58 protein-coding genes are annotated in these 54,510 nt (G+C 65.3%); 34 read left to right on the top strand and 24 right to left on the bottom strand.

Going from position 1 to position 54,510, the window contains the following annotated elements; all coding sequences use genetic code 11:
* Positions 1–12 precede the first annotated feature (12 nt).
* Positions 13–1,572 (top strand): PepSY domain-containing protein, encoded by a 1,560-nt coding sequence (locus EJV47_RS18885; protein WP_126694742.1) that lies wholly within the window; start codon positions 13–15, stop codon positions 1,570–1,572.
* 14 nt (positions 1,573–1,586) lie between these two features.
* Positions 1,587–2,006, top strand: coding sequence for a hypothetical protein (locus tag EJV47_RS18880; protein ID WP_126694741.1), 420 nt, complete (start codon positions 1,587–1,589; stop codon positions 2,004–2,006).
* 5 nt (positions 2,007–2,011) lie between these two features.
* On the opposite strand, the gene EJV47_RS18875 is transcribed toward EJV47_RS18880, so the two are convergent.
* The 3 genes from EJV47_RS18875 to EJV47_RS18865 all read right to left on the bottom strand — a co-directional run bounded on the left by EJV47_RS18875 (position 2,012) and on the right by EJV47_RS18865 (position 8,096).
* Positions 2,012–3,166: an efflux RND transporter periplasmic adaptor subunit gene (locus EJV47_RS18875; RefSeq protein ID WP_126694740.1), complete on the bottom strand. Its 1,155-nt coding sequence runs from the start codon at positions 3,164–3,166 to the stop codon at positions 2,012–2,014.
* Between the two features lie 27 nt (positions 3,167–3,193).
* The gene (locus EJV47_RS18870; RefSeq protein WP_126694739.1) at positions 3,194–7,591 is read right to left on the bottom strand and encodes a CusA/CzcA family heavy metal efflux RND transporter; all 4,398 of its coding nucleotides are present in this window, start codon (positions 7,589–7,591) and stop codon (positions 3,194–3,196) included.
* Positions 7,592–7,697: 106 nt separating this feature from the next.
* Positions 7,698–8,096: a hypothetical protein gene (locus EJV47_RS18865; protein WP_126694738.1), complete on the bottom strand. Its 399-nt coding sequence runs from the start codon at positions 8,094–8,096 to the stop codon at positions 7,698–7,700.
* A 180-nt stretch (positions 8,097–8,276) separates the two neighbouring features.
* On the opposite strand from EJV47_RS18865, the gene EJV47_RS18860 reads away from it, so the two are divergent.
* From EJV47_RS18860 to EJV47_RS18845, 4 genes are all read left to right on the top strand, one after another.
* On the top strand, positions 8,277–9,062 hold the full coding sequence (locus EJV47_RS18860) for a DUF547 domain-containing protein (protein WP_126694737.1): 786 nt from the start codon (positions 8,277–8,279) through the stop codon (positions 9,060–9,062).
* A gap of 68 nt (positions 9,063–9,130) precedes the next feature.
* On the top strand, positions 9,131–9,478 hold the full coding sequence (locus EJV47_RS18855; protein ID WP_126694736.1) for an ArsR/SmtB family transcription factor: 348 nt from the start codon (positions 9,131–9,133) through the stop codon (positions 9,476–9,478).
* Between the two features lie 32 nt (positions 9,479–9,510).
* Complete coding sequence (locus tag EJV47_RS18850) at positions 9,511–10,059, top strand: ArsI/CadI family heavy metal resistance metalloenzyme (protein ID WP_126694735.1); 549 nt, start codon at positions 9,511–9,513, stop codon at positions 10,057–10,059.
* Positions 10,060–10,073: 14 nt separating this feature from the next.
* Complete coding sequence (locus EJV47_RS18845) at positions 10,074–10,502, top strand: arsenate reductase ArsC (RefSeq protein ID WP_126694734.1); 429 nt, start codon at positions 10,074–10,076, stop codon at positions 10,500–10,502.
* 16 nt (positions 10,503–10,518) lie between these two features.
* On the opposite strand, the gene EJV47_RS18840 is transcribed toward EJV47_RS18845, so the two are convergent.
* Positions 10,519–11,673 (bottom strand): J domain-containing protein, encoded by a 1,155-nt coding sequence (locus tag EJV47_RS18840; protein ID WP_165903829.1) that lies wholly within the window; start codon positions 11,671–11,673, stop codon positions 10,519–10,521.
* A 166-nt stretch (positions 11,674–11,839) separates the two neighbouring features.
* On the opposite strand from EJV47_RS18840, the gene EJV47_RS18835 reads away from it, so the two are divergent.
* Genes EJV47_RS18835 through EJV47_RS18820 form a run of 4 tightly spaced genes read left to right on the top strand, consistent with a single transcriptional unit; the run spans position 11,840 to position 14,096 of the window.
* Entirely contained in the window at positions 11,840–12,205 is a 366-nt protein-coding gene (locus EJV47_RS18835) for a phage holin family protein (RefSeq protein WP_126694732.1), read from the top strand.
* Positions 12,206–12,223: 18 nt separating this feature from the next.
* Positions 12,224–12,940, top strand: coding sequence for a hypothetical protein (locus EJV47_RS18830; protein ID WP_126694731.1), 717 nt, complete (start codon positions 12,224–12,226; stop codon positions 12,938–12,940).
* Positions 12,915–13,688, top strand: a complete 774-nt coding sequence (locus tag EJV47_RS18825; RefSeq protein ID WP_126694730.1) for a phosphoglycerol geranylgeranyltransferase — start codon at positions 12,915–12,917, stop codon at positions 13,686–13,688. The genes EJV47_RS18830 and EJV47_RS18825 overlap by 26 nt, the downstream gene beginning before the upstream one ends.
* A 3-nt stretch (positions 13,689–13,691) precedes the next feature.
* Positions 13,692–14,096 carry a hypothetical protein gene (locus EJV47_RS18820; protein ID WP_126694729.1) on the top strand — a complete coding sequence of 135 codons (405 nt, stop codon included), beginning with the start codon at positions 13,692–13,694 and terminating at the stop codon, positions 14,094–14,096.
* Positions 14,097–14,178: 82 nt separating this feature from the next.
* Here EJV47_RS18820 and EJV47_RS18815 read toward each other — a convergent pair whose 3' ends face one another.
* From EJV47_RS18815 to panC, 7 genes are all read right to left on the bottom strand, one after another.
* Positions 14,179–15,102: a helix-turn-helix domain-containing protein gene (locus tag EJV47_RS18815; RefSeq protein ID WP_126694728.1), complete on the bottom strand. Its 924-nt coding sequence runs from the start codon at positions 15,100–15,102 to the stop codon at positions 14,179–14,181.
* A 159-nt stretch (positions 15,103–15,261) separates the two neighbouring features.
* The gene (locus tag EJV47_RS18810; protein WP_126694727.1) at positions 15,262–16,401 is read right to left on the bottom strand and encodes an acyl-CoA dehydrogenase; all 1,140 of its coding nucleotides are present in this window, start codon (positions 16,399–16,401) and stop codon (positions 15,262–15,264) included.
* A gap of 220 nt (positions 16,402–16,621) precedes the next feature.
* Positions 16,622–17,314 carry a zinc metallopeptidase gene (locus EJV47_RS18805; protein ID WP_126694726.1) on the bottom strand — a complete coding sequence of 231 codons (693 nt, stop codon included), beginning with the start codon at positions 17,312–17,314 and terminating at the stop codon, positions 16,622–16,624.
* Between the two features lie 85 nt (positions 17,315–17,399).
* Complete coding sequence (gene rfaE2, locus EJV47_RS18800) at positions 17,400–17,897, bottom strand: D-glycero-beta-D-manno-heptose 1-phosphate adenylyltransferase (protein WP_126694725.1); 498 nt, start codon at positions 17,895–17,897, stop codon at positions 17,400–17,402.
* Positions 17,887–18,948 carry a lysylphosphatidylglycerol synthase transmembrane domain-containing protein gene (locus tag EJV47_RS18795; RefSeq protein WP_126694724.1) on the bottom strand — a complete coding sequence of 354 codons (1,062 nt, stop codon included), beginning with the start codon at positions 18,946–18,948 and terminating at the stop codon, positions 17,887–17,889. The genes rfaE2 and EJV47_RS18795 overlap by 11 nt, the downstream gene beginning before the upstream one ends.
* Positions 18,949–19,024: 76 nt before the next feature.
* Positions 19,025–19,372 (bottom strand): aspartate 1-decarboxylase, encoded by a 348-nt coding sequence (panD, locus tag EJV47_RS18790; protein WP_078010637.1) that lies wholly within the window; start codon positions 19,370–19,372, stop codon positions 19,025–19,027.
* A 203-nt stretch (positions 19,373–19,575) separates the two neighbouring features.
* Positions 19,576–20,424 (bottom strand): pantoate--beta-alanine ligase, encoded by an 849-nt coding sequence (gene panC, locus EJV47_RS18785; protein ID WP_126694723.1) that lies wholly within the window; start codon positions 20,422–20,424, stop codon positions 19,576–19,578.
* 115 nt (positions 20,425–20,539) lie between these two features.
* Between panC and EJV47_RS18780 the strand changes: the two genes are divergently transcribed.
* The 4 genes from EJV47_RS18780 to EJV47_RS18765 all read left to right on the top strand — a co-directional run bounded on the left by EJV47_RS18780 (position 20,540) and on the right by EJV47_RS18765 (position 26,380).
* Positions 20,540–21,352, top strand: coding sequence for a glycogen/starch synthase (locus tag EJV47_RS18780; RefSeq protein ID WP_126694722.1), 813 nt, complete (start codon positions 20,540–20,542; stop codon positions 21,350–21,352).
* A gap of 34 nt (positions 21,353–21,386) precedes the next feature.
* On the top strand, positions 21,387–22,829 hold the full coding sequence (locus EJV47_RS18775; protein WP_165903828.1) for a DUF4270 family protein: 1,443 nt from the start codon (positions 21,387–21,389) through the stop codon (positions 22,827–22,829).
* An 84-nt stretch (positions 22,830–22,913) separates the two neighbouring features.
* A complete protein-coding gene (gene glmS / locus EJV47_RS18770; protein WP_126694720.1) occupies positions 22,914–24,749 on the top strand; it encodes a glutamine--fructose-6-phosphate transaminase (isomerizing) in 1,836 nt (611 codons plus the stop codon).
* A gap of 113 nt (positions 24,750–24,862) precedes the next feature.
* Positions 24,863–26,380, top strand: a complete 1,518-nt coding sequence (locus EJV47_RS18765) for a DUF6056 family protein (protein ID WP_126694719.1) — start codon at positions 24,863–24,865, stop codon at positions 26,378–26,380.
* A gap of 9 nt (positions 26,381–26,389) precedes the next feature.
* Here EJV47_RS18765 and EJV47_RS18760 read toward each other — a convergent pair whose 3' ends face one another.
* On the bottom strand, positions 26,390–27,082 hold the full coding sequence (locus tag EJV47_RS18760) for a 3-hydroxyacyl-CoA dehydrogenase family protein (RefSeq protein WP_126694718.1): 693 nt from the start codon (positions 27,080–27,082) through the stop codon (positions 26,390–26,392).
* Between the two features lie 60 nt (positions 27,083–27,142).
* Here EJV47_RS18760 and EJV47_RS18755 point away from each other — a divergent pair, with 60 nt between their 5' ends.
* The 5 genes from EJV47_RS18755 (at position 27,143) to EJV47_RS18735 (ending at position 31,008) form a co-directional block, all read left to right on the top strand.
* Entirely contained in the window at positions 27,143–27,529 is a 387-nt protein-coding gene (locus EJV47_RS18755; RefSeq protein WP_126694717.1) for a RidA family protein, read from the top strand.
* A gap of 101 nt (positions 27,530–27,630) precedes the next feature.
* A complete protein-coding gene (locus EJV47_RS18750) occupies positions 27,631–27,816 on the top strand; it encodes a hypothetical protein (protein ID WP_126694716.1) in 186 nt (61 codons plus the stop codon).
* A 163-nt stretch (positions 27,817–27,979) separates the two neighbouring features.
* Positions 27,980–29,536, top strand: a complete 1,557-nt coding sequence (gene gltX, locus EJV47_RS18745) for a glutamate--tRNA ligase (protein WP_126694715.1) — start codon at positions 27,980–27,982, stop codon at positions 29,534–29,536.
* Between the two features lie 213 nt (positions 29,537–29,749).
* Positions 29,750–30,112 (top strand): hypothetical protein, encoded by a 363-nt coding sequence (locus tag EJV47_RS28470; protein WP_207895930.1) that lies wholly within the window; start codon positions 29,750–29,752, stop codon positions 30,110–30,112.
* 116 nt (positions 30,113–30,228) lie between these two features.
* Positions 30,229–31,008: a TIGR00266 family protein gene (locus EJV47_RS18735; protein ID WP_126694714.1), complete on the top strand. Its 780-nt coding sequence runs from the start codon at positions 30,229–30,231 to the stop codon at positions 31,006–31,008.
* Positions 31,009–31,082: 74 nt separating this feature from the next.
* Here EJV47_RS18735 and EJV47_RS18730 read toward each other — a convergent pair whose 3' ends face one another.
* The 4 genes from EJV47_RS18730 to lptB form a co-directional block, all read right to left on the bottom strand.
* Positions 31,083–31,313 carry a hypothetical protein gene (locus tag EJV47_RS18730; RefSeq protein ID WP_126694713.1) on the bottom strand — a complete coding sequence of 77 codons (231 nt, stop codon included), beginning with the start codon at positions 31,311–31,313 and terminating at the stop codon, positions 31,083–31,085.
* Between the two features lie 90 nt (positions 31,314–31,403).
* The gene (locus EJV47_RS18725; protein WP_126694712.1) at positions 31,404–31,871 is read right to left on the bottom strand and encodes a toxin-antitoxin system YwqK family antitoxin; all 468 of its coding nucleotides are present in this window, start codon (positions 31,869–31,871) and stop codon (positions 31,404–31,406) included.
* Positions 31,872–31,945: 74 nt separating this feature from the next.
* Positions 31,946–33,436, bottom strand: coding sequence for a GH3 auxin-responsive promoter family protein (locus EJV47_RS18720; RefSeq protein ID WP_126694857.1), 1,491 nt, complete (start codon positions 33,434–33,436; stop codon positions 31,946–31,948).
* 221 nt (positions 33,437–33,657) lie between these two features.
* Positions 33,658–34,389 (bottom strand): LPS export ABC transporter ATP-binding protein, encoded by a 732-nt coding sequence (gene lptB / locus EJV47_RS18715; protein ID WP_126694711.1) that lies wholly within the window; start codon positions 34,387–34,389, stop codon positions 33,658–33,660.
* 116 nt (positions 34,390–34,505) lie between these two features.
* On the opposite strand from lptB, the gene EJV47_RS18710 reads away from it, so the two are divergent.
* Positions 34,506–35,030: a hypothetical protein gene (locus EJV47_RS18710; protein ID WP_126694710.1), complete on the top strand. Its 525-nt coding sequence runs from the start codon at positions 34,506–34,508 to the stop codon at positions 35,028–35,030.
* A gap of 58 nt (positions 35,031–35,088) precedes the next feature.
* On the opposite strand, the gene EJV47_RS18705 is transcribed toward EJV47_RS18710, so the two are convergent.
* Complete coding sequence (locus EJV47_RS18705) at positions 35,089–36,954, bottom strand: M61 family metallopeptidase (RefSeq protein WP_126694709.1); 1,866 nt, start codon at positions 36,952–36,954, stop codon at positions 35,089–35,091.
* Positions 36,955–37,173: 219 nt separating this feature from the next.
* Between EJV47_RS18705 and EJV47_RS18700 the strand changes: the two genes are divergently transcribed.
* Positions 37,174–37,578, top strand: a complete 405-nt coding sequence (locus tag EJV47_RS18700; RefSeq protein ID WP_126694708.1) for a DoxX family protein — start codon at positions 37,174–37,176, stop codon at positions 37,576–37,578.
* Here the strand turns inward: EJV47_RS18700 and EJV47_RS18695 are convergent.
* The 3 genes from EJV47_RS18695 to EJV47_RS18685 form a co-directional block, all read right to left on the bottom strand.
* Positions 37,561–37,815 (bottom strand): hypothetical protein, encoded by a 255-nt coding sequence (locus EJV47_RS18695; RefSeq protein WP_126694707.1) that lies wholly within the window; start codon positions 37,813–37,815, stop codon positions 37,561–37,563. The genes EJV47_RS18700 and EJV47_RS18695 overlap by 18 nt on opposite strands.
* A gap of 52 nt (positions 37,816–37,867) precedes the next feature.
* Positions 37,868–39,592: a single-stranded-DNA-specific exonuclease RecJ gene (gene recJ / locus EJV47_RS18690; RefSeq protein WP_126694706.1), complete on the bottom strand. Its 1,725-nt coding sequence runs from the start codon at positions 39,590–39,592 to the stop codon at positions 37,868–37,870.
* A 436-nt stretch (positions 39,593–40,028) separates the two neighbouring features.
* Positions 40,029–40,583, bottom strand: a complete 555-nt coding sequence (locus EJV47_RS18685) for an RNA 2'-phosphotransferase (RefSeq protein WP_126694705.1) — start codon at positions 40,581–40,583, stop codon at positions 40,029–40,031.
* Positions 40,584–40,680: 97 nt separating this feature from the next.
* Here EJV47_RS18685 and EJV47_RS28725 point away from each other — a divergent pair, with 97 nt between their 5' ends.
* From EJV47_RS28725 to EJV47_RS18640, 9 genes are all read left to right on the top strand, one after another.
* A complete protein-coding gene (locus EJV47_RS28725) occupies positions 40,681–41,151 on the top strand; it encodes a DUF6970 domain-containing protein (protein WP_243651224.1) in 471 nt (156 codons plus the stop codon).
* 92 nt (positions 41,152–41,243) lie between these two features.
* On the top strand, positions 41,244–41,723 hold the full coding sequence (locus EJV47_RS18675; RefSeq protein ID WP_126694704.1) for a DinB family protein: 480 nt from the start codon (positions 41,244–41,246) through the stop codon (positions 41,721–41,723).
* A 91-nt stretch (positions 41,724–41,814) separates the two neighbouring features.
* Positions 41,815–42,441: a thioredoxin family protein gene (locus tag EJV47_RS18670; RefSeq protein WP_126694703.1), complete on the top strand. Its 627-nt coding sequence runs from the start codon at positions 41,815–41,817 to the stop codon at positions 42,439–42,441.
* 75 nt (positions 42,442–42,516) lie between these two features.
* Positions 42,517–43,107 carry a nitroreductase family protein gene (locus tag EJV47_RS18665; RefSeq protein ID WP_126694702.1) on the top strand — a complete coding sequence of 197 codons (591 nt, stop codon included), beginning with the start codon at positions 42,517–42,519 and terminating at the stop codon, positions 43,105–43,107.
* A gap of 83 nt (positions 43,108–43,190) precedes the next feature.
* Positions 43,191–43,901 (top strand): pirin family protein, encoded by a 711-nt coding sequence (locus tag EJV47_RS18660; RefSeq protein WP_126694701.1) that lies wholly within the window; start codon positions 43,191–43,193, stop codon positions 43,899–43,901.
* Positions 43,902–44,064: 163 nt separating this feature from the next.
* Positions 44,065–44,253, top strand: coding sequence for a FeoB-associated Cys-rich membrane protein (locus EJV47_RS18655; protein ID WP_126694700.1), 189 nt, complete (start codon positions 44,065–44,067; stop codon positions 44,251–44,253).
* Between the two features lie 137 nt (positions 44,254–44,390).
* Positions 44,391–44,732, top strand: a complete 342-nt coding sequence (locus EJV47_RS18650) for a hypothetical protein (RefSeq protein ID WP_126694699.1) — start codon at positions 44,391–44,393, stop codon at positions 44,730–44,732.
* A gap of 124 nt (positions 44,733–44,856) precedes the next feature.
* Positions 44,857–46,143 carry an erythromycin esterase family protein gene (locus EJV47_RS18645; RefSeq protein ID WP_126694698.1) on the top strand — a complete coding sequence of 429 codons (1,287 nt, stop codon included), beginning with the start codon at positions 44,857–44,859 and terminating at the stop codon, positions 46,141–46,143.
* Between the two features lie 263 nt (positions 46,144–46,406).
* On the top strand, positions 46,407–46,856 hold the full coding sequence (locus tag EJV47_RS18640; RefSeq protein WP_126694697.1) for a hypothetical protein: 450 nt from the start codon (positions 46,407–46,409) through the stop codon (positions 46,854–46,856).
* Positions 46,857–46,943: 87 nt separating this feature from the next.
* On the opposite strand, the gene EJV47_RS18635 is transcribed toward EJV47_RS18640, so the two are convergent.
* From EJV47_RS18635 to EJV47_RS18620, 4 genes are all read right to left on the bottom strand, one after another.
* Positions 46,944–48,215, bottom strand: a complete 1,272-nt coding sequence (locus EJV47_RS18635) for a protoporphyrinogen/coproporphyrinogen oxidase (protein WP_126694696.1) — start codon at positions 48,213–48,215, stop codon at positions 46,944–46,946.
* A gap of 39 nt (positions 48,216–48,254) precedes the next feature.
* Positions 48,255–48,839, bottom strand: coding sequence for a hypothetical protein (locus EJV47_RS18630; protein ID WP_126694695.1), 585 nt, complete (start codon positions 48,837–48,839; stop codon positions 48,255–48,257).
* A gap of 128 nt (positions 48,840–48,967) precedes the next feature.
* Entirely contained in the window at positions 48,968–50,143 is a 1,176-nt protein-coding gene (locus tag EJV47_RS18625) for a toxin-antitoxin system YwqK family antitoxin (protein WP_126694694.1), read from the bottom strand.
* Between the two features lie 40 nt (positions 50,144–50,183).
* A complete protein-coding gene (locus tag EJV47_RS18620) occupies positions 50,184–50,828 on the bottom strand; it encodes a c-type heme family protein (RefSeq protein WP_165903827.1) in 645 nt (214 codons plus the stop codon).
* Positions 50,829–50,922: 94 nt separating this feature from the next.
* Between EJV47_RS18620 and prfA the strand changes: the two genes are divergently transcribed.
* From prfA to EJV47_RS18600, 4 genes are all read left to right on the top strand, one after another.
* On the top strand, positions 50,923–51,996 hold the full coding sequence (gene prfA / locus EJV47_RS18615) for a peptide chain release factor 1 (RefSeq protein ID WP_126694692.1): 1,074 nt from the start codon (positions 50,923–50,925) through the stop codon (positions 51,994–51,996).
* A 40-nt stretch (positions 51,997–52,036) separates the two neighbouring features.
* Positions 52,037–53,218 (top strand): tetratricopeptide repeat protein, encoded by a 1,182-nt coding sequence (locus tag EJV47_RS18610; RefSeq protein ID WP_126694691.1) that lies wholly within the window; start codon positions 52,037–52,039, stop codon positions 53,216–53,218.
* An 84-nt stretch (positions 53,219–53,302) separates the two neighbouring features.
* A complete protein-coding gene (locus EJV47_RS18605) occupies positions 53,303–53,902 on the top strand; it encodes a GNAT family N-acetyltransferase (protein ID WP_126694690.1) in 600 nt (199 codons plus the stop codon).
* On the top strand, positions 53,895–54,302 hold the full coding sequence (locus EJV47_RS18600) for a diacylglycerol kinase family protein (RefSeq protein WP_207895929.1): 408 nt from the start codon (positions 53,895–53,897) through the stop codon (positions 54,300–54,302). Before EJV47_RS18605 ends, EJV47_RS18600 begins: the two co-directional genes overlap by 8 nt.
* Positions 54,303–54,510 lie beyond the last annotated feature (208 nt).

Here is a 54,510-nt window from a genome sequence, read left to right as displayed (position 1 = left end):
AGCTCTGTATCCATGGAAACTCTCAAGCACCCTGCGGTGCCTCCTACTTCCGCGCGCCCGGCGGGTCCGGCGCGGCGCTTCATGCAGCGCCACATGTTTCGCTGGCACCGCCTGCTGGGCCTTATTACCGTCGTGCCCGTCATCATCTGGACGCTGAGCGGGCTGGCTCACCCGCTGATGAGCAACTGGCTGCGGCCCAAAATTGCCCGGGAAACGCTGCCGCCCACGCCGGCCTTCCGGCCCGCCGTGCCGCTGCAGCAGGTGCTCCAGCGTCACCAGCTCGGCACCCTGCGCAACCTGCGCCTGGTGCGCTGGCAGGGGCAGCCGGCCTACCAGCTGCAGCTCGATGCGCCCACGGCCGCGCCGCGCTACTTCAACGCCAGTACCGGCGCCGAGCTGGGGCCTGAAGCCGACCGCCACTATGCCGAGCAGCTGGCCCGCTACTTCACCCAGGACTCCACCAGCCAGGTGCTCAGCGCCGAGCGGCTCACCGGGTTCGGCCAGGATTACCCCTTCGTCAACCGCCTGCTGCCGGTGTGGCAAGTCCGCTTCGCCGCGCCCAACGGCCTGACGGTGTACGTGGAGACGATGCCGGCCCGGCTGGCGACGTTCAACAACCCTACGCGGGCAGCTTTTCTGCGCGCGTTCAGCCTCATGCACACCTGGTCGTGGCTGGAGCTGATTGGCTCCAACACCCTGCGCGTGCTGGTGATGGTGACGCTGCTGGGCATCATCATGGCTTCCACGCTCAGCGGGCTGCTGGTGTACGGCGTGCTGTGGGGCCGTTTCCGCCAGCCGCGCAAGGCCGGTGACCAGGTGGGCTGGCTGCGCAAAAACCACCGGCTGGTGGGCCTGGCCGTGTCGGCGGTGACGCTGACCTTCGCCTTCAGCGGGGCCTGGCACGCCCTGCGCAAGCTGCGCCCCGACGAGCGGCTGCGCTACCAGCACGCCCCCGCCGTGGCCGCCGCCCGCCTGGCCCTCGACCCCACGCAGCTGCCGCTGGCCTGGGAGCGGGTGCAGAACCTGGCCCTGGCCGAGTTCGACGGGCAGGTTTACTACCAGATTACCGAGCTGCCGGCCGGAGCCCCAAGCGGCCCGCAAACCGGCGCCAGCACCGGGCAGCCAATAGAAGCCGTGCAGCCGCCGACGGTTAGCTACTACAGCGCCGCTACGGGCCAGCCGCTGGCCGAGGGCAGCACCCGCTACGCGCAGTTTCTGGCCAACCGCTTCATCACCGACGCCGCGACGCCAGCCCCGGCCATTGCGCAGACCGCGCTGATTGACCACTTCGAGGGCGAGTACGGCTTCATCAACAAGCGCCTGCCGGTGGTGAAGGTGGCCTACGCCACGCCAACCAGGACCACGCTGTACGTGGAGCCGGCTACCGGCCGCCTGGCCGCCCGCGTCGACAATGCGGACCGCTACGAGGGGCTGAGCTTCGCCTTTCTGCACAAGTACCACGGCGTAGGCGGCCTGGGCAAAAACCTGCGCGACGCCGTGACCATGCTTTCGGCCGCGGGGGTGCTGGCCGTGTCGTTGCTGGGGCTGTGGCTGTTCGTGAAAGTCCGTTGAATCAGCCCGTTGTGATGACGAAAGGACTATTCATCGGCCTGCTGCTGGCCGTGGCCGGCTGCCACCCGGGCCCGGCCGAGCCGACGGAAGCCCAGCGCGCCGCCCAAATGCGCCGCCGCGTATTGGCCCTGCACGACTCCACCATGCTGCACATGGACGCCCTGACCAGGGAGCGGCAGCGCCTGGAAAAGCTCCTGACTCAGCTGGACACCACCGACGCCCGCCACCGCGCCCGGCTGCGGCGGCTGCACGGCGCCCTGGTAGCCGCCGATACCACCATGACGCACTGGATGCGCACCTACCAGGAGCCCGACACGGCCCTGCTCAGCCCCCATCAGTACGTGGATTTCTGGACCACCGAGGAAGCGGAGCTGCGCGCCCTGGCCCGGCAGATGGGCCGGGCGCTGGACTCGGCGGCTACCGTCGGGCCGTAGCGCGGCTATTCCTCCTCGGCGGCGTTTTTGAGCTTGCCCAGCAGCGCGTAGGCGCCCTCGGTGACAAAGCTGGTCCGGGCCGCATCGAGGCTGGGGGGCAGCTGCACCTGGGCGTAGCCCTCGGCCACGGTGCCGCGGCGCACCTCCACCAGGCGGAAGGAGGCGGGCGTCTTGGCCACGAACACGTACTGCCGGCCCTCGTAGTCGACCACGGCGGCGGCGGGCAGGGCGGGCACCCGCTCGGCGCTGGTTTCCACCACGGCCCGCACAAACATGCCCGGCAGCAGCTGCGGGTCGTTTTCCTTGTCGAGGTGGCCGTGGACGCGCACGGTGCGCTGCTGCGCGTCCACGGCCCGGCCGATGAGGTAGACTTCGGCCGTGCGCTGGGGCCCGGCACTGTCGCTGGCGACGGTGAAGTGAATGCGCTGCCCGTGCTTGAGCCGGGGCACGTCCTGCTCGAACACGGTCAGCTCCACGTGCAGGTGGCGCGGGTCGACCAGCTCGAACAGCGCGTCGGTGGGCGTCACGGCCTGGCCCACGCTCACGTTCACCGTTTTCACAAAGGCGTCGATGGGGGCGCGCAGCACGGCCGTGGTAGCCAGCGTCTTGGCACCCACCGGCAGGCCGGCCAGCCGCAACTGGGCCCGCAGCCCGGCCGCCTCCGCTTCCAGCACGTCCACGTCGGCCTGGGCGCTCTGCTGGCGCTTCAGGGGAGCCACTTCCTGCTGCACCAGCTCGCGCTGCCGGGCCAGCTCGGCGCGGGCGTAGCGCAGGCGGCTCTGCACCTCCAGGAAGCGCTGCTGCAGCTGCACAAACTCGGGGTTGCGGATGACAGCCAGCTCCTGTCCCTTGCGCACCTGCGTGCCCTGCAGCAGCGAGGTGCGCTCCACAAACCCGCCCAGCGGGGCGCTGACGGCCAGCAGCTGGTCGGGCGGCACGTCGAGCACCCCGTTGACCTTGATGCCCCCGCTCATCACGCGCTGCTCCAGCGGCCCCACCCGCACGCCGGCCAGCTGCAGCTCGTCGGGCGAGAGAGTGAGCTGGTCGGGCGCGGCTTCTTCGGTGGCGGCGGGCGGGGTGGTTTCTTCGGCGGCGGGGGTTTCGCGGCCGCAGGCACTGCCCAGCAGCAGCACCGTTATCAGAATCAAAAACTTAGGCATTGACAGGAAAGTCGAAGGGAGAAGAATCTACTCGGCCGGGGTAAGCAGGTATTCCAGGTCGATGACGGTCTGGTTGTGCTGCAGCACGGCGTCGAGGTAATCCAGGCGCAGGCGCTGGGCGCGCTCCAGGCTCAGCAGCAGCTCGGCGTAGCCGGTTTCGCCCGCCTTGAAGGCCAGCGTGGCCAGCCGCGTGATGACCACGGCCTGGGGCAGGGCGGTCTGCTCGTAGAACTGCAGGCGCTGCTGCTGTTGCTGCTGCCGGGCGCGCAGCTCGTCGAGGCGGGCGGCCAGCTCGAGGCGGGTGCGGCGGGCGGTGAAGGCGGCGGCCTGCTCCTGCAGCCGGGCGGCCTCTACCCGGGCCCGTTGCGGCTTGGTCCACAGGGGCAGGGCCACGCCCGCCTGCACGGCCTGAAACCGGTCGGAGGCGCCGTAGTTGCGCGCCACCCCATCCACCACCTGCGGCCCGATGAGCGACTGGTTGAGGTAGCCCAGGCTGAGCGTGGGCTTGTTCTGGGCCTGCTGCACCCGCGTTTCGGCCCTACTGACGCGGACCTGCTGCTCGGCCAGCCGGGCCAGCAGGCTGCCGGCCAGGGCGGCCGTGTCGCCGGGGGCGGGCAGGGCGGGCGCGGGCCGCACCGTCAGCAGGCTGTCGGCCAGCGTCACGGGCGCCGCGGCCTGCAGCAGGGCCTGCAGCTGGCGCAGGGCCACCTGGTAGTCCACCTGGGTTTGCAGCCGCAGCTGGCGCGTTTCGCCCTGCTGCACCAGCGCGGTGGCCGGCTCAAGGCGGGCGGTTTCGCCGGTGCGCAGGCGGATTTCGGCGGCCCGCAGAAAGGCGGTGTACAGGCTGTCCTGGGTGCGCAGGGTGCGCAGGCGCCGCCGGGCGTGGGCGGCGGCCTCCACCTGCAGGCGCACCTGCCGGCGCACGTCGGCGCGCACCAGCGCCAGCTGCTGCTGCCGGCTGGCCACCTGGGCCTGGGCCAGCGTCACGAAGCTGCGGTAGTAGCCCGGCCAGGCCAGCGTCTGGCTCAGGCTCAGCTGGTTGTCGTAGTTGGCCGAGTTGAACTGCCCGTAGCCGAGCTGCACGCCGGTGCGGCCCACCTCGCGGGCCCCGCCCACGGCCGCTTGCTGGGCCAGGAGGAGCTGTTGGGCGGCCAGCACCGTGCCGCTCTGGCTCAGGGCCAGCTGCACGGCCTGCTCGCCGCTCAGCGGCCCGGGCACCGTGGCATCCTGGGCGCGGGCCGGCAGAGTCAGCAACAGCAGCAAAGCCAGGGCCGCCAGCCCCGGGGCGGCGCCAGCGCGGCGGGCGGTCCAGGTTTCGGTGAGGGCGTAGAGCACGGGCAGCACCAGCAGGGTGAGCAGGGTGGCCGACACCAGCCCGCCGATAACCACCGTGGCCAGGGGCCGCTGCACCTCGGCGCCGGCGGAGGTAGCCAGGGCCATGGGCAGAAAGCCCAGGGAGGCCACGGCGGCCGTCATCAGCACCGGGCGCAGGCGCACGTGGGTGCCTTCGAGGATGCGCTGGCGCAAATCCGTCCAGCCCTCGGCCTTGAGCTGGTTGAAGTAGCCGATGAGCACAATGCCGTTGAGCACGGCCACCCCGAACAGGGCGATAAAGCCTACCCCGGCCGAAATGCTGAAGGGCATGCCGCGCAGCCACAGGGCCAGCACCCCGCCGATGGCCGCCAGCGGAATGGCCGTGAAGATGAGCACGGCCTGCGTGACGGAGCGGAACGTGGCGTAGAGCAGCGCGAAAATCAGCAGCAGGGCCACCGGCACGGCCACCAGCAGCCGCGCCCGGGCCGACTGCAGGTTCTCGAACTGCCCGCCGTAGGTGGCGTAGTAGCCCGGCGCGAACTGCACCTGCCGGCCGATGCGCTGCTGCACCTCGCGCACTAAGCTTTCCACGTCGCGGCCGCGCACGTTGAAGCCCACGGTGATGCGGCGCTTGGCGTCGTCGCGCTGAATCTGGCTGGGGCCGCTCACCAGCTGCACGTCGGCCACCTGCTCCAGGGGCACCTGCCGGCCGTCGGGGGCGGCCACGTAGAGCTGGCGCACATTATCGATATTCTGGCGCAGTTCCTCGCGCAGGCGCAGCACGAGGTCGAAGCGCCGCTCCTGCTCGAACACCTGCCCCACTACCTGCCCGGCAAAGGCCGCCTGCACCGTGCGGTTCACATCGTCGACCGACAGGCCGTACTGGGCCAGGCGGGGGCGGTTCAGGCGGGCCACCACCTGCGTCTGGCCGGTGGCGCGCTCCACGTACACGTCGGCGGCGCCGGGCAGGCCGCGCACCACGGCCCCCACCCGGCGGGCGTAGTCGTCGAGCTGGGTCAGGTCCTCGCCGAAGATTTTAATAACCACGTCCTGCTTGGCCCCGGAAATCAGCTCGTTGAAGCGCATCTGAATGGGCTGCTGAAAGCCAAACGTGACGCCCGGCATGCGCTCCAGCCGGGCGGCCATCTTCTCGGCCAGCTCCTCGCGGCTCTGGGCCGAAGTCCACTCCGCGCGGTCCTTGAGCACCACGATTAAGTCGCAGGCTTCCACGGGCATGGGGTCGGTGGGAATTTCCGAGGAGCCGATTTTGCCCACCACTTCCTTTACCTCCGGAAACTCGCGCAGCAGGATGCCGGCCGCCTGCTGGCTTTTCTCGGCGGTGTAGCTGATGGAGGAGCCCGGCAGCACGCGCGTCTCCACGGCGAAGTCGCCCTCCTCCAGCGTCGGAATAAACTCGCCGCCCAGGCCGCGAAACAGCAGGCCCGCGCCCAGCAGCAGGGCCAGCGCCGTACCGAGCACCACGGTCTTGGCCTGCAGGGCCCAGGCCACCGCGCGCTGGTAGTGGCCGGCCAGCCGGGCCAGCACCCGCTCGGCCCGGTTCGGGCCGGCCGGGGCGCGCCGGCTGAGCACCAGCGCCGACATCATCGGCACGTAGGTCAGCGACAGGATAAAGGCGCCCAGGATGGCAAAGGCCACCGTCTGGGCCATGGGCCGGAACATCTTGCCCTCGATGCCGCCTAGGGCCAGCAAGGGCAGGTACACGATAAGGATGATGATTTCGCCGAACGCCGCCGAGGAGCGGATTTTGCTGGCCGCGTGGTACACCTGGTCGTCCATGGCGGGGCGGCTCAGCTCCGGGCGCCCGGCCGGGCGGCTGACGACGGCCAGGCGGTGCACAATGGCTTCCACGATGATAACGGCCCCGTCGACAATCAGCCCGAAGTCGATGGCGCCGAGGCTGAGCAGGTTGCCCGACACGCCGAACACGCGCATCAGCCCCACGGCGAAGAACATGGACAGCGGAATAACCGAGGCCACCACCAGCCCGGCGCGCAGGTTGCCCAGGAACAGCACCAGCACGAATACCACAATGAGGGCGCCCTCGGCCAGGTTCTTCGTGACGGTGTGCACCGATTGGTTGACCAGCTTGGTGCGGTCCAGAAACGGCTCGATGACCAGGCCCTCGGGCAGCGTCTGCTGAATGGTGGCCATGCGCGCCTTCACCCGCCTGATGACCTCGGAGGAATTGGCTCCTTTGAGCATGAGCACCAGCCCGCCTACCACTTCGCCCTCCTGGTTGCGGGTGAGCATGCCGTAGCGCACGGCGTGGCCGAAGCGCACCGTAGCCACGTCGCGCACCAGCACGGGCGCGGGGCGGGCGGCGGTGGCGGGCCGTACCACCATTTCCTCCACGTCGGCCAGGGAGCCGGCCAGGCCTTCGGTGCGGATGAAGTAGGCCGCGGGCTTCTGGTCGAGGTAGGCGCCGCCGGTGTTGTCGTTGTTGCGGCCCAGCGCCGCCGCCACTTCCCCCACCGTCACGCCCAGGGCGCGCAGCCGCTCCGGGTCGATGGCCACTTCGTATTGCTTCACAAAGCCGCCGAAGGAGCTGACTTCGGCCACGCCGGGCGTGCCCAGCAGCTGTCGGCGCACCAGCCAGTCCTGCAGGGTGCGCAGCTCGGTGGGCGAGTATTTGTGCTCGAAGCCGGGCCGGGGGTGCAGCACGTACTGGTAAATCTCGCCCAGCCCGGTGGTGACCGGGGCCAGGAAGGGCTGCCCCGCCCCGGCCGGAATCTGCCGGGCGGCGTCGCCCAGGCGCTCGGTCACCTGCTGCCGGGCCCAGTACACGTCGGTCTGGTCCGGAAACACGATGGTGACGACCGACAGCCCGAAGCGCGAAAACGAGCGGACCTCCTCAACGCCGGGAATGGTGGCCACGCTCTGCTCGATGGGAAACGTGACGATGCGCTCCACGTCGGGGGCGCCCAGGGCCGGGGTGGGCGTAATCACCTGTACCTGGTTGTTGGTAATGTCGGGCACCGCGTCGATGGGCAGGTGCACCACCGAGTACGTGCCCCAGGCCACGAGGACCAGGGTTAGCACTCCAACCAGCAGCTTGTGCCGGATGGAGTAGCGGATAATATGGTCAAGCATGAAGAAAAGGCGGAAACAACCACGCGCCTGCACGCCGGTGGGGCCGGACTACCTACGCAGCCCCGGCCGCCGCGGCGGGCGTTACCATGAGGAAAGCGGGGGCGGTTCAGGCCCGGGGCGGCTGCCAGCAGGGGCGCGAGATGCCCGCCCGGGCGGCGGGCACGGCGTGAGGCGGCAATTTTCCGGCTTCGGCGTAGGCCACCAGCGGCTGCGGATGCAGGTGCAGCGGGGCCGGCAGCGGGTACATCGGGCCGCAGCTCACGTCGTGGCAGTGGTGGTGCAGGGGCAGGCCCTGGTGGTCGGCGGCATGCTCGCCCGGGTGCTCATGCTCCCCTATCACCACGAAATGGGCGTAGACGAAGCCCCAGAGGCTGCTGTCGGCGTGGTGGGCGGCGCGGTGCTGCCAGGCCTGCTTTACTTCCGCCAGCTCGTGCGCATCGGCTCCCGGCAGCAGGCTGACGGCAAACAGATGGAAGCTGAGCAACAAAAGCAGCAGGCGGGTCATCGGGAGCAAAGATAGGCAGCGCGCCGGGGAAGCCCAGCGCCGGCCGGGCCCGATAAGCTCCAGGCGGCGGCGCTAACTTGCAGCCGGTCAGCCGCCACCTGCCGTGGGGGCCGGCCCCGCTCCGCCCGCCCAATCCCGGCGCCGGCCGCGCGTCGTATATGCCGGCTCAGCCTCCTTGCCATGCTCAAGCTTCTGTTGACCGTCGTGCTGACCGGCGCCCTGGGCGCCGCTGGCCGCCCCGCCCCGGCCCCCACGGCCCCTACTGCCCCCCGCCGCGCCGCGGCGCCGGCCTTCGACCACAGCGCCTACGACCGGCTGCTGAAAAAGTACGTCGACGCGAAAGGGCTGGTGAACTACAAGGCATGGAAAGCCGACCAGCAGGGCCTCAACCAGTACCTGGCGCGGCTCAGCCAGAACCCGCCCGCGGCCACCTGGCCCCAGGCCGAGCAGATAGCCTACTGGATCAATGCCTACAACGCCTACACCATCCGGCTGATTCTGGACCACTACCCGCTCAGGAGCATCAAGGACATCGGCTCCAAAATCCAGATTCCGCTGGTGAACACGCCCTGGGCGGCCGAGTTTTTCAGCATTGGCGGCCGCAAGATGAGCCTCGATTACATCGAGCACACCGTCCTGCGCAAGCAGTTCGACGACCCGCGCATCCACTTCGCGCTGGTGTGCGCCTCCCTGTCCTGCCCGCGCCTGCGCCCCGAGGCTTACACCGCCGCCCGGCTCAGCCCGCAGCTCGACGCGCAGGGCCGCGACTTTCTGCGCGACCCGGCTAAAAACAAGGTCGGCAAGACCAGCGCGCAGCTTTCCAGGTACTTCGACTGGTACAAGGCCGACTGGAGCCAGAACGGGCAGTCGGTGGCTAGCTGGGTGAACCGCTACGCCGCTACCCCCATGAGCCCCGACGCCCGCATCAGCTACCTCGACTACAACTGGCAGCTCAACGAGCAATAATTTTCTCCTATGACGTATACTTACGCCATACAATGACGTATATTTGCGACATACTTCACAGCCCGCTTATGACCTACGCCAAGACCACCGCTTTCACCGAGGAGCAGCAGCAGCTGGCCCGGGTGGCCAAAGCCCTGGCCCACCCGGCGCGGGTGGCCATCATCCAGCTGCTGGCCACCAAGCAGACCTGCATTTCGGGCGACATTGCCGCCGAGCTGCCCCTGTCGCGCACCACCGTGTCGCAGCACCTGCAGGAGCTGAAGGCCCTGGACCTTATCCGCGGCGAAATCGACGGGCTGACGGTGTGCTACTGCCTGAACGTGGAGCTGCTGCGCCAGGTGCAGCAGCAGTTTGCCGCCTTCTTCACCGCTTCCACCGCCAACCCCGTTTGCACGCCCGGCAGCGCCTGCTGCTAGGGCTTTTTGGTTTCCATCCTCCTTTCTGCCCTATGAAAACGCCCACTTTCCCCCGCATGCACGTTTCCCTGTACGTGGCGGATTTGACGGCCACCGTCAACTTCTACACGGCCTTTTTCGGCCAGCCGGCCAGCAAGATCAAGCCGGGCTACGCCAAGTACGTGCTGGATTCGCCCGCTCTCATCATTTCCTTCGTGCAGAACCCGGCGCGGGTAGCCAGCAACTTCGGCCACCTGGGCTTTCAGGTCGAGACGGTCGAAGAAATGGAGCAGCGCCTGGAAGTAGCGCGCACGGCTGGGCTGGTGGCCCGCGAAGAAATGGGCACCAGCTGCTGCTACGCCAAGCAAGACAAGTTTTGGGTGAACGACCCGGACGGCGTGGAGTGGGAGGTGTACTACTTCCACGAGGACGCCGAGTTCAACGACCCGCGCTACCAGCAGGAGTACGACCAGGCCAGCGCCCAGTGCTGCATTGCCCCGGCCGCCGCGGCTCCCGAAGTGCTGACCACCGCGCCCATGGCCTTCCCCCTGATGGCCGCCGCGCCGGCTGCCACCTGCGCCCCCGGCGGGGGCTGCTGCTAAGCGCGTTCGGCCCGATGAGCAAGCCCAACGTCCTGGTGCTCTGCACCGGCAACTCCTGCCGCAGCCAGCTGCTGCACGGCTACCTGCACCAGTTGCTCGGCTCCCGCGCCACGGTGTACAGCGCCGGCGTCGAAACCCACGGCCTGAACCCGCGGGCCGTGCAGGTGATGCGCGAAGACGGCGTGGACATCAGCCGGCACACCAGCAACCACCTCGACGAGTACGCCCACCTGCCGTTCGACTACGTCATTACCGTCTGCGACCATGCCCGGGAGGTGTGCCCGGTATTCCCGGCGCGGGCCCGGCAGCTGCACCATAATTTCCCCGACCCGGCCCGCGCCACCGGCAGCGAGGCGGAGATTCTGCAGCAGTTTCGGGCCGTGCGCGACCAAGTGAAAGCCTTTGCCCAGGACTTTGCCCGGCGTGAGTTCGGCGCCGCCTGAGGGCTGAGCCGGCCCGTCACCGCGGCCGCCCCTCCCCCCCGCAGCTGCGGCGGCGGGCGTACTCGGCCGGCAGGTAGCCCAAGGATTCGCCGCGCCGAAACAGCTCACAGGCTTCGCCGCGGCGGCCCTGCTGCTGCGCCACGCGCCCGAGCAGAAAGTACACCTGCCCACTGCGCGGCCGTAGCAGCAGCACCTGCTGGTAATCGGCCAGGGCCGCCGGGTAGTCGCCGGCTTTGAAGTAGGCCAGCCCGCGGTAGGTCAGCCACTTTACCGAGGGCGACTGGGTCTGGGCGCGCAGGCGCAGGCCGGTACTCAGGTCGGCGGCGGCCAGCAGAAACAGGCGCTGCTCAAACAGCCGCACTTCGCCGCGGGCCAGCCAGGCGCTGCTCAGCGTGGAATCCAGCGTCAGCGCCCGCGAAAAGTGGTCCAGGGCGGCCCGGTGCTGCTTCTGCCCCACCTGGCACTGCCCGATGCGGTACAGCAGCTGGGCCCGCGCCGCCCGGCCGCGGGTGCCGCGCAGGGCCGCCGCGTAGTCGAGCTGCGCGGCGGCGTAGTTGTGGTTGATTAGCTGCTCAATTTCGCCCCGGCGCCGCAGCGCGCCCAGGTGCCGCGGGCGCAGGTCCAGCGTCTCGTTGAAGAAGCTGTGCGCCGCGCTCCACTCCCGCCGGCCGTAGGCGCGCAGCCCGTCGCGGTAGTTGTCGGCCACGGCCATGCGGTCGACGAGCAGCTTCACGCCCAGCCCGAACAGCAGCAGGCCCAGCACCAGCCCGATGACCAGCAGCCAGTCGCGGCGGGTGAAGCGCGCGTTGCGCTCATGGCGCACGTAGTGGCGCTCGGCCGAGGAAGCCGGCGGGCGGGTGCGCAGGGGCTCGGCGGCCGGCATGGGCACCCCGTACACGTGCTGGTTCTGGGGGCGGTACTGCTGGGCCCGGCGGGCTTCCTCGGCCCGCAGCCGCGCCTGCTGTAGCTGGTAATCGTAGTGGGCGCGCCGGCCCGCGTCGGCCAGCACCGCGTAGGCCGTGGCAATGGCCTTGAACTGGTCTTCGTGCACCTGGCTGCCGTTGTTGCGGTCGGGGTGGTAGCGCAGGGCCAGCTGCTTGTAGGCGCGCTTGATGTCGGCCAGCGGGGCCGTGGGCGCGACGCCCAGCACCTGGTAATGCGTTTGACTCACGTTGGCAGACGGGGTGATGGTAAAAGTACGGCGAAGTTCAGACGCGGTCCACCCTTTTCCGTAGAAACCCTCGGCCTGCTGAACACGTGTACCGCATACGGGGTTCGGCCGGCCGCCCGCCGCACCGACTTTTCTCCTTCTTCCAAACTCTATTTCCCGCCGCTGCATGGCTACCGAGGACCCAACGCCCCGCAACGACTCGTTGATGAAGAATCTGATGGGCTACATCGACACGCGCATCGATCTGGTGCGCCTGGAGGTGCAGGAAAAAGTCAAGACCATCTTCGTCGGCGTGGCCCAGGGCGCCACCCTGGCTATCCTGGGCCTGTTGTTTGTGGTTTTCCTGAGCATCTTCGCCGGCCTGGCCCTGAACGCGGCCCTCGACAGCCCCTACTGGGGCTTCGGCATCGTGGCCGGCTTCTATTTGCTGCTGCTCATCATCTTTGTGGTGGGCGTCGGCAAGAAGCTCTATCAGGGCCTGGCCGACAAAATCCTGACCGACACGATTTACAAATCGGACAAGCGCCAATAGCCCCAACCTACCCGCGCTATGAGTGAACTGCACAACCCGCTGTTCGACGACGAACGGGAGTTTCTGGAGCGCCAGAAGCTCGAATACGAACGCGCCCTGCTGGGCGACGTGGACCATCTCAAGGACCAGACCACCCGCATCGGCCGCTACGTGGCCATCGGGGCCGGCCTGCTCGCCGGCGTGTGGCTGGTGAGCAAGGTGCTCGGCCGCGGCGACGAAGATGACGAGGACGACTACCAGCCCCGCCGCAAGGTGAAAGGCAAGAAAGGCCGCCGCAAGCCCCACTTGGTAGCCCACTCCGAGGACTACGAGTTCGGCTCGGGCCGCACCGACGTGCACCCGCGCGCCCACCTGGCCCCGCCCGTGTACCACGCCACCGCCGCCGATTCCGACCCATTCCCGGCTTTTGAGGCCGCTCCGGCCCCGACGCGCAGCCTCGCGCCTACCCCGGCGCCGGCTTACCAGTCGGACCGCCGCCCTGCTCCCGAGCCCGAGCCGCGCAGCTCCGTGGTGTGGGAGGCCGTGCAGCTGTTTGCCGCTTCGGATGCTGGCAAGATGATTATCGGGCAGATATCGGGCGTGCTGATTGCCCTCGTCACGCGCAAGCTCAACGAAGTGATGGATGTAAGCAAAAATTCGGACCTTGCAGCTTCGGCCCCCGAGCCGGAAACCAAGGATATCGACTTTGTCATCCACCACGACGACGCGCATGCGCCCGACGCCCCTGTACGATGAGCTGTACTCGCGCCGCCTCCACGGCCGCAAGTCGCTGGCCGTGCTGCTCGACCCCGACGACCTCGACGAGGCCGGCACGCGGCGCATCCTGGCGCTGAGCGAAGCGCATGCCGTTGATTTCTTCTTCGTAGGGGGCAGCCTGGTGACTTCGCAGCACCAGGCTGCCCTTCTGCGTTTGCTCAAGGCCCACTCCTCGGTGCCGGTGGTGCTCTTCCCCAGCAACAGCCTGCACATCGACCAGCAGGCTGATGCCATCTTGCTGCTGAGCCTGATTTCGGGCCGCAACCCCGATTTCCTCATCGGTCAGCACGTGGTGGCGGCTCCGCTGCTGCGCGCCAGCCAACTCGAAATCCTGCCCACCGGCTACATGCTCGTCGACTCGGGCCGGCAGACCACCGCCAGCTACATGAGCGGCACCACCCCGCTGCCCCACGACAAGCCCACCATTGCCGCCTGCACCGCCCTGGCCGGGGAGCAGCTCGGCCTGCGCCTGGTTTACCTCGACGGCGGCAGCGGCGCCCAGCACCCCGTATCGGCCGCCATGATTCAGGCCGTGCGCCAAGCCGTGGAAGCGCCCATCATCGTTGGTGGCGGCCTGAATACCGCCGAAAAAGCCCAGACCGCCCTCACCGCCGGCGCCGACGTCATCGTGGTGGGCAACCAGATCGAAAAAGACCCGGAGTTTCTGCCCGAAGTTTCCCGCGTGGTGCGCAGCTTCAACGCCGTACGTAGCGCGGCCCTGAACTAGGCCGTGACCATCCTGCGCTGGAACCCGGACGACGTCATGGCCTGCCTGGAAGCGGAGCCGTGGGTGGCTGACTATGAAACGGAGTACCGCTACGACGTCGAACGTCACGGCTTGCGGCTAAGCCTGACCGTATGGCCGCTGGAGCAGTTGGTTTACCTGGAGCTTCACCGGACCGGACAACTGCAACCGCTCCAACGTTTTGCTCTGTACGTGGCCGACGCCATCGTCTACGTCCACGACAAGCGGGGCGAGTACCTGGAGTTTCGCAGCTGCCTGGTGCTGCCCGACCCGCTGTACCTGCAGCGCCCCGGCGGCCAGGAAATAGACTCCATTGCCACCATGCTGGGCTATCGGATGCAGCTGACCATCAAACCCCAGCTTCGCCTGCAGTTCGCCTACCCGCTCTGAATAACAAAAGCCCCAGCCGTAAGGCCGGGGCTTTTTGCTTTCGAATCGTCTACGAAATCCGTGGAATCCGAAAAATCCGTGATTAGATGTTCATAGCCGATTCGCGGCGGCGCATCTTGCCGGCCGGAATGCCGAACATCATCTTGAAGCGGCGGCAGAAGTACGCGGTGTCCTTGTAGCCCACCTCTTTGCCGATGTCGCGGATGCTCTTCTTGGTGGTGCGCAGCAAGAACACAGCGCGCTCCATGCGCTGGTACTCGATGTAGTCCTGCGGGTTGATGCCCGTCAGCATCTTGAAGTACTGGCCCACGTAGTCCTCCGACACGTTGGCCACGCCCGACAGCACCTTGTTCGACAGGTCGCCGCCCAAGTTCTCCTTGATGTAGTTGAACAGGTCGATGAGGCGCGGATCCTTGAAGTAGGTGCTGTTCGTGGCCAATTGCTCCACGAACATCTTGTTCTTCAGGATGTAGCGGATGATTTCGACTACGATATTCTCCGTGTAAATCGAAATCAGACGCTCCCGGCCCGGCAGCTCCTGCAGGCTTTCTTCCACCACCTTGATGACTAGGTTGGCCAGCTTGGAGTTGCCGCTGATGAGGAAAGCGGGCACGTCCAGCGAGGCGAAGAAGTTCACCGAGTCGAACACCTTGGCCTCAAACGACACGAACGAGTGGCTCTCGTCGGCGTCCGAAATCAGGTCGAGGTCGGCGTTGGAGTGGAAGAACTTGTCCTTGTTGCTGATCAGGTCGTCGTTGGTAATCGTCTTGCCGCCCGTCTCGCCGTAGCTCACGCGGGTGGCGCGGCCGCCGGGGATGAAGAGCATGTCGCCCTCTTCCACCACTTGGTCGTCTTCGCCGAAGGAAATACGGCCTTTGTGCAGCAGAATGATGTTATTACCAACATCGTAGTAGTTGCGCACCGTGAACGGCTGCTGCAACACCAGATTCTTGGCTTTGATGTAACGAACCCCAAGGGATTCTATCACTTTATTGTAATCCTCCATATTCCGGTACTGTGTTGGGTGGCTCACTATCAGCGGACTATCCCACATCCGCCTTCTAGACAATGCAAATTAAGATATAAAAATTCACAAAAACGAAAACCCAGCCGAAAAAATGGCTGGGTTTTGTGCAAGCTTTCTGACTTTAAGGCAATTCCGAATCTACTTCAGGATTTCCCGCGAGATTACAATTTTCTGAATCTCAGAGGTTCCCTCGTAAATCTGGGTGATTTTGGCGTCGCGCATCATGCGCTCCACGTGGAATTCCTTCACGAAGCCGTAGCCCCCGTGCACCTGCACGGCCTCCACTGCCGTGTCCATGGCCACCTTCGAGGCAAACAGCTTCGCCATGGCCCCCGACTTGGCGTAGTCCTGGTGCGCGTCCTTGTCGTGGGCGGCCTGCAGGCAGAGCAGGCGGGCGGCGTCGATGTTGGTGGCCATGTCGGCCAGCTTGAACTGAATGGCCTGGTGCTGCGAAATCGGCACCCCGAAGGCCTTACGCTCCTTGGAGTACTTCACCGACAGCTCGTAGGCGCCGGAGGCAATGCCCAGCGCTTGGGCGGCAATGCCGATGCGGCCGCCGGCCAGTACCTGCATGGCGAACTTGAAGCCGAAGCCGTCCTCGCCGATGCGGTTTTCCTTGGGCACCTTCACGTCGGTGAACATCAGCGAGTGGGTGTCGGAGCCGCGGATGCCGAGCTTATTCTCTTTCGGGCCCACCACGAAGCCGGGCGAGTCGCGCTCCACGATGAGGGCGTTGATGCCGCGGTGCTTCTTGGCCGGGTCGGTCTGGGCAATAACCAGGTACACCGAAGCCGTCGAGCCGTTAGTAATCCAGTTCTTGGTGCCGTTCAGCAGGTAATAGTCACCCTTGTCCTCGGCGGTAGTGCTCTGCGAGGTAGCGTCCGAGCCGGCTTCGGGCTCCGAGAGGGCGAAGGCGCCGATGATTTCGCCGGTAGCCAGCTTGGTCAGGTACTTCTGCTTCTGCTCCTCGGTGCCGTACTTCTCCAGGCCCCAGCACACCAGCGAGTTGTTCACCGACATGATAACCGAGCACGAAGCGTCGACCTTGCTGATTTCCTCCATGGCCAGCACGTACGAGACGGTGTCCATACCGCCGCCGCCGTACTCGGGGCTGACCATCATGCCCATAAAGCCCAGCTCGCCCATTTTCTTCACCTGCTCGGCAGGGAATTTCTGGTGCTCGTCGCGCTCGATAACGCCGGCCCACAGTTCGGACTGGGCAAATTCGCGGGCCGCGGCTTGCACGGCGAGTTGTTCTTCGGTGAGCTGAAAGTTCATGCGGGAATGGGGATTGGGAAGTGGCTAACGGTCGTTAGCCCGGCAAACGTGTCGCGAAATTAATTAGTTGCCGGCTGGTTATCAACCCACAGGCCGGGATTAGCCGCCGGCGACGCTTGAAGGTAGGCGCTGCGGGCCAGACAATCAGGCGCTGGCCGGGGGCTGAAAACAGAAACGCCCGGCGGAACCGGGCGTTTGCAATGCGGAAACGGTGAGCGGCTTATTCGCGGCTGCGGCCGCCGAACAGCATCATGCCGTAGTAGAGCAGCGTGGCCAGGGAGCTGACGGCGGCTACCACGTAGGTCAGCGCGGCCCACTTCAGCCCATCCTTGGCAATACCGTGCTCCTGGGACGTTACCACGCGGCGCTGCTCCATCCAAGCCAAGGCGCGTTTGGAGGCGTCAAACTCCACCGGCAGCGTCACGAAGCTGAACACCGTGGTGAGGGCAAACAGCAGCACGCCGATAGCCAGCGGAATGGGCGTCATTCTCAGCATGAACACCCCGGCCAGCAGCAGCAGCGGCATAAAGCGCGACACCGCGCTCAGGGCCGGCACCATAGCCGAGCGGAACTGCAGCATGCTGTAGGCGGTGGCGTGCTGCACGGCGTGGCCCACCTCGTGGGCGGCTACGGCGGCGGCCATGGCCGAGCGGCCGTGGTACACCTCGTCGCTGAGGTTCACCGTCTTATCGGCGGGGTTATAGTGGTCCGACAGCTGCCCTTCGGTGGAAATGATGCGCACGTCGTGGATGCGGTTGTCGGCCAGCATCATTTCGGCTATCTGCTTGCCCGACAGGCCCGACTGCAGGGCAATGTGCGAGTACTCGGAGAACTTGCTGCGCAGGCGCCACTGAATGAAGAAGCTAACCGCAGTCAGCCCGATCAGCAGCAGGTAAATGGGAGGAATGACCATGAGTCGAGAGAAGTTTAGAGGTGAGTGGAGCCTTCGCGCCCGCCGCGGGGAGCTAAGGGACCAGTCTTTCCTCAACTCTCCTCGACTACCCGGCCGCGGGGCCGGTCAGCGTCTGGCGCACGCGCTCCACAATGCGCGTGGTGCTGTAGCCCGTTACCAGGGGTACGGTGAGCACCTGCCCGCCGTTACTCAACACAAACTCGTGCCCCACAATTCCGCTGATGGCGTAGTCGTCGCCTTTGACCAGCACATCGGGTCGCACGAGGTGAATCAGTTCCAGCGGGGTAGGCTCGCCGAACAGCACCACGGCATCCACAAACAAAAGCGAGGCCAGCACCCGCGCACGTGACACTTCGTCCTGAAGCGGCCGGCCGGGCTTTAATTCACTGACAGATTGATCGGTATTCAGGCCCACCACGAGGGCATCACCCAGGGCGCGGGCCTTTTCCAGGTAGTCGACGTGGCCCAGGTGCAAGAGGTCGAAGCAGCCGTTGGTGAATACCACGCGGCGGCCGGCGGCGCGCCACTCTTCCAGCACAGCCAGCAGCTGGGCCCGGCTCAGGATCTTGTCTTTACTTGACATCAGCAACGGCGGGTTCTTCGATGAGGGATTCGTCGGTGAGGCCGCGCAGGCCCTTGCCGGTTTTGAGCATGCTGGCCACGAAGCTGATGCCGCCCATCAGCACTACCAGCAGGGTTTGGGCGCCGTGCACCACCAGGGCGTAGGCAATGCCCGCCTCGGGCGAAATGCCGAACACGATCAGGATGCTCTGCATCAGCAGGTGAAAGGTGCCGATGCCCCCCGACACCGGCGCGGCCATGCCGAAGGCCCCGAACGTGAGGGCGGCCAGGCCGGCCCGCCAGCCCAGGTTCTGGGTTTCGGGGAAGGCGAAGAAGGCCAGGTAATCCATCAGGAAGTACACCAGCCAGGTGAAGAACGTGTGGAACAAGAACAGCCACTTGTTCTCGATGCGGCGGATGCTGAACACGCCCGCCAGCAGGCCGCGCACGAAGTCGGCCAGGCGGTTGAACAAGGCGTTCTGGCGCAGCCGCTCCAGGTTACGAATCAGCGCCCAGATGCCGCTCAGCAGCAGCACCAGGGCAATGGCCCCGGCAATAAGCAGCGGGGTACGGTTGCGGGCCAGGGCATCGGCGGCGGCGCCCCCGCCCAGCTTGTCGAGCACGAAGGCCCAGAACTTGTGGAAGTCGAGCAGCAAGGTGGCGCCCAGCAGCCCGAAGAGCACGAACACGTCGATAACCCGCTCGGTGATGACCGAGCCCAGGCCCACCTGCACCGGCACGCCGCCGTTGCGGCGCAGCACCGTGCAGCGAATGACCTCGCCCATGCGCGGCAGCACCAGGTTGGCCAGGTTGCCGACCATGGTGGCGTGGTACACGTCCTTGAGGCTGGCGTGCTGCCCGGCCGCGTCGAGCTGCATTTTCCAGCGGTAGCTGCGGCTCAGGTAGCCCAGCACCGAGAGCAGCATGGTCAGGCCCAGCCAGAAGTAGTCGGCCTCGCGCATGTACTGCCCGATGCGGCTCAGGTCCTGCCCGCGCAGGGCGTACACCATCAGCGCCGCCGAAATGGAGAGGAGCAGGACGTATTTGAGGACGTTCAGGAGTTTCTTGCCCATCGGCGCGGCACTAAGTCGGGGTAAGTCAATAAGAAAGCCAGCGGCCGGGCGGCGCTGGCTTTACGGATAGCACAGTCTATACCAGGCGGTTGTGCTGGTCGGGGAAGACGACCGTGGGCTTATGCTCCCGCGCCACGGCAAAGTCGATGAGGGCGTAGGAGAAGATGATGACAATGTCGCCCACGGCCACGCGCCGGGCGGCCGGGCCGTTCAGGCAGATCATGCCGGAGCCCCGTTCCCCTTTGATGGTGTAGGTTTCGAGCCGCTCCCCGTTGTTGACGTTGACTACCGTCACCTTCTCGTTTTCCACCATGCCGGCCGCGTCGAGCAGGTCCTCGTCGATGGTAATGCTGCCCACGTAGTGCAGCTCGGCCTGGGTGACCTTGGCGCGGTGAATCTTAGACTTGAGAACCTCGATATGCATGGGAAAAGCGGGCGGGTGATTTTGGGCCGCAAAGATACACAGTTAGGGTGTGAGGGTAAGAGGGTATGGGTCTAGGAGGGCAAGCAAGAAGTTATGAAGGCAGCAGTTGCGGAGGATAGGCGGGCCAACGGGACCTCCCCCACTTACCACGCCACACTTCACCCTGAAAACTCATAGACTCCTACCCTCTCACCCTCCTACCCTTACCCCACCAGCACGTTGTCGATGAGCCGGACGCCGCCGAGCCAGGCGGCCAGGCAGAGCACCAGCTGCCGCTCGGGGGCGGGGCCGGCCCAGGCGGGCTCCAGGGTGCGGGCGTCGGCCACTTCCAGGTATTCCAGCTCGATTTCGGGGAACTGCCGCAGCCACTCGGTGCCCTGCTGCTGGGCGTCGCCGGGGCTGGCGCCGGCGCGCAGGGCCTCGGCCGTGAGCTGCAGAGCCTCGTGCAGGCGCGGGGCCACGGCGCGGGCCTCGGGCGAGAGGCGGCGGTTGCGCGAGGACATGGCCAGCCCGTCCTCTTCCCGGATGGTAGGGCAGCTGATCAGCTCCAGGTCGAAGCTGAGGTCGGCCACGAGCTGGCGCACCACGGCCACCTGCTGCCAGTCCTTCTGGCCGAAGTAGGCCCGGTGCGGGCGCGCCATGTGGAACAGCTTGCTCACCACAATGCCCACCCCGTTGAAGTGCCCGGGCCGCTTGGCGCCTTCCATCACCCGCTCCAGCGGGCCGAAGTCGAAGCGCAGCACGGCGGGCTGGGGGTACATCTGCTCCACCGCGGGCGCAAAAATCACCGTGGCCCCCGTACCGCGCAGCAGCTCCGCGTCGGATTCGAGGGTGCGGGGATATAATTTGAAGTCCTCGCTGTTGTTGAACTGCGTCGGGTTGACGAAGATGCTCACGACCACCACGTCGTTTTCGGCCGCGGCGCGGCGCACGAGCTGCAAATGGCCTTCGTGCAAGGCGCCCATGGTGGGCACCAGGCCGATGCTACGGCCCTGCTGGCGCCACGTTTCGGTGCGGGTTTGCAACGCGGCGGCGGATTCAAGTATCTCCATGTCAGCGAGACGGCCCGGAAGGTCCGGGCAAAGTATAATGGATTTATCGGGCAAAATTGTTTAATTTTGTGCAGCCAATGGTGTACCCCTTTCCTAACCTCTCGATTCCCCCCGTATGTCGAAGCTGAGAATCCTCTATGCTGCCACGGAAATCAACCCGTTTTTGCAAACGACCCGGGTAGCCGAGTTCCTGCGCCGCCTGCCCCAGGGCATGCAGGAAATGGGGATGGAAATCCGCATTTTCGTGCCCCGCTTCGGCATCATCAACGAACGGAAAAACCGTCTGCACGAGGTAGTGCGCCTGTCGGGCATCAACATCGCCGTGGGCGAAGACGAGAAGCCGCTCATCATCAAGGTGGCTTCCATCCCGAACGCCAAGCTGCAGGTGTACTTCATCGACAATGAAGACTACTTCCACCGCAAATCGGTGCTGCGCGACAAGAACGACCAGTTCCACGCCGACAACGACGAGCGGGCCATCTTCTTCTGCAAGGGCGTGCTCGAAACGGTGAAGAAGCTCGGCTGGTCGCCCGACATCGTGCACTGCAACGACTGGATGACGGGCCTGATGCCCCTGTACCTGAAGACGACCTACAAGAAGGACCCGATTTTCAAGGACGCCAAGTCTATTTTCACGGTCTACAACAACGAATTTGACCACAAATTCGAGGGCAACATCATCGAGAAAGCCAAGATGCTCGACATCGACGACTCGATGCTGGCCGCCCTGGGCTCGGCTGACTTTGCCGGCTTCGTGAAAATCGGCATGGAGTATGCCGACGCCGTGGTGCGCTCCGACGAGGACTTCAGCGACAACCTGAATGCCCTGTTCCAGGAGTACGCCACCCGCCACAACCTCGGCCAAGTGGCTGATGATGAGAACCTGCTGAGCTCTTACTACGCACTGTATAATGAACTGGCCAACTAGGCTGACTTTCCTTCGGACGTCCGCGGCATTGCTGTTGACGTCCGCTTTGTTTTCGCTCGGCTCGTGCGAGGACACCAACGAGCTGGGCATTGGCCTGCCGGGCACTGCCCCCATCAGCACCGCATACGAGGACTTCCCCGCGACTGTATCGGCCATTCAGGGCTCGACCATCCTGCAGGATTCGCTGTTTACCACCCAGAAGAGCCACTTCATTGTGGGCAAGCTGCGCGACGGCAACACCGGCGGCCAGCTGGAGGCCCGGGCATTCCTGGAAATTGCCGCGACGGGCTCGGGCTCCACGGCCGACACGCTGCCCTCGCAGTTTGCCGCGCAGACGCCGGTGCTCGACTCCATCACGATGTTCGCGGCGTTTGACCGGGTGTACGGCAGCGCTACTACGCCGGTGCAGCTGAGCGTGTACGACCTGCAGCAGCCGCTGGACGATTTTACCACGTACAGCTCCAGCAGCTCCATTCCCTTCGGGCAGCCCATCGTGCTGAACGTGCCGGTGTCGCTGAACCGCACCATCCGCAACAAGCGCAACACCCTGGACAGCATTCAGGGCCTGCCAATCCGGATTCCGATTTCCAAGGCCGGCGCCCACACGCCCTTTGCCGTGCGCCTGTTCGACAAGCTGAAGACCACCCCGGGCGTGTTCCTGACCGACCGGGACCTGCAAACCGTCTGGAAGGGCATCGGCCTGGTATCCAACACAACGGGTACGGCCATTGCCTTCAACCGCTCGGCAGTATCGGGCGTGAACGTGTTCTACCACATCAACGTCACGCCCACCGTCACCAAGAAGAAAATCTACCGGCTGCTGTTCGGCGACCCGTTTCAGCAGGCCACGGCGCCGCGCTACTTCACCAACATCAACTACGACCTGAGCGCGGCCCCGCTGCCCTTCAACGTGCTGCAGGGCAGCGGGGCGGCGCAAGTGCCCGCGTCCAGCTCGGGCGGCACGGTGTACACCCAGGACGGCGTCGGGCTGGTGGCCAAAATCATCATTCCGGGCCTCGACACGCTGCGCAACCGTCAGGCGAAGCGCAATTTGATCATCAACCGGGCGGAGCTGATTATTCCGCTCCGGCCCTACAGCACGGCCCAGTTTGCGGCACCTTCGCAGCTGTACCTCTACGAGGCCAACAACGCTAACAACCGCGTGCTGAAGTACACCAGCGGCGTAAATACGGTAGACCGCCTGGTGCAGAACGAAGGCTACCTGGTGCCCACGACGGGTCAGGAGGCGGCCTTCCGCCTCACCGAGGTCAGCGCCACCAACAAGTACTACAGCGGGCTGATGACCGGCTACGTGCAGGCCTACGCCAAAAATCAGCTCAGCGGCCCGGCACCTTCGGCCTTTTTGGTGTCGCCCACGCTGCGCCGCCCTTCCTCGCCGCTGACGCTGGACCGCGCGGCCATCGACGCGCAGAATATCAAGCTGCGCGTGTACTACTCCAACGCAACGGCGCGCTAAGCCTACCTTTGCCGCATCAGCCCGGAAACCAAAAGCCGGGCTGATTTGTCTTCCCCCGAAACTTTTACTCTCCCCCGACCACATATGTGCGGAATTGTTGCTTACATCGGCCACCGCGAAGCCTGTCCCATTATCCTGAAAGGGTTGCACCGCCTGGAATACCGCGGGTACGACTCGGCAGGTGTCGCGCTGCTCAACGGTGAGCTGAACGTCTTCAAGAAGAAGGGCAAAGTCGCTGACCTGGAAGCCTTTATTGCCGATAAGAACGTGCACGCGCACGTGGGCATGGGCCACACCCGTTGGGCTACGCACGGCGAGCCGAACGACGTCAACGCGCACCCGCACTACTCCACGTCGGAGCGCATTGCCATCATCCACAACGGCATCATCGAGAACTACGCGGCCCTCAAGCAGCACCTGCAGCACCAGGGCCACGTGTTCCACTCCGACACCGACACGGAGGTGTTCGTGAACCTGATTGAGGAAATCCAGAAGCAGAACAGCTGCTCCCTGGAAGAAGCCGTGCGCCTGGCCCTGCACGAAGTGGTGGGCGCCTACGCCATCGTGGTAATCAGCAAGGATGCGCCGAACCAGCTGATTGCGGCCCGTAAAGGCTCGCCGCTGGTTATCGGCGTGGGGCAGGAGGAGTTCTTCCTGGCTTCCGACGCGACGCCCATCATCGAGTACACCAACGAGGTGGTCTACGTCAACGACTACGAAATTGCCGTTATCCGCGACGGGAAGCTGGACCTGCGCAGCAAGGAAGACGTGGTGCAGACGCCTTACATCCAGAAGCTGGAGCTGGAGCTGGACAGCATTGAGAAGGGCGGCTACGAGCACTTCATGCTGAAGGAAATCTTCGAGCAGCCGAAGTCGATTCTGGACTCGATGCGCGGTCGTCTGGAGCTGGAAGCCGGCCACCTGAACATGGGCGGCGTGCGGGCCTTCGAGCAGAAGTTCCTGAACGCCCAGCGCATCATCATCGTGGCCTGCGGTACCAGCTGGCACGCCGGCCTGGTGGCGGAGTACCTACTGGAAGATCTGGCCCGCATCCCGGTGGAAGTGGAGTACGCTTCGGAGTTCCGCTACCGCAACCCGGTGCTGTCGGAGCGCGACATCGTTATTGCCATTTCGCAGTCGGGCGAAACCGCCGACACGCTGGCCGCCATCGAGCTGGCCAAGAGCAAGGGTGCGACCATCTTCGGCATCTGCAACGTGGTGGGCTCGAGCATTGCCCGCGCCACCGATGCTGGTGCGTATACCCACGCCGGCCCGGAAATCGGGGTGGCTTCGACCAAGGCCTTCACGGCCCAGGTGACGGTGCTCACGCTGCTAGCCATGATTGTGGGCCACCGCCGCGGCACGCTCTCCGACCAGAAGCTGCGCGAGCTGATGATGGAGCTGCACACCATTCCGCAGAAAGTGGAAAAGGCGCTGGAGCTGGACACCGAGATTCGTCAGATTTCGGAAATCTTCAAGGACGCCACCAACTTCCTGTACCTGGGCCGCGGCTACAACTTCCCGGTAGCCCTGGAAGGCGCCCTGAAGCTCAAGGAAATCAGCTACATCCACGCCGAGGGCTACCCTGCGGCTGAAATGAAGCACGGCCCCATCGCCCTGATCGACGAGAACATGCCGGTGGTGGTTATTGCCACCAAGGACAGCTCGTACGAGAAAATCGTGTCGAACATCCAGGAGGTGAAGGCCCGCAAAGGCCGCATCATCGCCGTGGTAACTGAGGGCGACACCACTATCCCGCCCATGGCCGAGTTCGTGGTGGAAGTGCCCTACACCTCGGAGGCGCTGACGCCGCTCGTGTCGGTTATTCCGCTGCAGCTGCTGTCGTACCACATTGCGGTGCTGCGGGGCTGCAACGTGGACCAGCCGCGCAACCTGGCCAAATCGGTAACGGTGGAGTAACCGATGGGCTGACAATAATCACAGGGGCAGGATTAATTCTGCCCCTGTTTTATTTTTGCAGTTGCCGCTTTCACCGAAGCTGCCAGTTTTCGGCAGCTAATCACCCTGAACGCATGCTGCTCACTTCCCTGACCACTTACTGGCGCCGTCTGTTTACCTCCGGTAATCAGCGGCGTATGGCGTGGGGGCTGCTTGTGCTGGGCCTGCTGCCGTTCGTAGTACTGAGTTTCTACAGCCATCCGGCGCTGGATGACTACAGCGACGCGCTGCTGCGGAACCGGTTGGGCTTTTGGGAGGCCCAGCGCAATCTGTACCTGACCTGGACCGGGCGGTATACCACCTCCTTGCTGCTAACCGAGCTGAGCCCGGTGTACTACCGCTGGATGGGTATTTACTGGCTGGTGCCGCTCGGGGCGCTGCTGGTTCTGGGGGGCAGCCTGTACGTATTGCTAAGCACCCTGACGGGCTCGTTCTGGCGCCGAAGCACCCGCCTGCTGGCCAGCGGCATAATAGTGGTGCTGTGGCTGCTGCGTGCCTCCAGCATAGCGGAAGTGCTGTACTGGTACAACGGAGTGGCCGTCTACACCCTACCTACGGCTCTGCTGCTACTGTGGCTGGCCGCCATGCTGCGGTACTGGCAGGCCCCGCGCCCAGCGGCGGCCCGCTGGCTGCTGGTGGCACTGCTGAGCGTGGCACTGGCTGGCACCAACGAATTTCTGGCTCTGGGAGCCCTGTCCATTGTTGGGCTGTTGTGGCTGTGGGAACTGGTACGACGGGGGCACCGGCACTACGCGCTGCTGATTCTGCTGGCCCTGCTTGGGCTGGCCGTAGCCGTTTCCTTTCTGGCGCCCGGCAACATGCAGCGGGCATCCACGATTAACCGGGTCATTCCGCTGTACTGGATTGCACTGGGCTCGATAGGCTCCTCGGCCTACATGCTGCTGAACTGGCTAAGCAATGGCGTGCTGCTTATTGGCACGGCCTTGGTGTTACCGGCTCTGGGTCGATTGGCCGCGGCCCCCAACGTACGCCTGCGCTGGCTGAGCCGGATTCACCCCGTGCTGATGGCCCTGATGCTCGTCGGCATCTTGGTGCTGATGAGCATTCCGAGCTACTGGGCCACTGGTGGCATGATGCCGTTGCGGGCCCGGGCTATGCTGTACTTCGTGTTTATCATCAGTTGGTTCGTACTCATCATCAACGTGCTGATTTACCGGCACCAGTCGCTGAACCACCCCGTTACGCGCTACATCCGCCGCAGCTACGTATGGCCCGCGCGCCTCTCGAGCCTGCTGTGGCTGTGGCTGCTGGTGTACCTGGCCACCGACCACAACGTCCGGCTACTGCGGGAAAATATGGGCCAGGGCAGCAACAACGCCATCGTAGCGTACCGCGACTGGTTTAGCGGAGAGGCCCGCAGCTACCACGCCGAACAAACCCGGCGCTACCAGCTGCTAGCCAGCAACCACGCCCAACGGATACAACTTTCCCCGCTCAAAGCTACCCCGCCCAGCCTGCTGTACTACGACATTACCACCGATTCAACGTACTGGGGCAACATCGTGTACGCCCGTTACTTCGGCAAGCAGGCCATTTGGATTGGGCCGGGCGGCATGGCACCGCCACAGTAAAGCCGCTGCTCAGCGGGCACTGCCGAAAGCCTCGCCGCGCAGGGCCATGCGCTTGAGTAGCGGCGACGCCTGGTAGCGGGCGTCGTGGGTGTCGTCCCATAAGGCGCTAAGCACGTCATAAATTCGCCCGAGGCCCACTGCATCAGCCTGCTCAAACGGGCTGATGGCGGCCACCGGCAGCAGCTGCGCGGCTTCGGCAGCGCCAACTATACCTTCCTGCAGCGCTGCGCAGGCCTCGTTGACGCCCAGGGCCAGCAGCCGGGGCGTAAACAGCCCCACTCGGTCGGCCACCCGACCGCAGGCCGTACCCAGCCGCGCGCAGCAGTCGGCCAGCTGGGCGGCATCGGCTTCGTCGTACAGGCTGACTTCCAGCTGCGGGCGGTTGAGCAGGGTAGGCAGCCCGCAAAAGCCAAATACCGGGTACGCGGGCTTGTCGGCACCGAAGCGGCCGGCCAACGACTCCGTGGAAGCCTCCACGAAAGCCACCAGCCCCTCTTTTTCCTCGTAGAGCGGGCCGTAGTTGCCGAAATCGAACACCACGTCCACCGTCGGCAGCGCCTCGTCGAGCAGGGGCATGGCTTCCTCCAGCTCATCGACCAGGCGGCCCGGGCCGGCGGGCACGAAGGAGTATTGGTGCGTCGGGCCGAATTTCTGGCGGAATTCGGCTTCGAGGTGGTGGCCGTCGAGGATGAGCAGGTGCATGGTTTTGGCTAAGTTCAGGCCGCAAAACTAGGGCTTCGGCCCGCTCCTACCTTTCCCCTTATGGCAAACGTCATCATCAACTCGCCCGAGGCCCCCGCGCCCATCGGCCCCTACAGCCAGGCCGTGCAGGCCGGCAATACCATCTACGTGTCGGGCCAGATTGCCTTGGACGCCTCAGGCGGCCAACTGGTGGGCGAAGGCGACGTGCAGGCCCAGACGCACCAGGTCATGCGCAACCTGCAGGCTGTGCTGGCCGCCGGCGGCTACGCCCTGCCCGACGTGGTGAAGTGCAGCATCTTCGTCAAGGACCTGGGCCACTTCGGCGTCATCAACGAAATCTACGGCTCCTACTTCGGCCAGGGCCCCTACCCCGCCCGCGAAACCGTGGAAGTCAGCCGCCTGCCCAAGGACGTGCTGGTCGAAATTTCCTGCATTGCGGTGAAATAAGTGAGGTGGTGAAATAGTGAAATGGTGAGTGTCGTTCTGCTGGCGCACATGGCGCCGCGCGGCCATCAACTCACCATTTCACCACCTCACCATCTCACCGCATGAAAGAACTCGGACTCGGCTTGCTGCTCGTTGGCATTGTATCCATGATTCTGCCCCTGGCCAACATGAACTTCATGTTCCTGGCCTGGATCAACAACTGGGGCCCCACCACCGCCTGGCTGATCCGCGGCGGCATCACCTTGCTGGGCCTAGTCCTCTGGCTGGCCTTTCGGAACCGGGAATAGGCCTCTATGGCTGAATGGTTAAATGGCTAGATGGCTGGTCGTTCTGACAACGCAAGAACAATCAACCATTTAGCCATTTAACAATTTAGCCATTCCCTTCACCTACCTTTGCGGCGCGTTTGGCCCCTGGCAGTTAGGTGGGGGCCGACATTGTCGTTTTCGTATGGAAAGAGAAGTTCGGGTGCGTTTTGCGCCCAGTCCCACCGGTCCGCTGCACATTGGCGGCGTGCGCACCGCGCTGTATAACTACCTGCTGGCCCGCAAGCTGGGCGGCAAGATGCTGCTGCGCATCGAGGACACCGACCAGAACCGCTTCGTGCCCGGCGCCGAGCAGTACATCATGGACTCGCTGCGCTGGTGCGGCATCGAGATTGACGAGGGCGTGGAGCAGGGTGGTCCGCACGCGCCCTACCGCCAGAGCGAGCGGAAGCCCATGTACCGCCAGTACGCCGACCAGCTCATCCGGGACGGCTACGCCTACTACGCCTTCGATACGCCCGAGGAGCTGGACGCCATGCGCGCCCGCCTGACGGCCGCCAAGGTGGCCAGCCCGCAGTACAACAGCATCACCCGGGCCCAGATGCGCAACTCGCTGACCCTGCCCGAGGAGGAAGTAAAGCAGCTGCTGGAAAGCGGCGCGCCCTACGTTATCCGCCTGAAGGTGCCGCGCAAGGAGGAAATCCGCTTCAATGACCTGATCCGCGGCTGGGTGGTGGTGCACTCGTCCAGCATCGACGACAAGGTGCTGATGAAGTCGGACGGCATGCCGACCTACCACCTGGCCAACATCGTGGACGACCACCTGATGGAAATTACCCACGTGATTCGCGGGGAAGAGTGGCTGCCCTCGGCCCCGCTGCACGTGCTGCTGTACCGCTACCTGGGCTGGGAATCGACCATGCCGCAGTTTGCCCACCTGCCCCTGCTGCTCAAGCCCGACGGCACCGGCAAGCTCTCCAAGCGCGACGGCGACAAGCTGGGCTTCCCGGTGTTTCCGCTGGAATTCCACGGCAAGGACGCCGAAACCGGCGAGCCGACCGTCAGCAGCGGCTACCGCGAATCGGGCTACCTGCCCGAGGCCTTCGTGAACTTCCTGGCTTTCCTGGGCTGGAACCCCGGCACCACGCAGGAAATCTTCTCGATGCAGGAGCTGATTGACGCCTTCTCGATTGAGCGCGTGAGCAAGTCGCCCGCCCGCTTCGACCAGAACAAGGTGCGCTGGTACAACGAGCAGTACCTGCGCGCCAAGCCCGACAGCGAGCTGGCCCAGTACCTGCGCGACGCCCTGCAGCAGCAAGGCATCAGCACCGACTTGCCCGCCGGGCAGCTGGAGCAGATTGCCGGCCTGGTGAAGGAGCGCGCCACCTTCCCCGCCGACCTCGCCCGCGAAGCCCAGCTGTTCTTTCACCGCCCCGCCAGCTACGACGAGCAGATCATCAGCAAGAAGTGGAACGCCCAGGTGGCCACGGCCCTCACGGCCTTCGCCGAAGCGCTGCCCGCCGCCCAAGACACTACGCCTGACGGCATCAAGGCCCTGCTCACGCAGGTAGTCGAAGGCCAGGGCATGAAGCTCGGGCAGGTGCTGCAGGCCCTGCGCGTAGCCGTGACGGGCGCCGGCGCCGGCCCCGATCTGATGCACATCATGAGCATCCTGGGGCCGCAGGAAACGGCCGAGCGCCTGCGGGCCGCCGTGGCGGCCCTGGCCGCGCACGCCGGCTAAGCGCTGCCCCTACCTGCTGATTCCAGCATAAACCGCCCGCCGGATAGTCCGGCGGGCGGTTTTGGTTGATCGGGGCCCGTGATGCGGCTGGCCGGCAGCAACGGATGCATCCGTAGCCCGAGTGCTTGCGTAGTGAAGAAGCCGTGCAGCGCGTTGGTGGGCTTTCCGAGCCCGTAGGCCTGCTCCGGCCCCACCCTTTAGCCAGGACGCATCATGGCCAAGAAACCCGTCAAGAAAAAGCAGCAGGACCCGGAGAAGAAGCCCAAGGTCCACAAAGAGCTGGAAGGCTTTGAAATCAAGGTGAATCCGCTGGGCGAAATCACCTCCACCTACAGCATCGAGCAGATCAACGAGTTTTTGAACCGCCACGTGCGCGACAAAAAGCTGGTGAACCGCGACGGGCAGTTCGGCGAAAAAACCGCCGCCGAAGACGACGAGGACTTCCCGGTGGAAGATGGCCAGGCCGAAGAGCCCGAGGAGTCGGATGAGGACTTTATGCGCCGCAGCTCCCGCGAGGCCAAGAAGCCCAAGAAAGCCGACGAGGAGCCGACGGCCGCCGATTCCGACGAAGAATAGAGTTGCTTGTACCCCCTGGCCGCCGGCCGGGCTTTTCGCTGCCGAAAAGCCCGGCCGGCGGCATTTTTATACCGACTTCGCTATACTTGCCACCGTCATCTAACCTCCCTCCCTTAATGAACTCCCACGACGTCGATTACCGCATTTTCGGCCACGATATTCAGGTCCTGGAAATTGAGCTGGACCCCGGCGAATCCGTTATTGCCGAAGCCGGCACCATGGTGTACATGGAAGAAGCCATTGCCTGGGACACCCGCATGGGCGACGGCTCCGAGCCCGACCAGGGCTTTTTCGGTAAGCTGCTGCAGGCCGGTTCCCGCCTCATCACCGGCGAGTCGCTGTTTATGACGCACTTCACCCACGGCGGCAGCTACGGCAAGGCCAAGGTGGGCTTCTCGGCACCCTACCCCGGCACCATCATGCCGCTGGATTTGCGCACCCTGCCCCAGGGCCTCATTGTGCAGAAGGACGGCTTCCTGGCCGCTGCCCGCGGCACCAAGCTTGCCATCCACTTCAATCAGCGCCTGGGCTCGGGTTTCTTCGGCGGCGAGGGGTTCATTTTGCAGAAGCTCACCGGCGACGGCAAGGCCTTTATCCACGCCGGCGGTACCGTTATCGAGCGGCAGCTCAATAACGAGGTGCTGCGCGTGGACACCGGTTGCGTGGTGGCCTTCGAGCCCGGCATTGATTTTAGCGTGGCCCGCGCCGGCAACCTGAAGTCCATGATTTTCGGCGGCGAGGGGCTGCTGCTGGCCACCCTGCGCGGCACCGGCCGCGTGTGGCTGCAGTCGATGCCCGTGAAGAAGCTCATCCAGGCCCTGATGCCCAACGGCGGCAACGCCCAGAAGGAAAGCGGCAGCGTGCTGGGTGGCCTCGGCCGCATCTTCGACGAATAAACCGCTCCGAAACGCAGTCCATCACACACCGAGGGCCCCTGGTCGGGGCCCTCGGTGTGTGATGGAGTTACGAATTAGTTGGCGGAGGCAGTGGCGGTGCTGTCGGCGGGCCGGAACTCCTGGCTGGCCTGGAAGACGATGATACCCAAGCTCACGAGCAGGGTAAGCAGCAGCAGGCCCAGCAGGCCCAGCACCGAGCGGGTGCTCAGCAAGTCTTTCAGCTTGGGCGCCTGGCGGCGGCGGTGCCGCTTCCGGCGCGAGACATACGGCTTGGCAGAGGCTTTAGAGACGGTGAGAGAGGACAAGGCGGGTGGGTTCTTGGTATGGACGATACACTAACATATAAATTTTACCATGATTTGTCCAATAATTTTCTTGGAATTTTTCGCTCAGGCCTAATTTGCCCGTCCCCCGGCACTCCGCCGGGGCACCGCCCCGACGCCCCGGGCCGCCCGCCAGCCCTGGTCGTACAGCTCCCAACCGGCCGGCTGCCCGGTGCTGTCGTACTGCTGCCAGAAGCCGTACCAGTAGTAATGCACGGTATCGGCCCCGGCTTCGACCCGGGCCTGGCCCCGTTCGGCGAGGCGGCCGTTGGGGTGAAAGCGCCGCACCAGCATGCGGCCGCGGCGCCGGTACCGGTCGTCGCGCTCCAGGCTGCCGGCGTAGCGGTAGTAGCGCCAGTGGCCCAGGGGTTGGTCGTGGCGGTAGCGGCCGCGGGTGGCCAGGCGTGTGTCGGCCGAGTCGTAGTAGGTGCGCCAGGGGCCCTGCCGGGCGCCGTCGGCCCGCAGCCGGTTGCGCGACCAGAAGCCGATGGGGCCGCGCGGGGCAGCGCAGCCCACGGCGAACAGTAATAATAGCAGCACTAGGCTTCGCATACCTCAAACCAAGATGACTGAGGCCTTAAACTAAGGATTTAGTTTAAGAAAGCTGTCAGCGGCTATTCAGCCAGCAGTTCATCGAGCAGCTCGCGGGAGTTGCTGAGCCGGGGCACTTTATGCTGCCCGCCCAGCTTGCCGCGTCGGGCCAGCCACCGCTCAAAGGTACCGGGGGCGGCCACCGTCAGCACCGGCGGCTGCAGGGCCAGGTCGCGGTAGCGCTTGGCGTCGTAGTCGGAGTTGACCTGCCGCAGCGTCTCGTCGAGCACTTGCCCGAAGCGGGCTTCGTCCTGGGGCGGCTGGGTAAACTCAATCAGCCACTGGTGCCCCCCGCGCGACTGGGCCCCCGCCCCGAAATAGATGGGCGCGGCGGTGAATTCGCGCACCAGGGCCCCGGTAGCGGCGGCGGCGGCGGCCACGGCGGCTTCGGCGTTTTCTACCACCACTTCTTCCCCGAAGGCGTTGAGAAAGTGCTTGGTGCGGCCGGCAATGCGGATACGGTAGGGCGCCAGCGAAGTAAAGCGCACCGTGTCGCCAATCTGGTAGCGCCAGAGGCCGGCGTTGGTGCTGATAACCAGCGCGTAGCTCGGCCCGATTTCGACCTGCTCCAGGGTAAGGGTGCGCGGATGCTCCCGGCCAGCTTCCTCCGTCGGGATGAACTCGTAGTACACGCCGTGGTCGAGCAGCAGCAGCAGGTCCTGCGAATCGGGCTGATCCTGGAAGGCCAGGTAGCCCTCGGAGGCGTTGTAGATTTCGAGGTAGCGCATCCGCTCGTCGGGGATAAGCTGGCGAAACAGCTCCCGGTACGGCCCAAACGCCACGGCCCCGTGCATGAACAGGCGCAGGTGCGGCCACACTTCCGTGACGGGCGCGCCGCCGGCCAGCTCCGACACGCGCCGCAGCAGCACAATCATCCAGGTGGGCACGCCGGCCAGGCACACCACGTTTTCGGTGAGCACGTGCCGGGCCATGCGCTCCAGCTTTTCCTCCCACTCGCCCAGCAGGGCAATGTCGAGCGGGGGCGTGCGGCGCGACTCGGCCCAGGCCGGCAGGTTTTGCATGATGATGGCCGACACGTCGCCGATGCGGGAAGCGGCGTCGTCGGGGCGGAAATGGTTGGGGGCCAGGGAGCCGCCCAAGGACAGGGTTTTGCCGCGCAGCACGCCGGCGTCGGGGTAGAGCGTCTGGGCCACGGCCACCATGTCGCGGCCGGCGCGGTAGTGGCAGTCTTCCAGCGCGGCGGCCGTGACGGGGATGTACTTGCTGCGGGCGTTGGTGGTGCCGCTGCTCTTGGCAAACCAGTGCACCCGGCCGGGCCAGAGCACGTCCTCTTCGCCGTTCAGCACCCGCTCGATCCAGGGATACAGCTGCTCGTAGCTGCTCACGGGCACGCGCTGGGCCAGCTCCCGGGCCGAAAAGGCATCGGCATAGCCGTACTGCCGGCCCCAGTCGGTGTGGCGGGCACTGCGCAGCAGCTCCTGCAGCAGCTCGGCCTGCACGGCGTGGGGCTCCGTACGGATGCGCTCCAGCCGGGCGAGGCGGGGCTTGACCATCCAGGTGAGCAGGGTATCAACAATCACGGATTCTTGCGGATTTGACGGATTACACGGATTTCGCGGACGATTGTTCGGTGCGCCCCGTCTTCGGGAAGTGTTGTCTTGGCTTGCTGTTCTGCCCGGGCGGGCTGGTTTGCTGATAAATCAGGGCCCGGATTTTGGGAGGACAATCGTCCACAAAATCCGCGAAATCCGTCAAATCCGCACCAATCCGTGATTTAGATTTTGCGCTTCAGCTCGAAGTGCTTGCCCAGGTACACGCGGCGCACCATCTCGTCGGCGGCCAGCTCCTCGGCGGTGCCGGCCTTGAGCAGCTTGCCCTCGAAGAGCAAGTAGGCGCGGTCGACGATGCTGAGCGTCTCGTTCACGTTGTGGTCGGTGATGAGGATGCCGATGTTCTTGTGCTTGAGCTTGGCCACGATGCCCTGGATTTCCTCCACGGCAATGGGGTCGACGCCGGCAAAGGGCTCATCGAGCAGCACGAACTTGGGGTCGACGGCCAGGGCGCGGGCAATTTCGGTGCGGCGCCGCTCCCCGCCCGACAGCACCCGGCCGAGGTTTTTGCGCACGTGGTGCAGGCTGAACTCCGAGAGCAGCTCCTCCACCTTGTCGCGCTGGGCCTGTTTGGGCAGCTTGGTCATTTCGAGCACCGACAGGATGTTCTCCTCCACCGTCAGGTCGCGGAACACAGAGGCTTCCTGGGCCAGGTAGCCGATGCCGCGACGGGCGCGCTGGTAGATGGGTAAGGAGGTAATGTCCTCGTCGTCAAGGAAGATGCGGCCCTCGTTGGGCTTCACCATACCCACCGTCATGTAAAAGGAGGTGGTCTTGCCCGCGCCGTTGGGCCCGAGCAGGCCCACGATTTCGCCCTGCTCCACGTGCAGGCTCATGTCGTTGACGACGGTGCGTTGTTTGTATTTCTTGACGAGGTGTTCGGCGCGCAGAATCATGGGTGGGCAAAGGTAACATTCTCGGCTTCGACGCCGGACGGGGCTGGTTTGGCACGAATAATGGGCCTGTGGGGTAGTTTAACGCCGTTTTTCGCTTTTACATGCCCAACACGTTTATGCTCCTCCAACGTATTTTTTCAACGGCCGCCGTGGCGGTGTCCCTCTGCCTGCTGCCCCAGCTTAGTCAGGCTCAGCTGGTTAACGACCCCGCACAGGCCGCGGCCGCCCGCGACTCCGTGCTGGCTCGTGCCAACGATTACCACCAGCGCATCGAACAGCGCGCCAAGGTATTCTCGGTGCGCGTGCATCGGCTGGGCAAGCGCCGCCGCGTGGTGCGCGGATACTACGTACAAGGCTCCACGGTGGGCCCGTCAGTGCGGAAGCGCGCCTGGAAGCACGTCACCCGCACGCTGGCTACGGGCGTGGTGCGCGAGCGGTACCTGGGCTACGTCGAGGGCGAGAAAGTACTGGAGGAAACCCGCACCAATCACCAAACCACTTACGTGCGCGTGCACCGGCTGGTGAAGGCATCGAACGTAAACTTCATCATCGGCCGGGCCCCGCTGGGCTACTGCACCAGCGAAGGTTACGTGAAGTGGGGCCGGGAACAGTACATACTCACGCAACCGACCAGATTCTAGCCCCCTCGCAATTAAGATAAAGCGGCGCGCTCCTAGCCGGGGCGCGCCGCTTTGTCTTTTACCCCCGCTTGCCCACCAGGCGCTGGCGCAGGGCCAGCTGCTCGGGCGTGGCCGAGGGGCTGGGCTGCAGGTAGAAGGGCATTTCCACGTCGAATTCCTTGGGGGCGCCCTGCAGCTCGGTGGTGGCCGCGCCGCGGCGCACCGTCAGGCGCACCGCGCCGTCGGTGGAGGGCTCCACCAGGGGGCGCAGCAGTTGCTCGGCCGTCTGCATGGTCACGGCCTGCCCGTTCACGGCCACGATGGCGTCGCCGTTCTGCAGGCCGAAAGCGTTGGTCTGCGGCTTCACGTCGGCGGCCTGGAACTCCTGCTTCTTCTCGTCGTAGCGGAAGCCCAGCTGCCCGAAAGCCTTGATTTTGCCCGGGGCGCGGTCGGCGTAGTTCCAGCCGATTTTGCTCAGGTACTCAGTCAGCGGCAGCGCCTCGGTACCCACCACGTACCGGTCGAAAAACTCCTTGACCTGCGGGTGCGTGAGGGCCACTACCTCCGGAATCAGCTGCGCGTCCTCGAAGGAGCGGGTGGGGCCATACTTCTGGCGCAGGGCCAGCATCACGTCGCGCAGGGTTTTCTGGCCCTGGGTCAGCTCCTGAATGCGGATGTCGAGCAGCAGGCCGATGAGGGCACCCTTCTTGTACACGTTCTCGTACATGTCGTCGTAGGGCTTTTCGAGGATGCGCCGGCTCATTTCGGTAAACGACACGCCCGCCGGGTACTTCGCCGCGTCGCGAATCTTCTCCTGCATGGTCTTGCGGAACTGCTCCTCGGTGGTCAGCCCGGCCTGCACCTGCACCAGGTGGGCGAAGTACTCGGTCACGCCCTCGTACAGCCACAGGTGCTGCGACATTTTCGGGTCGCGGAAGTCAAACTCGCCGATTTCGCGGGAATGGATGTTGAGCGGGGCCAGCATGTGCAGAAACTCGTGCGAGGCCACCTCGCGCACCATCTCGTTCAGGGCTGCCTCGTCGTCGCGCTCGGGCAGGAAGTACAGCGAGGAGTAGCTGTGCTCCATGGCCCCGAAGCCGCCCGTCTCCCGGTTCACCACTTTGGAGGTCTGGTAGTCGGGGAAGTACATCAGAAACTGGTAGCGCGGCACCGGCATCTGCCCGAAAAACTTGCCCAGGGCCTCGGCCATGGGCCGCATGGTTTCGGCAATCTGCCGGGCCTTCACCTTGCCCGTTTCCGATACCACCGCCACGCCAATGCGCGCCCCGCCGGCCACGAAGCTTACCGTGTCGGGGCGGCCGTACAGGATGGGGCCGTCGGCCAGGGTCACGTACGAGTCGGCCGTGAAGGTATCCTCGGTGGGGGTGCGGCGGACGGGCAGGCCGGTAGCGGCGTACAGCTCCGTGGGGTGCTGCACCTTCACCTCGTAGGGCAGCATCTTGTAGCCTTCGAGGTAGCCGTAGAGGCCGTAGTGGTTGAGCACGAAGTTGGGGTGGCGCGCGTCGGTGTCGAAGTTGGTGCCGCCGGGCTGGAAGATGTAGCTGTCGTCCATCTTGGCGTCCCAGGTGTCGTCCACCGAATACTCGATGCGGCTGAGCTTTTTGGCCTTGTCGATGATGAACAGGTTCTGCCCTTCGCGCTTGACTTTGAGCTTCTTGCCCTTGTCGTCGTAGGCCACGAAGTTCTGCACGAAGCGGCCGTAGTCTTTCTTGGAGTACGAGCCGGGCACCACGCTGGGCATCACGTAAGTTACCTGGTCTTCGCGCACCGGCGGGGTGTTGACCACGATGCGCAGCTGGTCGGAGCCGGCGGCGGCCTGGGTGCCCACGCTGATGCGGTAGGTGTCGGTGGGCGCGGCCGTCTGGGCCGGGGCCGTGAGGGCGGATAGCAGGCCGAGGCCTGCCAGGAATACAGTCGATTTCATAGGCAGGGAATGAAGCTGATGCAAGGTAGTAGGCTGGCCGTCAACTGACGCTAAAACCGGGCGCAAGCTGCGGCGGCTCAATTGGGCCCACTGCCGACCTGCCAGAGACGATAAAACCCTTTCGGCGCGGCAGAAGCCGACTCGCGGGCTGCCCGGCCGCCCAACGCGGCCCGCCGTCGGGCCGTAGCAGGGAGCAGCCACCAACTCCCCTCCTACCGCATGACTACCCATTCCAACCCCACCCTGGCCGCCTGGGCGCCGCGGCTGCTGAGCGTGCTGCGCATTGTGACGGGCTTCCTGTTCTTGTGGCACGGCACGCAGAAGCTGTTCGGCTTTCCGCCTTCCGACCACGGTCCGGCCGAGCTGATGTCGCTGATGGGCCTGGCCGGCGTGCTGGAGTTCGGGGGCGGCCTGCTGTTTCTGCTGGGCTTGTTTACGCGCCCGGTGGCCTTTCTGCTGTCCGGCACCATGGCCGTAGCCTATTTCATGGCCCACGCCGGGCAGGGCGCGCTGCCTATTCAGAACGGCGGCGAACCAGCCGTGCTCTACTGCTTCGTGTTCCTGTACTACGTGGCCGCCGGCGCCGGCCCCTGGAGCCTGGATGCGCTACGGGGCCGGGCTTAGCGTGGCTGCCTGCCACATGAACAGCAGCCAGATCAGGAGCAGGAGCCCGACGACAAAGACGAGCATCATCGTGCACCCGCTGGATTTACTTGGTGCGCCCGGCGTAGCTGAGTGCCGTCGGCCGCGCCAAAACTCCATCAGCACCACCAGCCCGGCAACGGCCAGTGCGGCTTCCAGACAGTAGGCAATCAAGCCTTTGAACAGGTAACCGACACTAAAGAGCAGTAAAGCCAGCATAACGGTAATTGAAAGCCGGCGCATCTAACGCATGAGACGCGTATCTGCGTTTCTACTCCTCCCAGCCGATGTCCTTCAGCCGCAGCTGCAGGCTCTTCTGCCCGCGCCACTCGTTCACGTCCAGGTTGTAGCACACGCTGAACGGCTGCCCCTTGCTGATGCGCACAAAGTGCTCGGCCAGCCCGAAGCCAATGGCCTCGATGGGGCTGGAATCCTCCTGCATCAGCGTGAGCTTGAGGTGGGAGTTGCCCACGATTTTGGCCGAGCCGGGCACCGCGTACACCTGCTGCGACTCAAACACCGGGCTGCTGTTGCCGGGTCCGAAGGGCTCCATCTGGTGCAGCAGGTTGTAGAAGCCCCAGGTAATGTCGCGCAGGCGCAGCGGCAGGTCGATGTCGACGGGCGGAATCATCTGCTCGTCGGTGAGGCGCGAAGACACCACGGCTTCGAAGCGGCGGCGAAACTCGGGCACGTTTTCCAGCGGCAGCGTCAGGCCGGCCGCGTACATGTGCCCGCCGAACTGCTCCAGCAGGTCGGAGCACTCCAGAATGGCCTGGTGCACGTCGAAGCCCACCACCGAGCGGGCCGAGCCGGTAGCCTTGCCGTTGGATTCGGTGAGGATGACGGTGGGGCGGTAGTACTTGTCGAGGCAGCGCGAAGCCACGATGCCGATGACGCCCTTGTGCCAGTCCTGCTTGAAGAGTACCGTGGAGCGGGAGTTGCGCAGCAGCTCGTCCGTCTCAATCATCTGCAGGGCCTCTTCGGTGATGCGCGTATCGAAGCCGCGCCGCTCGGTGTTGGTCTGGTCCACCACCGAGGCGGTGGCCAGGGCCTGCTCGGCGGTTTCGCTCAGCAGCATGGCCACCGAGCGTTTGGCGTCGCCGAGGCGGCCGGCGGCGTTGATGCGCGGCGCGAAGCCGAACACCAGGCTGCTCACGTTCAGCGGCCCCTCGCGCAGGCCGGCCAGCTGCCGCAGCGCGTACAGGCCCGGCCGCGTCTCGATGGCCGGGTCGTTGAGCCGTTTTAGGCCGTGGTACATCAGCAGGCGGTTTTCGCCGGTGATGGGCACGATGTCGGCCGCGATGCTGACGGCCAGCAAATCCATCAGCTCCAGCAGCGGCTGCTCGTCGAAGCCCTGGCTCTGGCACAGGGCCTGCATGAGTTTGAAGCCCACCCCGCAGCCCGACAGCTCCTTGTAGGGGTACGGACAGTCGGGGCGCTTGGGGTCGAGCACGGCCACGGCGGGCGGCAGCTCGTCGCCGGGCAGGTGATGGTCGCAGACGATAAAGTCCACGCCCTTCTCCACCGCGTAGCTGATTTTATCAACCGACTTCACCCCGCAGTCCAGGGCCACGATGAGCTTGTAGCCGTTGGCGGCCGCCCAGTCGATGCCGATGGTCGAAACGCCGTAGCCCTCGAGGTAGCGGTCGGGAATGTAGTAGTCGATGCGGGCGGGGCCGAACAGGGTGCGCAGGTAGGAGTACACCAGGGCCACCGAGGTGGTGCCGTCCACGTCGTAGTCGCCGTACACCAGCACTTTCTCCTCCCGAAACAGCGCGTCGGTGAGGCGCTGCACGGCCTTGTCCATGTCGCGCATGAGCATGGGGTCGGGCAGCTCAGCGAGGTCGGGCCGGAAGTAAGACTTGGCTTCGGCGTAGGTGCTGATGCCGCGCTGGCACAACAGGCTGATAATGGATTCGTTGACGCGCAGGGCTTCCGACAGGTGCCGGACCTGTTCCGGGTCGGGAGCGGGCTTACGAATCCAACGTTTCAGCATGGGTGAGGACGGCGTTATCTTCAAAAGTAAGCAGAAAAACGGACGTTCGTGCTATGCACGCGCCGTTTGGGGGCCGGGCCGGCGTACCTTTGCCCGCTCGGACTTCGCCCCCTCAACCATGCAGCGCCTGCGCGAGTTTTACCGCCGCTACCAGCAGTACATCCTCTCCGACGGGCTGATGTACCTGGTCTTTATCGTGGTGCTGGTGCTGATGTTTGCGTTTTTCGGGTAAGTCCCGTCCGACCTGCAGCTGGCGCCGGTTTAGCCGTCGAAGACGGCGTAACCGGTGCCTAGTATAAAGCAGGTTTTCAACCTGCGTGGAACGATGCTCGGTCAGCCAGCCGGACGCGGCCGGGCGCCGGACGCAGGCTGAAAGCCTACCTTATGTTGGGCACCGGTTACGCCGTCTTCGACGGCTAAACCGGCGCCAGCGCTGTTAAGGAGGCGGCAGCAGAAACTGCGGCGGCACGCTCTCGGTCAGCCACACGCCATTGTCGGACACGAAGAACGGGTGGCCTGCCCGGGCCATGTCGCCGGCCAGGACGGTGAGGACCACCGGGCTGCCGTGGCGCTGGCCCACGCGGTGGGCGGTGTCGGTATCGGGCGAGAGGTGCACGTGGTGGCGGCTGCCGCGCTGCAGGCCCTCGGCCTGGATGGCCGGCAGATTGCGGGCGGCAGTGCCGTGGTAAAGCTGCTCCGGCGGCGTCTGGGGAGTGTAGCCTAATTCGACCTGCACCGAGTGGCCCTGGTTGGCGCGGATGCGCTGGCCATCGGGCGAGAGGGCGAAGCGTTGTTTGTCGCTCTGGGCCACCACGGCTTCGAGCAGGGCGCGGTCGGCGGGGTGGCCGTGCTCATTGAGGCGCCGCAGCAGCTCGGCTACGTCGGTCCAGCCGGCTTCGTCGAGCTGAATGCCAATGGCAGCGGGCTGGTGGCGCAGCACCAGGGAGAGGAACTTGCTAAGGTGGCGGTACGGATCGGGAGAAGTAGCCATAACCGGACAGATTTACGTAGGGAAAGAGCCGTTAAGGTACGGCGTCGGCGGCATCCGCCGGGCCGTTGTACATTTGCCGCCTTTCCCCGAAACGCCTATGCGCTGTTTTGCCGCTCTTGCCCTGGCCGGGCTGCTGCTCACCGGCTCCTGCGCCCGCCACGTCGACCTGACCACGCCCACCGACCACTCGGAGCCGCGGGCCACGGCCAACCCCTCCACGCCGGCCCCCACCACGACCTCGCTCAACTCGGCGGCCCCGGCGGACGGCGCCAAGAACATGCCCTTCGACCAGCGCAACCGGCCCAAGTGGCTGGACGACAAAATTCAGGCGCACCTGGCCAAGGAAAAGGAAAACCCGCCCATTCGCATCGTGAGCTACCAGTACCAGGGCCAGACGGTGTACTACGAAACGGCCCCCTGCTGCGACCAGTTTACCACCCTTTACGACGAGAAGGGCAACGTCCTCTGCGCCCCCGACGGCGGCATCACCGGCCGCGGCGACGGGAAGTGCCGCGACTTCGAAAAAAACCGAACCGCCGAAAAACTGGTTTGGCAAGACCCGCGCTGACGGTGAGTTGGTGATTTAGTGACTTAGTGAAGTGTTGTTCCGTCACTCGCTAATGGGCTAAATCACCGAGTCACTAAATCACTAAATCACATATGATCAACACCATCGAAAAGCTCGGTGCCTACAACGTGTGGGCCAACGCCAAGCTGCTCACCCACCTCGACGGCATTGTGGCTTCGGGGGCCGAACTGCCGGCCCGGGCCCTGCGCCTGTTTTCGCACGTGCTCAACGCCCAGGCCATCTGGCTGGCCCGTCTTACCGGCACCCAGAGCCCGGTGAAAGTGTGGCAGGAGCACGATTTGGCCGGCCTGCACAAGCTGCACCAGCAGACCTCCCCTTCCCTGCACCAGTACATCCGCGACGCCGACGACGCCGAAATGACGCGCATGATCAGCTACGCCAACTCCCAGGGCAACAGCTACGACAGCCAGGTGTCGGACATCCTGACCCACGCCTGCGTGCACGCGGGCTACCACCGCGCCCAGGTGGCCACTACCCTGCGCGAAAACGGCCTGGAGCCCATCAACACCGACTTCATTACCTACTGCCGCGAGCTGGCCGGCCAGGCGTAGGGGCGCTTACCTGAAGTTCACCCATTGCCCGAAACCCTTCCGTGCCCGGGAGGGTTTTTTGCTGAATTTTTCCGGCTCGTCCGCTTTACTCATGGCTGCTGAACCCACCGCCACTCCCGTGCTGGCCCCCGAACGCCTCGCCGGCGCCTACACCTATGCCTCCTACCGCCAGCTCATCGACGAGCTGCTGGCCCAGGGCCTGACTACCGGCCCCAACCAGTCGGAGGCGCTGACGGCCTACGCCAAGCTGAACGAGCAGCGCATGTCGCGCCTCGACAAGACGGTGCAGCTGCTGCCCGAAGTGACGGCCGAGCTGGCCCGCCTGCAAGGGCGCTACGAGTGGGTGGTGCTCACCGAGGGCTGGTGCGGCGACGCGGCCCAGATAGTGCCCGTGCTGGAGGCTATTGCCCGGGCCAGCACCGGCCGGCTCGTCACCCGCTACCTGCTGCGCGACGACAACCTGGATTTGATGGACCGCTACCTCACCGGCGGCGTCAGCCGCTCCATCCCGAAGCTCATCGTGCTCCACGCCGATACGCTCACCGAGGTGGCCCAGTGGGGCCCGCGGCCCGCGGCGGCCCAGGAGCTGCTGCTCACGCTCAAGGCCCAGGGCGCCACGCACGAGGAGTACGCCGAGCGCGTGCACGCCTGGTACGCCAAGGACCGCACCCAAAGCACCCAGCGCGAGCTGCTGGACCTGCTGCGCCAGCTGGCCTGAGGCCCCGCTTCACCCGTTTCATTTGTTTCTTCGGTCAGCCCGCGCCGAGCGGCTGACATTCTGCTTCTCCCTTTCATGCCAACCCACAAGCACGCCCAGACGCAGTACCCCGTCGCCGACTTCATCAAGCACCGCTGGAGCCCGCGCGCCTTCACCCCGCAGCCCATTGCCGACGAGGCGCTGCGCACCCTGTTCGAAGCCGCGGCCTGGGCCCCTAGCGCCATGAACGAGCAGCCCTGGCAGTTTATCTACGCCCACCGCGAGCAAGCTGAAACGTTTGAGCGGCTCTGGAACTGCCTGCTGCCCGGCAACCAGCCCTGGGCCAAAAACGCCGCCGTGCTGGTGGTGGTGCTGGCCCGCAAGTTTATGAGTGCCAACCAGGCCCCCAACCGCCACTACCTGCACGACACCGGCATGGCCACCGCCAACCTGCTGCTGCAGGCCGGCACCATGGGCATCCACGGCCACGTGATGGGCGGCTTCGACCTTAGTAAAACCCAGCAGGACCTGCACCTGCCCGCCGAGCTGGAGCCGGCCACCTTCCTGGCCCTGGGCTACGCGGGCGAAGCCGAGCAGCTGGAGGAGCCTTTCCGCACCCGCGAGCTGGCGCCCCGCTCCCGCAAACCGTTGAGCGAGTTTGTATTTGAAAACCAGCTGCCGGACTAGCACGGGCCCCAGGAACGTCATATCGAGCTTGTCGAGACATGACGCGTTTACTTTTCCGCGTCGACCACCCTTCCTTCTCCCCTATGCACACCCAACGCTTCCCCGCAACCGAGCGCGGCCTGAAAGACATCGGCTGGCTGCAGAGCAACTTCACGTTCAGCTTCAGCTCTTACCCCAACCCGGTGCGGGCCGGCTTCGGGCTGCTGCGCGTGTTCAACGACGACTTCGTGCAGCCGGGCGGGGGCTTCGGCATTCACCCGCACCAGAACATGGAAATCATTTCGGTGCTGCTGGCGGGCAAGATGAACCACATCGACTCCCTGGGCTACAAGGACGTGGTGGAGCAGGACTGGGTGCAGATTATGAGCGCCGGCTCGGGCCTGCGCCACGAGGAGCACAACGTGGGCGACGAGCCGGTGAACTTCCTGCAAATCTGGATTGAGCCCAAGCTGCAGAACATCAACCCGCGCTACCAGCGTCGGAGCTTCCCGCGCGAGAAGCGGCGCAACCAGCTCACCACCATCGTCTCGAACGAGGAAGGCCAGGCCCACTGCTGGATCAACCAGAACGCCCGGCTCAGCCTGGGCTACTTCGAGGCCGGCCAGGCGCTGACCTACACCCTGAACCCCACCAACAAGTGCGTGTTCGTGTTCGTCATCGAGGGCGAGGTGCGCATCGGCGAGGAAGTGGTGCCGCAGCGCGACGCGCTGGGCCTCTGGGACACCGCCGAAGTGCGCATCGAGTGCCCGCAGGAAAGCCAGTTTCTGGTGATTGAGGTGCCGATTAACCACTGAGGCAGTCACCTCAGAACGTCATGCAGAGCGCAGCGAAGCATCTCGCTGGATAGTAATTTCTATCTGACGTCAGCACGCGAGATGCTTCGCTACGCTCTGCATGACGGGTAGGCTGGTCGTGCGGGCTAAACTTTTTTCTTTCCGGCTTAGTTTTGTGCTCGTTATGCTCGTCCAACAGCTCATCATCCTGGCGCTTTTCCTCGGCGCGGCCTTTTACATCGGCCGGCGTCTGTGGCAGAGCTTTTTTGCCAAATCCGAGGGGGCCTGCCCCAAGGGCTGCGGCGGGGCCTGCAGCGCCATCGACGTGGACGCCCTGCAGCGCAGCATCGAAAAGGCGCAGCGGGCCCGCTGAGGCTTAGCCGATTAAACATTTTAATCCCTCCACATAACCCGCCCCGCCCACGGCTGCGTATAGCCGGGGCGGGGCGGCTCGTTTGGGGTCGTTCCGTATTCCTTCTCTCAATTCCTCTACTCCAAAGCACCTGCATTATGCAAGACAAAGAAGAAGAACGCGCCCTGGTCAACGTGGAACGCAAGCTGACGGCCGACGGCTACACGGCCGATTTCGCCGTGCAGGATGGCCGCCTGTGCGTGATGGGCTCCGCCAACAACGTCAGCTACGGCCCGGAAGAAGTAACCATCGTCGATTTCTACCGGTTCGAGGGCGAATCCAACCCCGACGACATGTCCATCCTCTACGCCATCGAAGCCCACGACGGTACCCGCGGTACCATCTCCAATGCCTTCGGTACCTACGGCGACGACAACATCGATACCTTCTTGCGCAAGGTGGAAGACCTCGGCAAGAACCTCGACAAGGCCCACAAGTAGGGGCTTTCCGCTCCGCTTTACCCAAACCCAGCGCCGCCACCGGATTTGCTTCTTTCCTGCCCAGAAAGAAGGCAGCCGGAGGCGGCGCTGGGTTATTTTTTTCACCTATTGCCGCCTATTGTCTATGACCGCATCCTTACCACACCATCCGCTGCAATCCGCCGCCGATCTGGACCCGCTGCTGGCCCAGATTGGCGATGCGCGGGTGGTACTGCTGGGCGAAGCTTCGCACGGCACCCACGAATACTATACCTGGCGCGCCGCCCTGACCAAGCGCCTGGTCGAGGAAAAGGGCTTCAACTTCGTGGCCGTGGAGGGCGACTGGCCCGACTGCTTCGAGGTGAACCTGGCCCTGAAACAGCCCCACGACGGGCAGGCCGCCGCCCAGCTGCTGCGCCGCTTCAACCGCTGGCCCACCTGGATGTGGGGCAACTGGGAAGTGGCCGCGCTGGTCGACTGGCTCTGGCAGCGCAACGCCCCCCGGCCCATGCACCAAAAAATCGGCTTCTACGGCCTCGACGTGTACTCGCTCTGGGAGTCGCTGGAGCAGATTATGCAGTACGCCGGCCAGAAAAGCGAGGAAGCCGCTCAGGCCGCCCGCCGCGCCTACCACTGCTTCGAGCCCTACAGCGCCGACCCGCAGGAGTACGCCCAGGCCGTGGCCTTCGTGAGCGAAGACTGCGAAGACGAGGTGCTGACCATGCTGCGGGCCATTCAGCGCCAGACCGGCCCCATCGTGCCCGACGGACTGCAGACGGAAATCGACTTTGCCACCGAGCAGAACGCGCTGGTGGCCGTGAATGCCGAGCGGTACTACAAGGCCATGCTGCGCGGCGGCGGCTCGTCGTGGAACGTGCGCGACCATCACATGATGGACACCCTCACCCGCCTGCTGCAGCTGCACGGCCCCGAAAGTAAGGCCATCGTGTGGGCCCACAACACCCACGTGGGCGACGCCCGCTACACCGACATGGTGGCCGACGGCATGGTGAACCTGGGCCAGCTGGCCCGGCAGCAGCTCGGCCGCCAAAACGTGTACATCGTGGGCTTCGGCTGCTACCAGGGCTCCGTGGTGGCGGCCCGCAGCTGGGGCGCCCCGCTGGAAACCATGACCGTACCCGAGGCCCGGCCCAGCTCCTGGGGCGGCCTGCTGCACACCGATATCGGCCGGAACGCCTTGCTGCTGTCCTCGGACCTGAAGCCGCTGCCGGCCCTGCAGGACCACATCAACCACCGGGCCATCGGGGTGGTGTACCGGCCGGAGCGCGAGAAGTACGGCAACTACGTGCCCACCATCGTGCCCGAACGCTACGACGCCTTCCTGCACTTCGAGCGGACCCGGGCCCTGCACCCGCTGCCCACCAGCCCCGACGAGCACGTGCCGCCCGACCTCTACCCCTGGGGTGAATAAACGATACCCCCAGCCGGCCGGGGCCGGCGGCACTGACTGGTGCCGCCGGCCCCGGTTTGTTTTTACCCCCGCGCGGCGGCTCCGTTCAACCGCCAGACCCAGCCGCCCGGGCTTGGCGGCTGGAGGGCGTTTCGGGAGCTGATTAGGACGCAGCCAAGCCGCTTGGACGGATTGCAAAATAACCAGTCGAGCTTTGCTTGCTACGCAACCAATTATCTAACAATGCGTTAACAAATCCCCTCAACCATCTTCATCCTAGCCGCATGGACAAGAAACATTCCGCAGCTGGCCGCGCTGAGGCCACGCCCGCTGCCCGTATCTACACCCAGCCCGAGCTACGTGAGCAGCTCAAGGAAGAAATCATGGCCGGTGACCAGGGCGGTCGGCCCGGTGAGTGGAGTGCCCGCAAAGCGCAGCTGCTGGCCCAGCAGTACCGGCAGGCCGGCGGGGGCTACACCTTCGCCAAGCGCAGCCCCGCCCAGCAGCACCTGCACGAGTGGACCCAGCAGGACTGGCAAACTGCCGACGGCCAGCCCGCCCAGCGCGAGGGCGGCACCGCCCGCTACCTGCCCCAGCAAGCCTGGACCAACCTCACCCCCTCCCAGCGCCGCGCCACCGACGACAAGAAGCGCGCCGGCTCCCGCACCGGCCAGCAGCACGTACCCAACACCAAAGCCGCCCGCCAGGCCCGCAAAGACGCCACCGACGAGTAGTATCGACGGCCAAACCTGAAAACGCCCGGTCCGCTGCCTGCTCGAAGTTGAGCGGGCAGCGGACCGGGCGTTTTACGGCCTAAGTGGCTACTGCTGCAACAAGGCTTCGGCTACTTCGCGGCCCGTGGCCAGGGCGGCGTTCAGCGAGGGGTAGGCGGCCCAGTCGCCGCAGCGGTAGAGGCCTGGGGCCAGTTGCAACGGCTGCCGGGGCGGGCGGCCGGCTTCGTACACCGGCAGGGCGTGCTCGATGTGGTAGGTACCCAGGCGCCGCCACTGGTTGGCGGCGGCCCCAAACCAGCCCGTCAGCTCCTGGCGCAGGCGCTGGGCCAGCTCCTCGTCGGCGAGGCCGTGCGCACCGTGGGTGCTGACGGACACCAGCGTCTGGCCCACCGGCGCGTATTCGGGGGCCACGTCGCTGGGGAAGGCCACGTTGTGGGCCAGGCAGCCGGGCAGGGCGTTCAGGCGCAGCAGCCCGTCGCCGCGGCCGGGGGAGCGGCCATCGGCGGCGAAATAGGTGCAGGTGGTGCGGCGGGCAGCGGCAGGCTCCTGGGCCGTCAGGGCGGGCAGCAGCTGGCGGGCGGCGGGGCCGTCGGTGGCCAGCACTACGGCGCTGCCGGTCAGCTCCTGCCCGTCGGTGAGGCGCACGGTGGTGCCTTCGATGGCGGCCACGCGGGCGTGCAGCTGCAAGGCATCGGCGGGTAGGCGGGCGGCCAGCTGCTTGGGTATTTCCTGAATGCCGCGGGCCGGCAGGGCGGCGTCGCCCTCCACGAACTGCTTGAACACGAACTCGAAGAAGTTGCTGGCCGTGGTCAGCTCCCGGTCGAGGTAGATGCCGCCGAAGAAAGGCCGGAAAAACGACTCGATCATCTGCTCACTCCAGCCGTAGCGGCGCAGAAAGGTGAGCGTATCGGTAGCCTCACGGGCCAGCAGCTCTTCATTGCTGCGCTGCCGTACGTGCTGGGCCAGGCTCACCAGCCGCAGCTTATCGGCCCAGGTACCGATGGGCGAAGTGGCCGCCGAGAGGCCTAGCAGCGGCTGCCGCAGCGGGTTGCGCAGGGTAGTCTGCCGCCCATCGGGCAGGCGCACCACGGCCCCGGAAGTGAAATTGCGCAGCTGCAGGGCCCCGTAGTCGATGAGGCGCTGCACTTCGGGGTAGCTGGTGAGCAGGATCTGGAAGCCCCGGTCGAGCCGGAAGCCGTCGGGCGTGATGTCGGTGCGCACGCGGCCGCCCACGGCGTCGCCGGCGTCGAGCAGGCGCACGGGGCGGCCGGCCCGGTGCAGGTAGCAGGCGCAGCTCAGGCCGGCCATACCGGCGCCGATGATGAGGACGGGAGCTTGCGGAGAGGTGACGTCGTTCATACCCTGCCCAAACTGCAAAACGGGGGCGAAGGTTGGCCTTTACTGGTAGAGGCTCACGCCGTAGCGCAGCTTAAACGCCTGAATTTCCTCGTAGCTCATATCAGGGTTGAGCAGAAAGGTCCGGTCGTTGAAGCAATACTCGCGTACCGGTACGCCCTGCTCGTACCAGCCCTGCAGCGCCGCCCGCAGCTGCTGAAGCGCCTGTTCATCGCGCAGCAGGAACCGCAGCGGCGGTTCCGCGTCGAGTTGCAGGTAGTTGGTGGTGCCGTCGAATCGCACCCGCCCCCGGTGCAGGCCGCGGTAGCCCCCGTACTTCAGCGTAAGGCGGCTGTGCGGCCCCAGATTCCGCCCCCACGGTTCGGCCCGTCCCACAATTTTCAGGCGCTCCGGCCCCAGGAGCAGCTGCCCCGCTTCCTGCGGCCCGGTACCAGCCAGCAGCCGGCTGCCGGCCCAGCACAAGCCGATAACGAACAAGGTGGCAGCAGTAGGACCGAGCAGCCCCCAGACTGCCAATACCAGGCCCAGCCCACCCAGGCACAGCAGCGCACGAAACCACGTCTGCCGCCACCAAACCCGGCGGACAGCATCCTGCAGCAGGGGAGCCTCGAAGTGAACAGTACTCATAAGCGCAAGAGGAAAAGCAGGCCCCGTATTACGGCCAGGTATAAGGCTGGCGGGCCCGTTGAAACCCTAGAGTGGCTCCGAAGCAGGTCCCGCGCTTCGGGTCATGCTATTCTGACTCCTGGTCCCTATTACCTCCCCACGGCCTTGAGCGGCGGCACGGGGTCTTTCAACGAGGGCATCACGCGCGAGGAAACCATGCCCAGGCCGATTTCCATTTCCACGGTCAGGCGACCGGGCACCGGCTGCCCGTCGAGGGTGGCGGGCTTCCACTGCGGCAGGCGGTTGAGCAAATCCAGAATGGGGCGGGCGTACTGCATATCGCGGCTGCTTTCGTCCAAGGTAAGCTGCCCGCTGGTACCCACGTCGACAAACAGCACAATGTTGCCCCGCATGCCCAGGCCCTGTTCGGCCTCCACCTGCTTACGCAGCATTTTCAGTAGCCGGTCGTTGTAGTCCCTCAGGCCACCGGGGGCCTGGGGCGGCACGGCGCGGTGGTTGCTACGGACCGCCTGGGCCTGCAGCACCTCGCAGGGCTGGTTTAGGGTGAAGGCCTCGGCCGCGTCGGTGGGCAGTTGTACGGTGGGCTGCAGGCCAGCCGGACCGGGGTAGCGGCGCCGCTTGTTGTTCAGGTCGAAGCCCTCGATGAAGCGTCCCTGCTCGTACCGCTCCTCGCTGAACGGGGCGCCGGTGCGGATAACCACGCTGGACCATGTACCGTGGGCCAGCCCATCGACCACCGGGCCGCCGAAGCGGATGTAGCCGTTGCTGTGTTCCTCGCGCCAAGTGCCCTGCCCGTCCTTGCACAGTTGCTGGCCGCTGGGTTCCCAGTAGGCCAGAATGCGGAATGGGTAGTTGAGGTTTTCGCCCCACATCAGGGTTTGCCGGGCTTGGCCGCTGGGGTACCAATACTGCCAGATACCCGTCGGCAGGCCGTTCTGGTACTGCCCGCGCGCCAGCACTTTCCCGTCGGAGTAATACTCCTCATAAAGCCCGTTGCGCTTGCCGCCGCGGTAGTACTGGCGGTTGAGCCGGCGGCCATCGGCCAGCTGGTAGTCGCACACCAGCCCGCTGAAGGTACCGGTGGCGTCCAGGTGGGTGTTGCGGCGAATGGTGGCGCAGGCCTTGGGCGTGAGCTGATAATAACCGTTGTAATACAGCTCCACGCTGTCCCCGGCAAAGCTCTGGTAACAATCCCGGAGGCTGGCTTTGGCGGCCGGCTGATTGATATTGACCTGCTGAGCCTGGCTGGAGGCAGCCGCCAGGCCGAGCAGCACCGTGGCGCCAAGAGGCAAACGAAACAGCATAATGCCAACTCCTGGTAGGGAAACGAACGGCCCGCTCAATCTACCACAGCTTGCGCCGCTTCGGAATCTTGCGCGTTTTCTGGGTGTAGAACTCGGCCACGCCCCGGCGCGTCAGCTGCACCGTCCAGCGGCCGATGAGCTGGCCCGGCTGGTAGCCGGTGAGCTGCTTGCCGGGGTAGCTGGCGGCCAGCAGCTTGGCATCCTCGGGCTGCACCTCGGTGCCCACCTGGCCGTGGCAGCGCTGGCAGGGGCCGTCGGGCAGCAGCACCAGCGGCTGCTGCACCACGAACACCTCCTGGCCGGGGCGGGTGGCTTGCACCGAGTCGGCTTCGGTGGCGAAGCGCGGGGGCGAAATCAGCTCGCGTCGGGGCGTGGCTTCCAGCTCGCGGGCCAGCTTCACCACGGCGGGCAGCTTTTCGGGCTGGCAGAAGGGGTGGGCGGCGGCCACGCCCCCGGCGGCCAGCCGCTCGTTGAGCTGGGCGCGCCAGCCGGGGTCGGCGGTGTGCACGAGCGAGTCGGCAGCCCAGCGCGCGGCCTGCAGCAGCTGGGCGGGCTTGATGCGCTTGGGTTGGAAGTTTTCGGCTTCGCGGGCCAGCTCCTTGGTGTTTTCGAGGTGGTCGACGTCTTCGGGGCGGCAGGCGGCCAGCAACGGCAGCAGGGCCAGCAACGATAGGCTACGGCGCATATAGTGTTCGGCCAACGCGCGCGGAACCTGCTGTGGCCCCGGCGGGTTTTGTACCTTTGCAAAAGTACCGCCCAAATTCGGACCCCAACGACCGATGCTCGACAAATTAGAGGCTATCAACCAGCGCTTCAATGACGTGGGCCAGCAGCTGCTGGACCCCGAGGTAATCAGCGACATGAAGCGCTACAAGGCCCTCAACAAAGAATACAAGGACCTCAACAAGATTGTGGTCGAGTATAAAGCTTACCAGAACATCCTCTCCAACATCGAGGGCGCCCGCGAGGTCATTGCCACCGAGAAAGACGAGGACTTCCGCCAGATGGCCAAGGACGAGCTGGAAACGCTGCTGCCCGAGCAGGAGCGCCTCGAAGCCGTCATCAAGGACCTGCTCATCCCCAAAGACCCGAACGACTCGAAGGACATCATCCTCGAAATCCGGGCCGGGGCCGGCGGCGACGAAGCCGCGCTGTTTGCCGGCGACCTGCAGCGCATGTACATGCGCTTCGCCGAAAAGCAGGGCTGGAAGATGGAGCTGGTCGACGCCATGGAAGGCACGGCGGGCGGCTACAAGGAAATCATTCTGGCCATGCGCGGCGAAGACGTGTACGGCAAGATGAAGTTTGAATCGGGCGTGCACCGCGTGCAGCGCGTGCCGGCCACCGAGACGCAGGGCCGCATTCACACCTCCGTGGCCTCGGTGGTGGTGATGCCCGAAGCCGAGGAATTCGACGTGGAGCTGGACATGAACGACATCCGCAAGGACCTGTTCATGTCGTCGGGCCCCGGCGGGCAGTCGGTAAACACGACTTACTCGGCCGTGCGCCTAACGCACATTCCGACGGGCATCGTGGCCCAGTGCCAGGACCAGAAGTCGCAGCTCAAGAACTTCGACAAGGCCCTGCAGGTACTCCGCTCGCGCATCTACGAAATCGAGCTGGCCAAGAAAAACGAGGCCGAAGGCGCCGCCCGCAAGAGCATGATTGGCGGCGGCGACCGGTCGGACAAAATCCGCACCTACAACTACCCGCAGGGCCGCGTCACCGACCACCGCATCGGCTACACGGTGTACAACCTGCCCGCGGTGATGGACGGCAACATCGAGGACTTCATCGAGCAGCTGCGCATCGCCGAAAACGCGGAGCGCCTGAAGGAAGGCACCACCGCCTAAGCTTCGCCCCTACCCTGCCCCGCCTAACCCCGGCCGCGCCATGACAACTTTCGTTGTATTGACCGCGCTCCTGGTGATAGGCGGGGCTTTTTTTGTGGCCATTGCGGTGGTGACCTTGCTGCACGAGCTGGCCCACGCCCTGGCGGCGCTGCTGCTCTTTGCCGGCCCGGTAGAGCTGTTTGTGGCCGCCGCGCCCGACACGCCCCGCGCCCTGCGGTTTCGCCTGGGGCGGCTGCGCTGCACGCTGGGAATCCACCCGCTCGGCTACTTCCGCGGCGGTTTCTGCCGCTACCAGGCCACGGAAAACGCCCTGCTACGCCAAGGCCTAGTACTGCTGGCCGGGCCGCTGCTGCCCTTCGCCCTGCTGCTGCCGCTGTGCCTGGTCGGCTTCGACGGCGAGCTGCACAGCCTGGCGAATTTCTTTCTGGTAATAGCCGCGTTCTGGGCGGCGCTGTCGATGGTGCGCAGCCTGACTCCGGGCTCCTACGGCCTGCACCTGGCCGGCGGCACCGTGTACAACGACGGCTGGCAGCTGCGGCGGCTCTGGCGGCAGCGCTACTTCGCCCGCGACTGGCAACGGCTGCTCAGCGCTTACGAGCAGGGCCGCTTCGGGGAAGCTGCCGCGCAGGCCGAGCACCTGACGCAAACCCTGCACCCGCTGCCCGACGCGCTGCGCCTGGCCATTGCCGCTCACCTATCGGGCCGCAACTACGAGCGCGCCCTGGCGCTGGACGAGCACCTGTTTGCCACCTACGAGCCCAACAGCCACGATTTGAGCAACTCGGGCCTGCTGCGCTGCTACCTCGGCCGCTACGAAGAGGGGCTGCCGGCACTTTCGCAGGCCCTGGAGCTGGACCCGGCCAACCACACGGCGCGCAACAACCGCGGCTACGTGCTGAACCTGCTCGGCCGCTACGAGGACGCCATCCGCGACTTCGACGCGGCCCTGGTTCAGGACCCGCAGTTTGCCTACGCCTACAACAACCGCGGCCTGGCCTACCTGCGCCTGGGCCACGAAGCCCGGGGCCTGGCCGATATCGAAGCCTCCTTTCAGCTCGACCCAGCCAATGCCTACGCCCACCGCAACCTGGGCATCTACCACCTGGAGCGGGGCGAGCCGGCCCGGGCGCTGGCCCTGTTCGAGCAGGCGCACGGCCTGGACCCGCACACCCACCTCATCGACGAGTACCTGCAACAGGCCCGGGCCGCGGCTCAGTGCTGAGCAAATCGGCCGGATAATTAGCGCGCCGCCGCGCCGCTTTGCCCGGATTATCTGATTTTTGCGGCTGACTTTCCCCGCCCGCTCATGGACTGTACCCGCCCGATAACGCTCGAAAACAACCGCGCCCGGCTACGCCCGCTCGAAGCCTCGGATTTTGAGGCCCTGAAGCTGATTGCCTTCGACGCGGATATCTGGCGCTACACCCTCAGCCCCGCCCCGCAGGACAACGTCGGGCTGGCGGCCTACCTCAGCCAGGCCCTGAAAGACCGCACCGAGGGCCGCCGCTACCCCTTCGCCATCATCGACTTAGCCACCGGGCAGCTGGCCGGCTGCACCAGCTACGGCTCCTTTGCCCCCACGGAGCGGCGCCTGGAAATCGGCTGGACCTGGCTGGGCAAGGACTTTCAGCGCACCGGCCTGAACCGCGCCGCCAAGCACCTGCTGCTGCAATACGCCTTCGGGGAGCTGGGCTGCGAGCGGGTGGAGCTGAAAACCGACGCCCGCAACTACCAGTCGCAGGAGGCCATGCGGCGCATGGGCGCGGTGCAGGAAGGCACCCTGCGCAGCCACTGCTACACCCAGGGCGGCCGGCGCCGCGACACGGTGTACTTCAGCGTGCTGCGGCCCGAGTGGGAGCAGCTGCGCCAGACGGTCTTCCAGCAGTTCCAGGACGCCCGTGGATAAGCTGCCGCCCCGCCACCGCACCCGCTGGCGCCACGAGGTAGCCTCCTTCGGCTACGCCTTCCAGGGCATCCGCGAAGCCCTGCAAACGGAGCCGCACCTGCGCTTTCACGCCCTGGCTACGGTGGTGGTCATCGGGCTGGGGCTGTGGCTGCAGGTGTCGCGCCACGACTGGGCCCTACTGGCGCTTTCCATCGGGGCCGTATGGACGGCCGAGCTGCTGAACACGGCCATTGAAACGTTGGTCAACCTCGTCTCCCCCGACTTTCACCCCCTGGCCGGCCGCGCCAAGGACGTAGCCGCCGGCGCCGTGCTGCTGATGGCCCTGGCCGCCGGGGTGGTGGGCCTGCTGGTGTTCGGTCCGCCGCTGTGGACCAAGCTACTGGCGCTGCGTACCTCGTAATAGCGCTGAAGCATCGATAAAAGGGCTGTCATCCTGAGCAGAGCGAAGGTCCTTTCTCGAACCCCGCACCGATGAAGAAATCCAAGCTAACCCAAGTTGCGGGGTACTAAAGCTGGGGCAAAAAGAAATCTGTTCCGCCCGGAACAGGGTAGGTTTGAAGTATCTGACGCTTCACTCCTTCCCCGACCATGACGGAACAGACCGTGGC

The sequence above is a fragment of the Hymenobacter gummosus genome (assembly GCF_003970915.1).
In the GTDB taxonomy this organism is placed as follows: Bacteria; Bacteroidota; Bacteroidia; order Cytophagales; family Hymenobacteraceae; genus Solirubrum; species Solirubrum gummosum.
The sequence above is the reverse complement of the archived record's forward strand: the minus strand, read 5'-3'. Positions and strand labels throughout refer to the sequence as shown.

Excerpts from the sequence above, each read along its gene's own strand:
- EJV47_RS18795 (WP_126694724.1), bottom strand. The coding sequence starts at position 18,948 with ATGGGCAAGAAACTCCTGAACGTCCTCAAATACGTCCTGCTCCTCTCC.
- EJV47_RS18815 (WP_126694728.1), bottom strand. The coding sequence starts at position 15,102 with ATGGAGGATTACAATAAAGTGATAGAATCCCTTGGGGTTCGTTACATC.
- EJV47_RS28725 (WP_243651224.1), top strand. The coding sequence starts at position 40,681 with ATGCGCTGTTTTGCCGCTCTTGCCCTGGCCGGGCTGCTGCTCACCGGC.
- EJV47_RS18830 (WP_126694731.1), top strand. The coding sequence starts at position 12,224 with ATGAGTGAACTGCACAACCCGCTGTTCGACGACGAACGGGAGTTTCTG.
- EJV47_RS18630 (WP_126694695.1), bottom strand. The coding sequence starts at position 48,839 with ATGAGTACTGTTCACTTCGAGGCTCCCCTGCTGCAGGATGCTGTCCGC.
- EJV47_RS18805 (WP_126694726.1), bottom strand. The coding sequence starts at position 17,314 with ATGGTCATTCCTCCCATTTACCTGCTGCTGATCGGGCTGACTGCGGTT.
- prfA (WP_126694692.1), top strand. The coding sequence starts at position 50,923 with ATGCTCGACAAATTAGAGGCTATCAACCAGCGCTTCAATGACGTGGGC.
- EJV47_RS18695 (WP_126694707.1), bottom strand. The coding sequence starts at position 37,815 with ATGCTGGCTTTACTGCTCTTTAGTGTCGGTTACCTGTTCAAAGGCTTG.
- EJV47_RS18720 (WP_126694857.1), bottom strand. The coding sequence starts at position 33,436 with ATGGTCAAGCCCCGCCTCGCCCGGCTGGAGCGCATCCGTACGGAGCCC.
- EJV47_RS18605 (WP_126694690.1), top strand. The coding sequence starts at position 53,303 with ATGGACTGTACCCGCCCGATAACGCTCGAAAACAACCGCGCCCGGCTA.
- EJV47_RS18755 (WP_126694717.1), top strand. The coding sequence starts at position 27,143 with ATGGCAAACGTCATCATCAACTCGCCCGAGGCCCCCGCGCCCATCGGC.
- EJV47_RS18885 (WP_126694742.1), top strand. The coding sequence starts at position 13 with ATGGAAACTCTCAAGCACCCTGCGGTGCCTCCTACTTCCGCGCGCCCG.
- EJV47_RS18855 (WP_126694736.1), top strand. The coding sequence starts at position 9,131 with ATGACCTACGCCAAGACCACCGCTTTCACCGAGGAGCAGCAGCAGCTG.
- EJV47_RS18880 (WP_126694741.1), top strand. The coding sequence starts at position 1,587 with ATGACGAAAGGACTATTCATCGGCCTGCTGCTGGCCGTGGCCGGCTGC.
- EJV47_RS18810 (WP_126694727.1), bottom strand. The coding sequence starts at position 16,401 with ATGAACTTTCAGCTCACCGAAGAACAACTCGCCGTGCAAGCCGCGGCC.
- EJV47_RS18875 (WP_126694740.1), bottom strand. The coding sequence starts at position 3,166 with ATGCCTAAGTTTTTGATTCTGATAACGGTGCTGCTGCTGGGCAGTGCC.
- EJV47_RS18735 (WP_126694714.1), top strand. The coding sequence starts at position 30,229 with ATGAACTCCCACGACGTCGATTACCGCATTTTCGGCCACGATATTCAG.
- panD (WP_078010637.1), bottom strand. The coding sequence starts at position 19,372 with ATGCATATCGAGGTTCTCAAGTCTAAGATTCACCGCGCCAAGGTCACC.
- EJV47_RS18765 (WP_126694719.1), top strand. The coding sequence starts at position 24,863 with ATGCTGCTCACTTCCCTGACCACTTACTGGCGCCGTCTGTTTACCTCC.
- EJV47_RS18710 (WP_126694710.1), top strand. The coding sequence starts at position 34,506 with ATGCTCCTCCAACGTATTTTTTCAACGGCCGCCGTGGCGGTGTCCCTC.
- EJV47_RS18760 (WP_126694718.1), bottom strand. The coding sequence starts at position 27,082 with ATGCACCTGCTCATCCTCGACGGCCACCACCTCGAAGCCGAATTCCGC.
- EJV47_RS18845 (WP_126694734.1), top strand. The coding sequence starts at position 10,074 with ATGAGCAAGCCCAACGTCCTGGTGCTCTGCACCGGCAACTCCTGCCGC.
- EJV47_RS18650 (WP_126694699.1), top strand. The coding sequence starts at position 44,391 with ATGCAAGACAAAGAAGAAGAACGCGCCCTGGTCAACGTGGAACGCAAG.
- EJV47_RS18675 (WP_126694704.1), top strand. The coding sequence starts at position 41,244 with ATGATCAACACCATCGAAAAGCTCGGTGCCTACAACGTGTGGGCCAAC.
- EJV47_RS18860 (WP_126694737.1), top strand. The coding sequence starts at position 8,277 with ATGCTCAAGCTTCTGTTGACCGTCGTGCTGACCGGCGCCCTGGGCGCC.
- EJV47_RS18665 (WP_126694702.1), top strand. The coding sequence starts at position 42,517 with ATGCCAACCCACAAGCACGCCCAGACGCAGTACCCCGTCGCCGACTTC.
- EJV47_RS28470 (WP_207895930.1), top strand. The coding sequence starts at position 29,750 with ATGGCCAAGAAACCCGTCAAGAAAAAGCAGCAGGACCCGGAGAAGAAG.
- EJV47_RS18850 (WP_126694735.1), top strand. The coding sequence starts at position 9,511 with ATGAAAACGCCCACTTTCCCCCGCATGCACGTTTCCCTGTACGTGGCG.
- recJ (WP_126694706.1), bottom strand. The coding sequence starts at position 39,592 with ATGCTGAAACGTTGGATTCGTAAGCCCGCTCCCGACCCGGAACAGGTC.
- EJV47_RS18640 (WP_126694697.1), top strand. The coding sequence starts at position 46,407 with ATGGACAAGAAACATTCCGCAGCTGGCCGCGCTGAGGCCACGCCCGCT.
- EJV47_RS18620 (WP_165903827.1), bottom strand. The coding sequence starts at position 50,828 with ATGCGCCGTAGCCTATCGTTGCTGGCCCTGCTGCCGTTGCTGGCCGCC.
- lptB (WP_126694711.1), bottom strand. The coding sequence starts at position 34,389 with ATGATTCTGCGCGCCGAACACCTCGTCAAGAAATACAAACAACGCACC.
- rfaE2 (WP_126694725.1), bottom strand. The coding sequence starts at position 17,897 with ATGTCAAGTAAAGACAAGATCCTGAGCCGGGCCCAGCTGCTGGCTGTG.
- EJV47_RS18610 (WP_126694691.1), top strand. The coding sequence starts at position 52,037 with ATGACAACTTTCGTTGTATTGACCGCGCTCCTGGTGATAGGCGGGGCT.
- EJV47_RS18870 (WP_126694739.1), bottom strand. The coding sequence starts at position 7,591 with ATGCTTGACCATATTATCCGCTACTCCATCCGGCACAAGCTGCTGGTT.
- EJV47_RS18660 (WP_126694701.1), top strand. The coding sequence starts at position 43,191 with ATGCACACCCAACGCTTCCCCGCAACCGAGCGCGGCCTGAAAGACATC.
- EJV47_RS18655 (WP_126694700.1), top strand. The coding sequence starts at position 44,065 with ATGCTCGTCCAACAGCTCATCATCCTGGCGCTTTTCCTCGGCGCGGCC.
- EJV47_RS18835 (WP_126694732.1), top strand. The coding sequence starts at position 11,840 with ATGGCTACCGAGGACCCAACGCCCCGCAACGACTCGTTGATGAAGAAT.
- EJV47_RS18750 (WP_126694716.1), top strand. The coding sequence starts at position 27,631 with ATGAAAGAACTCGGACTCGGCTTGCTGCTCGTTGGCATTGTATCCATG.
- EJV47_RS18635 (WP_126694696.1), bottom strand. The coding sequence starts at position 48,215 with ATGAACGACGTCACCTCTCCGCAAGCTCCCGTCCTCATCATCGGCGCC.
- EJV47_RS18780 (WP_126694722.1), top strand. The coding sequence starts at position 20,540 with ATGTCGAAGCTGAGAATCCTCTATGCTGCCACGGAAATCAACCCGTTT.
- EJV47_RS18825 (WP_126694730.1), top strand. The coding sequence starts at position 12,915 with ATGCGCCCGACGCCCCTGTACGATGAGCTGTACTCGCGCCGCCTCCAC.
- EJV47_RS18670 (WP_126694703.1), top strand. The coding sequence starts at position 41,815 with ATGGCTGCTGAACCCACCGCCACTCCCGTGCTGGCCCCCGAACGCCTC.
- gltX (WP_126694715.1), top strand. The coding sequence starts at position 27,980 with ATGGAAAGAGAAGTTCGGGTGCGTTTTGCGCCCAGTCCCACCGGTCCG.
- EJV47_RS18700 (WP_126694708.1), top strand. The coding sequence starts at position 37,174 with ATGACTACCCATTCCAACCCCACCCTGGCCGCCTGGGCGCCGCGGCTG.
- EJV47_RS18625 (WP_126694694.1), bottom strand. The coding sequence starts at position 50,143 with ATGCTGTTTCGTTTGCCTCTTGGCGCCACGGTGCTGCTCGGCCTGGCG.
- panC (WP_126694723.1), bottom strand. The coding sequence starts at position 20,424 with ATGGAGATACTTGAATCCGCCGCCGCGTTGCAAACCCGCACCGAAACG.
- glmS (WP_126694720.1), top strand. The coding sequence starts at position 22,914 with ATGTGCGGAATTGTTGCTTACATCGGCCACCGCGAAGCCTGTCCCATT.
- EJV47_RS18705 (WP_126694709.1), bottom strand. The coding sequence starts at position 36,954 with ATGAAATCGACTGTATTCCTGGCAGGCCTCGGCCTGCTATCCGCCCTC.
- EJV47_RS18865 (WP_126694738.1), bottom strand. The coding sequence starts at position 8,096 with ATGACCCGCCTGCTGCTTTTGTTGCTCAGCTTCCATCTGTTTGCCGTC.
- EJV47_RS18645 (WP_126694698.1), top strand. The coding sequence starts at position 44,857 with ATGACCGCATCCTTACCACACCATCCGCTGCAATCCGCCGCCGATCTG.
- EJV47_RS18685 (WP_126694705.1), bottom strand. The coding sequence starts at position 40,583 with ATGGCTACTTCTCCCGATCCGTACCGCCACCTTAGCAAGTTCCTCTCC.